Below are 56,132 nucleotides of genomic sequence, written 5' to 3' on the forward strand. Positions count from 1 at the left end.
AGCGCCGTCCTGGAGCCGGAACGGATCATGCACGCCGTCCGGGTGCACGGGGTGGCCCCTGAGCGGCTCGCCGCGTCCTGGCGTGAGCTCGTCTCGCGCGTCGCGCGCCGGGTCTAGCCCAACCGGATCCCGGCTGGGCCGTACCAAATCAATTCCCGGGACTTATTCATACCGATCTGGTACCCGACGCGCGGAACGCCGGAGGAGCGGGCGTAGGGGCGGCGGGGCTCATGTGATAGTTTCCTCTGGAATGTGACCCGCGACATAGTCCACAAGGACTGGCGTCCCGCGGGCGGCCAGCTACCCGCGGGCCCAGATCCCGGATCGGCGGCGGTAACCCCCTGCCGGCCGGGGACTACGGAAGGATCGAGTCGTGAATCTTGTCAGGAATCCTGCGAGCTGCGAGGCTGGAATAGCCGGTCCGGCAGCGGCGGGCACCGCACAGGCAACGGCCTTCCAGAACTAATCGCCAAATGATCCGATACCTCGCCAAGCGCGCTATTACGTATGCCTTCATGATCTTCCTGACCACGACGGCCGGGTACTTCCTGGCCGTGAACACCCTGAAGCCGGCGCTGCTGGAGCAGGAGCGGATCCCGCGGCCCACCCCCGAGCAGGTGGCCAACTCCTTCCGGCTCAAGGGCCTCGATCCGGAGCTCAGCGCCTGGGACCGTTACGTGGAGTGGCTCACCGCGATCGTCACCCGCTGGGACTGGGGACGCAGCCCCAACGGCGCGGTCATCAACGCCGAATTCGGTGACCGGGTCTGGATCTCAACCCGGCTGTTCCTGGCCTCCATCATCCTGACGCTGATCATCGGCGTCGCCCTGGGCGTGTACACGGCGGCGCGGCAGTACAAAGCCTCGGACCGGGTCATCACCTCATACAGCTACCTCGTCTACATCGTGCCCGCGCCGATCGCCTACTTCCTCGTCCAGCTCGGTGCCATCAACGTCAACGAGACGGTCGGCGAACGCATCTTCTTTGTCACCGGCATCTCCACGCCGGGGCTGGAGGGCGGCGGCTGGATTCAATTCATCGACATGCTGGCGCACTACGCGGTGCCGACCTTCGCGATCACGATCGTGGGCTGGGGCACGTACCAGATCGCCCAGCGCCAGTACCTCCTGGACAATGTCAACGCCGACTTCGTCCGGACCGCGCGGGCCAAGGGACTAACCCGCAACCAGGCCATCAGCCGGCATGCCCTGCGGGTGTCGTTTATCCCCGTCGCTCAGAGCATCGCCTTCACCATCCCGGCAATCTTCGCCGGCGGCTTCTTCGCCGAAAAAATCTTCGCCTGGCACGGCGTCGGCTCCTGGAGCATTGACGCGATTGCCCTGCAGGACGTCAATGCCGCGACGGCGACCCTCGCCTACGGCTCCGTGATCTTCGCGATCGGCGCGATCCTCGCCGACTTCGCCACCACGCTGGTCGACCCGAGAGTGCGGGTGCAGTAAGCATGACAAACCTCAACACGGTCGACCCGGCCGCCGTCGCCGGCGAGGCCAGACTCGAGAACAACGACGTCGTCATCGCAAAGTCATCGATCATCCTCCGCCGCTTCCTGCGCAACCGGACAGCCGTCGTCGGGCTGGTCCTCTTCCTGGGGCTGACCCTGTTCTCCTTTGTGGGCGGCTTTTTCACCAGTTGGAACAAGGAGACGATCGACCCGTTCAACATCGGCATGCCGCCGTCGTCCGAGCACCTGCTCGGCACCTCCCAGGCCGGGATCGACCTCTATGCCCTGACCGTGGAAGGCACCCGGATCTCCATCCTGATCGGCCTCGTCGTGGGCCTCGTCTCGGTGCTGATCGCGGCCGTGTACGGCTGCACCATGGCTTACTTCGGCGGGAAGGTGGACAAGGTCATGCTGTTCATCCTCGAAGCCCTGATCATGATGCCGGCGCTGCTGGTCGTCGCGGTGGCCACAAGCGGCGGCGGCAACGGCCTGCAGAAGTCACTGCCCAGCTGGCTCCTGCTGATCATCGTCCTGCTGGTCTTCAGCTGGATGGGCACCGCCCGTCTCATCCGCTCGCTCTCGATGTCGCTGATGTCGCGCGACTTCGTCAAGGCCGCCCAGTACATGGGAGTCCCGCCGCGGCGGATCGTCTGGCGGCATCTCGTCCCGAACATCGGCTCACTGCTGGTCCTGGACATCACCCGCGGCATCACCGGCGCCATCCTGGCCGAGGTTGCGTTTTCCTTCATCGGGATCGGCATCAAGGTTCCCGACGTCAGTTTGGGGGTGCTGATCGGCCAGGCCACCTCCCAGGTCTCCACCTTCCCGTGGATGTTCTGGGTCCCGCTGGCGGTCATGTTCCTGCTGACCGGTTCGCTCGCCATGATGAACGACGGCCTGCGTGACGCATTCGATCCCAGCTCCAGTTCCGTCGGCCGCGCCAAGAAGGACGACGCCGGCAAGAGTAGCTCGGGCACGACACGCAAGCCCGCAGGGAAGAAGACCAGATGAGCCACGAAATGACCGCCGGCACGAACCCCGCAAATGTTTCTGCCGCCCCTGCCGCCCCTACCGCCCCTGCCGCCGCCGAGCGACTGCACGTCGCGGGGCTGCACCTGCCCTCGGATGCAGTGCTCTCCGTCCGGGACCTGAACGTCCGGTTCAACACCGAGAACGGGGTGGTGCACGCGGTCCGCGGCATCGACTTCGACCTCCGCGCCGGCAAAACACTGGGCATCGTGGGCGAGTCAGGCTCCGGGAAGTCCGTCACCTCTATGGCCATCATGGGACTCTTGCCCCCGACGGCGGAGATCACCGGTTCGGTCCGGCTGCAGGGCACGGAACTGCTGGGGCTCAGCGACAAGGCCATGTGCCGGTTCCGCGGCAGCGACATCGCCATGGTCTTCCAGGATCCGCTGTCCTCCCTCACCCCGGTGTACACGGTCGGCAACCAGATCATCGAGGCGCTCACCGTCCACAACCCCACCATGAGCAAGCAGGCCAAAGCAGCGCGCGCCGTCGAGCTTCTTGGCATGGTGGGCATCCCCAGCCCGAAGGACCGGCTCAAAGCCTTCCCGCACGAGTTCTCCGGTGGCATGCGCCAGCGTGTGATGATCGCCATCGCCATTGCCAACAACCCTCGCGTGCTGATCGCCGACGAGCCGACGACGGCGCTGGACGTCACCATCCAGGCGCAGGTCCTCGAGGTGCTGCACACCGCGCAGGAGGAAACCGGCGCAGCCGTCGTGATGATCACCCACGACCTCGGCGTCGTCGCCGGCATGGCGGACGACATCATGGTGATGTACGCCGGAAAGCCGGTGGAAACCGGCAGCGTCGACGATATCTACTACAACCCGCGGATGCCGTACACGATGGGCCTGCTCGGCGCCGTGCCGCGCGTCGACGTGGCAGAGAAGAGCTCCCTGGTCCCGATCGAGGGCATCCCGCCGAACCTCATCCACACCCCCACCGGGTGTTCCTTCGCGCCGCGCTGCCCGCTGGCCAGCGACTCCTGCCTGCAGGGCGAGCCGGAGCTGTGGCCCGTCGGGGGGGAGAACGTCGACGGCGGCCTGCCGCACCAGGCCGCGTGCATCAAGACCGACTCCCTCGGCCTCGAAGTGGACGTCCGGGAGATCTTCCGGGCCCCGGCCGTCCCGGTGTCACGCTTTGACGCGGTCCCGCGCACCGAGCGCAGGACCGTGCTGGAACTCAGGGACGTCAGGAAGCACTTCCCGCTGCTGAAGGGCGCCCTGATCAAGCGCCGGATCGGCACCGTCAAGGCCGTGGACGGGCTGAGCTTCGACATCCGCGAGGGCGAGTGCTTCTCGATCGTCGGGGAATCCGGCTGCGGCAAGACCACTACCCTGCTGGAAATCATGGAGTTCCACAAGGACCAGGACGGTGAGGTGATCATCGGCGGCCTCAGCAACAAGGAAGCCTCCGACGCCAGGACCAAAAGCGCCATGCGCAAGGAACTCCAGATGGTGTTCCAAGACCCCACCGGCGCCCTCGACCCGCGCTTCACCGTCTTTGAGGTGCTGTCCGAACCGCTGGAGAACGCCGGAATGGCCAAGCCCCAGATCCGGAAGCGGATTCTGGAGCTGATGGAACTCGTGGGGCTGCAGCCGGACCACGTCAACCGCTTCCCCAACCAGTTCTCCGGCGGCCAGCGCCAGCGCATCGGCATTGCCCGCGCCCTGGCCGTAAACCCCAAGCTGGTGGTTCTGGACGAGCCGGTCTCCGCCCTGGACGTGTCCGTCCAGGCCGGCGTGATCAACCTGCTGGATAAGCTTCGCGCGGAACTCGGGCTGAGCTACCTGATGGTGGCCCACGACCTGTCCGTGGTCCGGCACATCTCCAACCGCGTGGCCGTGATGTACCTGGGCAAAATCGTGGAGATCGGCGCGGTGGACAGGGTCTTCGACAATCCGCGCCACCCCTACACCCGGGCACTGCTGTCCGCGATTCCGGTGCCGGACCCCGTCCTGGAACGCACCCGCGAACGGATCATCCTGCAGGGCGACCTGCCCTCACCGCTGGAAGCTCCCAAGGGCTGCAACTTCGCCACCCGCTGTCCGGTCTTCGCGGCCCTGCCGCCCGCCAGGCAGGAGAAGTGCCTGACCCAGGAACCGACACTGGAACCGGCGCTGGAATCGGCCCCGGAACCGGCCCAGGAACCGGCCCAGGAACCGGGCCTGGATCCGGCCCCCACAGACCAGCAATTCGCCTGCTTCTACCCGGACGGCGAACTGGACGCGGACATGCTCGTTGTCCACGAAACGAACTGACCTACCCGTTACACGCACCACCACTCGCACCAAAAAAGAATGAAGGGGAACACATGAAGAATCTGACCAAGATCGGCGGCGTTACCGCCGTCGCTGCAGCGCTTGCGCTCACCGCCTGCGGCGGCGGCGGCGCCGCAAAGGGTCCCGAGGCCGCCAAGGGCCAGGACGCGGGAAGTGATCTGGCCAAGCTGGTCAGCATCAACGCGAAGGACGCCAAAGACCTGCAGCCGGGCGGCACCGTCACCCTGCCGCTGGGCAACATCGGTCCGGACTTCAACGGTTTCTCCAACAACGGCAACAGCGCGGACAACACCGCCCTGCACCGCCCGATCGACCAGGCCGGCACCTGGGGCTGCTGGAACTTCGACTTCGACGGCACCGCCACGCCGAACAAGGACTTCTGCGAGGACGTCAAGAGCGAGGTCAAGGACGGCAAGCAGACCATCACCATCAAGGTGAACGACAAGGCCAGCTACAACGACGGCACCCCGATCGACGTGAAGACCTTTGAGAACACCTGGAACATGCTCAAGGGTGAGAACAAGGACATCGACATCGTCAGCTCCGGCGCGTACGAGTTCGTTGAATCCGTCAAGGCCGGTTCCAGCGACAAGGAAGTTGTTGTCACCACCACCCAGCCGGTCTTCCCGCTGGACGCACTCTTCACCGGCCTCGTCCACCCGGCCGTGAACACCCCGGCGATCTTCAACGAAGGTTTCACCGGCGACATGCACCCGGAATGGATGGCCGGGCCGTTCAAGCTGGACCAGTACGACAGCGCCGCCAAGACCGTCACGCTCGCCCAGAACGATAAGTGGTGGGGCACCAAGCCGGTCCTGGAAAAGGTCGTCTTCCGCCAGCTTGAGAGCAGCGCCGCCATCGCCGCGTTCAAAAACGGTGAAATCGACGGTGTGTCCGCCAACACCATCACCCCCTACAAGCAGCTCGACGGCACCAAGGACTCCGAGATCCGCCGCGGCCAGCGGCTCTTCGCCGGCGGACTGAACCTCAACGCGCAGAAGGCGCCGATGACCGACGTCGCCATCCGCAAGGCGATCTTCACCGCCGTCGACCGCGAGGCACTGCGCAAGGTCCGCTTCAACGGCCTGAACTGGGAAGAAACCAGCTCCGGATCGATGATGCTGCTGCCGTTCTCCAAGTACTACCAGGACAACTACCCGGTCAAGGAAACCGGCGCCGAGGCCGCCAAGAAGGTACTCACCGACGCCGGCTACACGGCCAACGCCGCAGGCATCATGGAAAAGGACGGCGTCCCCGCCGCCTTCAAGATCAGCAACTTCGGTGACGACCCCACCACCCTGGCCTTCGCGCAGACCCTGCAGAACCAGCTCAAGGCCGGCGGCATGGATGTCGGCATCGACCAGCGCGCCTCGGCCGACTTCGGCAAGGTCCTGGGCAGCCGCGACTTCTTTATGAGCGTCTCCGGCTACACCGTCGGCGCCGACGCGACCGACGCCGTCAAGCAGTTCTACGATTCCAAGACGAACGAGAACGAACTGGGCGACGCCGAACTGGACGCCGAGATCAAGAAGCTCTCCACCATCGCCGACAACGCAGAGCGCAACAAGGCAGCCATGGAAGTTGAAAAGAAGCACATGGACAAGTACTTCTCCATGGGCGTTGTGATGAACGGTCCGCAGATCTCCTTCGTGCGCACCGGTCTGGCCAACTACGGGCCGTCCCTGTTCAAGAGCCTGTCCCAGGTTCCGGACTGGACCACCCTCGGCTGGGAAAAGAAGTAGCCCCGAGCTAGGCAGCACTTCAAGCAGCGCCGGCACTCCCTGGAACCTCACGGAGTGCCGGCGTCCGCTGTTTAATCCGGGGACTGCCGCGGCGTGCGGGGGTAGCGTGGAGCCATGACACCAGACCCCACCCGGACCATCCGCACGGCCGTCGCCGGCTTCGGCCTCTCCGGCAGCGTCTTCCATGCCCCGCTGCTCGCTGCCGACCCCGCGTTTTCAATCGAAGCCATTTCCACCTCCGACGTCGACAGGCAGGCGGACGCCTCCGCCCGGTACCCCGGGGCACGCATTGTGGACACCCCGGCGGACCTCTTCGAGCTTGCGGGCGAGCTGGACCTGCTGGTTCTTGGAACCCCGCCGGCCACGCACTACCCGCTCGCAAAGGCCGCGCTGGAAGCCGGGCTCGACGTCGTCGTCGACAAGCCGTTTGCCGTGCGCAGCGCCGACGGCGAGGAGCTCATCCAGCTCGCGGCGCGGCTGGGGCGGGTGCTTACCGTCTTCCAGAACCGGCGCTGGGACGGCGACTACCTGACCGTCCGCGGCCTGCTGGAGAGCGGTGTGCTCGGCACCGTCACGCGGTTCGAATCCCGCTTCGAGCGCTGGTCCCCGGACGGCGCCAAGGCCTGGAAGGCGGCCGCGACGGCGGACGACGGCGGCGGGGTGCTGTTCGACCTCGGCACGCACCTGCTGGACCAGGCCGTGCAGCTGTTCGGTCCCGCCACGGTCACCCACGCGGAACTGGCGGCGCGGCGGCCGGGGGAGCGGACCGACGACGACGTGTTCCTGGCCCTGCGGCACGAATCAGGGGTGACGAGCCACCTTTGGATGAACATGCTCTGCGCCCAGCAGGGACCGCGCTTCCGGCTGCTGGGCAGCGCGGGCGGCTTCACCAAACACGGCGTTGACCCGCAGGAGCCCTTCATTGTGGCCGGCGGCAGCCCGCTGGACCCGGACTACGGCGTCGAGGGCCGGGACTGGGCCGGGCTGCTCGGCCGCGACGGCCACCTGGACCGGCTGCCTACCGAGCGTGGCGCCTATCCGGAGTTCTACCGCACCCTCGCGGCGAAGATCCTCGACGGCGGGGCCGCCTCGGCGCTGGCGGTCCCGGTGGATCCCGCCGGCCCGGTGGAAGTGCTCAGGCTGATCGAGCAGGTCCGGGCCCTGGCTTAAACCACAATCGACTGCTCCGAAACCGCCGTTTTGGGGGTCCAAAAGGGCGGTATCGGAGCAGTCGATGCGGTACGGGCTATGCCGAGATCGGCTGCTTACGCGGAGACGAGTTCGTGCCAGTCGGTGACGAGGGGCAGGTTGTGCGCCTCGGAGACCGAGCGGTGCGCGACCTTGCCGCCGGCGATGTTGAGGCCGGCGGCCAGGGCGGCGTCGCGCTCAAACGCGGCCTTGACACCCAGGTTGGCGAGCGAGACGGCGTAGCGCAGCGTGACGTTGGTCAGCGCGTAGGTGGAGGTGTTGGGCACGGCCCCCGGCATGTTGGCAACGCAGTAGAAGATCGTGTTGTGGACCTTGTACGTCGGTTCCTGGTGCGTGGTGGGGTGCGTGTCTTCGAAGCAGCCACCCTGGTCCACGGCGATGTCGACCAGCACGGAGCCGGGCTTCATCCGGGCGACCAGTTCATTGGTGACCAGTTTCGGTGCCTTGGCCCCGGGAATCAGCACGGAGCCGATCACCAGATCGGCGTCGACCACGGTCTTCTCGATCTCGTAGGCGTTGGAGGCGACGGTCTTCAAGCGGCCCTGGTACTGGGCATCCAGTTCGCGCAGGCGGTTGATGTTGATGTCCAGGATGGTGACATCCGCGCCGAGACCGAGGGCCATCGCGGCTGCGTTCGTGCCGGCAACACCGGCGCCGAGGACAACGACCTTGGCAGGGCGGACGCCCGGCACGCCGCCGAGCAGCACACCCTTGCCGCCGGCCGGAGCCATCAGCGAGGCGGCGCCGACCTGGACGGACAGGCGGCCGGCGACCTCGGACATCGGGGCGAGCAGCGGCAGGGTCCGGCCCTCCTGGACTGTCTCGTAGGCGATGGCGGTGACGCCGGTGTTGATGAGCTCCTGCGTCAGTTCCGGCTCCGCAGCGAGGTGCAGGTAGGTGAAGAGGATCAGTCCCTTGCGGAAGCGGTGGTATTCGGCCTTGATCGGCTCTTTGACCTTCATGACCATGTCCGCGCGGCCCCAGACGTCATCGGCGTCGGCGACGATCTCGGCCCCCGCGATGGCGTATTCCTCGTCCGTGATGCCCGAGCCCAGGCCAGCACCGCGCTCCACCAGGACCGCGTGGCCTTGGGTGCGGAACTCGTGTACGCCGGCGGCCGTGATGGCGACGCGGAATTCGTTGTTTTTGATCTCTTTGGGGACACCGATGATCATTTGTGGGCTCCAGTGCTGGCGGCCTTGTGGGCCTGGGTTTGTGCGGGAAGTCGTACTTCCAGAATAAATCCGGCTGTGACGCAAGCTACAGACGCAGCTTCCCGGCAGCGCGGGCATTCCGCGGAAATCCGCGCGTTTCCAGGGAGCTGGCTCAACGGTTGTCGACCCGGCGGGCGTCAGGTGTCGCCTGCTGTCCGCTGCGGGTTGTTGTCCGGGGCGTTCACTTGGGCGTTGGCGGCGGCGTTTCCGGGGGCGGCGGCATCGGCAGTAGGGTGGCAGCATGCAGCAGCAGGATGTCGAACAGCTTGTGGAGCAGGTCGCGCTGAAACTGGGCCGCGGCCTCTCGCTCGAGGATCTGGACGGCCTGCTGCTCGCCTACAGCTCCAACCAGTCCCACGCGGACCGGGTACGGGTGAACTTCCTGCTCAGCAAGCGCGTCCCGGTCGACGTCAGCGCCTGGCAGCTCTCGCACGGGATCGCGACGGCGGTCCGCCCCGTCGTCGTCCCCGCCAACGAGGAGCTCGGGATGCTGGGCCGGGTCTGCGTGCCCCTGCTGGTGCGGGGCTTCCGGGTCGGCTACCTCTGGGTCCAGCTGGACGCCGAGGAGCCGAACGGGACGTCGGTTCTCGCGCAGCTGCCCGGCGTGGCCGGTGAGCTGGAGCAGCTCTCCGCCCTGTTGCTGGAATCGAATACGGCCGAATCCGAGTTCCGCCGCCGCCGTGAGCAGGAATTCCTGGCCGCCTGCCGGGGCGAGTCCAACGCCGTCGCCGCCGTCGCGGGCTGGAAGGAAGTCCAGGGACGGGGACCGTGGCAACTCGTGACGGTGCTGGATGCCGACGGGTGGGCGGAAGGCTCGGACCCGATCGCTTCCACGCTGATCCACCGCTCCGCGGCGCTGCAGGCCACCATCGGGGTGGACGCAACCCTGTTCAGCGCCGGAACGGAGACGCACGCTGTCGTCCTGTTTAAGGAATCGACCGGACGGGCGAACCACGCCCAGGTGCTGGTCCATTACCAGCTGGAGCTCGCCAAGCGGTCCGGCCGCCCGGTCCACCGGATTATCCTCGGAACCTCCGAGGGCTTCGCGAGGCCGCGGGAACTCGCGGACGCCTACCGTCAGTCCAGGCAGGCCGCGCAGGCCGCGGCGGTGGATCCCCAGCTCGGTGAACTCGTGGACTGCCGCGCCACCGGGATTTACCAGCTGCTGGCCTCGGCCGGCGGCGGAGCAGGGGCGTGGGCTGACGCGGGCTCGGTCTACTTCCGCATTCTCGCGGACCACGACCGGAACCACGAACTGCTGCCGGTGCTGGAGCTGTTCTATGACAACGACGGCTCGGTCCAGGAAGTGGCGGACAAACTGCACCTGCACCGGAGCAGCATCTACAATCGCCTGGGCCGGATCCGCCAGCTGCTCGGCGTCGACCCGCTCAAGGGGCTGGTGCGTCTGGAACTCCACGCGGCACTGAAGGCGCGCCGCTGGGCGGAGCGCCCCAGGATCTAGGCCGGCGATTGATCCGGCCGGGCTTGTCTCTGGCTGCCCGCCTATCGAGCCGGCCCGGCTCTAAGTGCCGAGGCCCTCGCGTTTGGGCTGCTCGGCTCCCAGCGGCCGGTCCGGTTCAAGCGCGGACTCAAGCTGGGTTTCATGGGTTTTTGCATGCGCTGCCTCGTGCGCTGCCCGCTGCGCGGCCCTACGGCGCGAAATCCGGCTGTCCGTCCACATGGAAACGGCCACAAAGGCCACGCAGCTGGACATGAAGGCGGCGGTATTGTTCAGGCCCATGGCCGTTCCGAGAATGCCAGTGAGCACCATGGCGGCAATGCCTGCCACGATGTGCCACCCTCTGAACTTACCCACAATCCAAGCGTAACCCCGGCCTTCTCGGCGTTTCCGCGCAGGGCCGGGATCGTTGTTTGATCCTTATCACGCCGTCACGAAGCATCGGGGGCACCGTCATCCGCGTGGTCCGGAGCATCCTCGGCGGTACTGTTCTTCTTCTGTTTTTCCAGCCAGGCCATGATGTCGGCGAGCCGGATCCGCCGGTGCGTGCCCCGGTATTCCACCGGGATTTCGCCCCGGTCTGTCATGTTCCGCAGGTAGGTGTGCGAGATTCCGGCCAGCTCCGCGGCCCGGGACGTGGTGAGCATTTCCTCGACGCTGCTGACGGTTACGGCCTCGCCGCGGCCGAAGCGTGCCAGCAGGTCGACGACGGCGTCCCGGGCCTGCGTTGGCAGCCGGTGGACGGTGCCGTCGACAAACACCGTGATGTCGTCGCTGCCGTGGAGGGCGTACCGGAGTTTCTGCGCGTCCTCTGCCGGGAGGGCGGCCGTCATCCGGGGAGCAATCAGTGTCATGGAGTGCATCCTAGCGCCCCGCGGTTGAGCCTGACACTGCCGCTGCCCTGCCGCGGCGCTACAGCCCCAGCTCCTCGAGGACCGGCAGCTTCGCCCGGACCCAGGCGCGGGCCTCGGTGGCGCTGGGCGCGGACAGGGCGAGCTTGGCCAGTTCCTGCGCCTCGGCCAGCGTAACGGTCTTCAGCACGGCGGCCACCGCGGCCAGGGACCGGGCGGTCATGGACAGGGTGGTAACGCCGAGCCCGGTCAGGACGACGGCGAGTGCCGGGTCCGCGGCGGCCTCGCCGCAGACGCCGACCGGTTTGTGGTGGCCCTCCGCGGCGGAACCCTCCACCGTCAGGCCGACCAGCCGGAGCACGGCGGGCTGCCACGGGGTGTTCAGCCCGGCGAGCGGGCCGAGCTGGCGGTCGGCCGCCATGGCGTACTGGGTGAGGTCGTTGGTGCCCAGGCTCGCGAAGGCGACCTCCCGGAGGATGGCCTCGGCGGTGAGCGCCGCGGACGGGACTTCCACCATGACGCCGGGGGTCTTGATTCCGGCCTCGGCGCACAGGGTGGCGAAGCGGGCGGCCTCCTCCGCGGTGGAGATCATCGGTGCCATCACCCAGACGTCCGCTCCGGATTCCTGCTCGGCACGGGCGATGGCCTGCAGCTGGCGTTCCAGAACACCAGGCGTGGTGAAGTCGGTGCGGTACCCGCGGACACCGAGGGCGGGGTTGGGCTCCGTGGCGTCGGTGAGGAACGGGAGCGGCTTGTCCGCGCCGGCGTCGAGCGTCCGGAGCACTACCTTCTTGCCCGGGAAGGCGTCGAAGACGCCCTTGTACGCGGCTGCCTGTTCGTCCACGGTAGGTTCGGTGTCCCGCTCCAGGAAGCAGAACTCGGTCCGGAACAGCCCCACACCCTGCGCGTTGAGCTTAGCGGCGGCCAGGGCGTCCTTGGCCCCGCCCACGTTCGCAAGCAGCGGCACCAGGTGCCCGTCCGCCGTCGCGCCGGTGCCGTCGAATTCGGCCAGCAGCGAGGCGGTGGCGGCCCAGTGTTCGGCGGCGGCCCGCTGCGAGTCGTCGGGGTCCAGGGTGATCAGGCCGGCGGCGCCGTCCACGTATACCTCGGATCCGTCCGGAAGCTGGTCGACGCCGGTGGCCGCCATAACGGCGGGCAGGCCCAGTGAGCGGGCAATGATGGCGGTGTGGGACTGCGGTCCGCCGCCGGCGGTGAGCAGCGCCAGGATCTTCTCCGGATCCAGCGTGGCGGTGTCGGCCGGGGCCAGATCCTCGGCGATCAGGATGAACGGGGTGGGGGAGGAGGGGATGCCCGGCGCCGGGACGCCGCGCAGCTCGGCCACGATCCGGGCCCGGACGTCCAGGACGTCGGTGGCGCGTTCCGCCATGTAGCCGCCCAGGTTGTGCAGCATTTCCGAGACGGAGGCACCGGCTTCCCAGATGGCGCGCTGGTTCGAGGTGCCCCGGCCGATCAGTTTGGCAGCCGACTTCAGCAGCATCGTGTCCGTCGCCATGAGCGCGGTGGCCTCCAGGACGGCCTTGCCGTCGCCGCTGACCGTCCCGGCCCGGGCCTTCAGCTCATCGTGGACCGCCTTCGCGGCGGTCTTCAATGCCGCCGTCGCCTCCTCGGCCGTGACGCCGGCCGGCAGTTGTTCCCCGGCGGGCGGTTCGCTGACGGGTTTGGGCATCTGGCGGATCGTTCCGATGATGCGGCCGGGGCTGACGCCTACTCCTGGGAAGTTCTGCACTGAAGGTCCTCATTCTCTGCCGTGGGCCGGTAAGCCGGTAATTCAGGTAGCGCCGGAAACCGGCCGTCCGATCCGGGCCGGACGCTCCGGCCCGGTCCGTCCGGCGGTCCGCCGACGGCAACGTCAGCGGACGGGTCCGGTACTTGGAAAAATTGTATGTGATGGACTTCATATAGCGTTGCTATAGGTGCTAGGGTAGCGGTTATGAGTTTCGATGGCCAGCTTCCGCCAAAGACGCGACTGTTGCGTGCGGCCGCTGAGTTGCTGGCCAACTCCGCCGGGGGCGCGGTTTCCACCCGCCAGATCACCCAGCTAGCCGGAGTCACGGCCCCCACCCTGTATCACCACTTCGGTGACAAGGAAGGGCTGTTCGACGCCGTCGTCGCGGCGGGTTTTGAGGAGTACGTGGCGGGCGAACGCGACTTCGCGCCGTCCGGACAGCCGCTGGAGGATATCCGGCGGATGTGGGACAACCATGTGCAGTTTGGGCTCAAGCAGCCGGAACTGTACCTGGTCATGTTTGGCAATATCCGCCCGGAGAGCCGCCCCGCCGTCGTCGCCGACTCTGAGGCACTGATGGAGGAAATGCTGAACAAGGCCGCCGTCGCCGGCCAACTCAACGTCCCCCCGCGGGAAGCGGCCAGGAGCATCCTGGCTGCCAACGTCGGGGTGACGCTCATGCTGATCACGGAAAAGGCGCCCGAGCGCAATCTCGAGCTGTCCGCCATGACCCGCGATGCCATGATTTTTGCGGTGTCTTCGGAGCAGGCCAAGACCAGCAGCGCGGAAGATTCGGGGAAATCATCAGTGGTTGTGGCGGCGATCGCCCTGAACGCGGCACTGCAGGCATCGCACTCGGACCAGCTCTCCAGCTCGGAACTCAAGCTCTTCCTCGAATGGCTCCACCGGATCTCCACCAGCTCCACCAGCTAGCTTTCGCGAAATTATCGGACCATCCTGCGGTGCAGCAGGAACGACGGTTAGGAAATCACATGGCAACAGAGACAGTTGCGAAACCCCGCACCAGCGTGCGCGTTGGCGTCCAGAAGTTCGGGACGTTCCTGTCCGGAATGATCATGCCCAACATCGGCGCGTTCATCGCCTGGGGCATCATCACGGCTTTCTTCATCCCGGCGGGCTTCACCCCCAACGCAAACCTGGCCCAACTGGTCGGCCCGATGATCACCTATCTCCTTCCGCTCCTGATCGGCTACACGGGTGGCCGGATGGTCTACGGCGTCCGCGGCGGCGTCGTCGGTGCGGCCGCCACCATGGGCGTAATCGTCGGAACGGACATCCCGATGTTCATCGGCGCCATGATCATGGGGCCGCTGACGGCGTGGATCATGAAAAAGATCGAAAGCCTCTGGGAGAACAAGGTCAAGCCCGGCTTCGAGATGCTGATCGACAACTTCACCGCGGGCATCGTGGCAGCTGTTATGGCCATTGTCGGCATGCTGGTGATCGGCCCGGTGGTCAAGGCCTTCAGTGACGGCGCCAGCTCCGTGGTCGAATTCCTGGTCACCAACGGTCTGTTGCCCTTCACCAGCATTTTCATTGAACCGGCCAAGGTGTTGTTCCTGAACAACGCCGTCAACCACGGCATCCTGACACCCCTGGGAACGGAGCAGGCGCTCGCCCAGGGCAAGTCCATCCTGTTCCTGCTCGAAGCCAACCCCGGTCCCGGTGTAGGCATTCTGCTGGCCTACACGATTTTCGGCAAGGGCCTGGCCAAGGCGTCAGCTCCCGGGGCCGCCCTGATCCAGTTCGTCGGCGGCATCCATGAAATCTACTTCCCGTTCGTGCTGATGAAGCCCATCATCATCCTCGCTGCGATCGGCGGCGGCATGACCGGCATCTTCACCCTCGTCGTGACCGGCGCAGGCCTGCGCTCCCCGGCTGCCCCGGGCAGCATCATCGCCGTCTTTGCCGCGACCCCGCCGGACAGTTTCGTGGGCGTGGCGCTGTCCGTGCTGCTGGCAGCCACCGTGTCCTTCCTGATTGCCTCGGTGATCCTGAAGTCCAGCAAGACCCCCGACGAGGATGAGCTCGGCGCCGCCACCACCCGGATGGAGACCATGAAGGGCAAGAAGAGCTCGGTTTCCTCCACCCTCGCCGGTGCCGGTGCCGGTGCCGGTGCCGGTGCGGGAAGCGTCGCCGTGCTCGCCGGACCGGTCAAGAACATCGTCTTTGCCTGCGACGCCGGCATGGGCTCCAGCGCCATGGGCGCCTCCGTGCTGCGGAACAAGATCAAGGCGGCCGGCTACCCGGACGTCAAGGTCACCAACTCCGCGATCGCGAACCTGAGCGACACTTACGATGTGGTCATCACGCACCAGGACCTGACCGAGCGGGCCAAGCCCGTCACGGCCAGTGCCGTGCACGTCTCGGTGGACAACTTCATGAACTCGCCAAGGTACGACGAGATCGTCGAACTGGTCCGGAGCAGCAACGCTTCGACCGGCGGTGCCGCTGTTGCCGCGGCCGGTGGCGCCACCACCGTGGCGGAACCGGAGCCGGAAGCCGATGCAGGCCCGTCCGGAATCCTCGTGGCGGAAAGCGTCGTGCTCAACGGCACGGCTACGAGCCGCGACGCCGCCATCGACGAGGCCGGACGGCTCCTGCTGGACCGGGGCGCCGTCGACGCCGGCTACCTCGACGCCATGCACGAACGCGAGGAATCCGTCTCCACTTATATGGGCAGCTTCCTCGCCATCCCGCACGGCACCAACGCCGCCAAGGACCACATCATGAAGTCTGCGGTTTCCGTGGTGCGGTACCCGAACGGCATCGACTGGAACGGCAAGGAAGTGAAGTTTGTCGTCGGCGTCGCCGGCATCAACAACGAACACCTCCAGATCCTGTCCTCGATCGCCAAGGTCTTCACGAACAAGGCGCAGGTGGCGCAACTCGAGGCGGCCACCACAGTCGACGAAGTTCTGGACCTCTTCAGAAAGGTCAATTCCTAGTGAAGGCTGTTCATTTCGGAGCCGGAAATATTGGCCGCGGATTCGTGGGGCTGCTGCTGCACGAGGCGGGGTATGAGGTGGTGTTCGCGGATGTCGCGGAGGCCCTGATCACCCAGCTGGCCGCCGCGGACAGCTACCAGGTCCATGAGGTGGGGGAGAACCCCAGCGTCCGCACCGTGGAGAACTTCCGTGCCCTGAACTCCAGCAGCCAGGAGGCGGACGTCATCACGGAGATCGCGAGGGCGGACGTCGTCACTACCGCCGTCGGGCCGCACATCCTCAAGTTCGTGGCCCCGGTGATCGCCCGGGGGATCGCCGCCCGGGCCGCCGGGCTTCCGCCGCTGCAGGTGATGGCCTGTGAAAACGCCATCAACGCCACGGACATCCTGAAATCCGAGGTGGCGGCCCAGTGGGACGCGGCCGCGGGGTCGCTCGAGGAGAAGGCGGTGTTCGCGAACACCGCGGTCGACCGGATCGTGCCCAACCAGGAGGCTGGGCAGGGACTGGACGTTACGGTGGAGACATTCTATGAGTGGGTCATCGACCGGACGCCGTTCGGTGACGCGGCGCCGGTCATTCCGGGTGCCACGTTTGTAGACAACCTGGAGCCGTACATCGAGCGGAAACTGTTCACCGTGAACACCGGGCACGCCGCGGCAGCGTACTTCGGTTTTGAGGCCGGCCTGGTGAAGATTTCCGAGGCCATGGCCGACCAGGACGTCGCCGCCGATGTGCGCGCCGTCCTGGACGAAACCAAGGAGCTGCTGGTGGCCAAGCACGGGTTCAACCGCGGCGAGCAGGAGGCATACGTCGAGAAGATCCTCGGCCGCTTCTCCAACCCGCACCTGCCGGACACCGTGAACCGGGTGGGACGGGCGCCGTTGCGCAAGCTCAGCCGGCACGAACGCTTCATCGGTCCGGCGGCCGAGCTGGCCGAGCGTGGGATCGTGCCGGAGTCGCTGCTCGGCGCGATCGCAGCCGCCCTGCGCTTCAACGACCCGGCAGACGCCGAGGCGGTGGAGCTTGCGCAGATCCTGGCTTCCTCGACCGCCGACGAGGCGACCGCGAAAATCACTGGCCTTGCACCGGACCATCCACTGTTCCCGGCCGTCTCCGCCCTGGTCGACGAGGCCAAAGCCGCCGTCTAGTCCGTTTTCCAGCGCCGAAGCGCAACGCCGACGCCGGAGCTCACCCGAGTTCCGGCGTCGGCGTTTGCGTCAGCTGCCGCCCCCGCTGCGCTGTCAGTTGCGGCTCTTATGCCCCCGGGTTGCGCGAATTTGCAGCGGCAGGCGCGCCGAAAGTCTGCCCGCCGTGACGGACCGCCGGAGGAAAACTCAGCGCTCGACCAGGATCCCGTCAGGGTCGCACCAGATCAGCGCGCCGGGCCGGAACATGACGCCGTCGATCTCCAGTGCCACGTCGGATTCGCCGGCGCCCGTCTTGGCGCTCTTCCGCGGGTTGCTGCCCAGTGCCTTCACGCCCAGCGGCAGCCCGGCGATGGCCATCCGGTCCCGGATGGCGCCGTTGATGACGACGCCGGCCCAGCCGTTGGCGACGGCGCTGGCCGCGATCAGGTCCCCCATCAGGGCCGTGCGCAGCGAGCCGCCACCGTCCACCACCAGAACGGCGCCATTGCCGGGGGCGGCCAGGGTGGACTTGACCAGGGCGTTGTCCTCGAAGCAGCGGATGGTGCGGACCGGGCCGCTGAAGTGCGTGTGCCCGCCGAGCGACTGGAACTGCAGGGCCACGGAGTCGAGCTCCTCACCCCGTTCGTCGTAGAGGTCGGCGGTATGTACGTCGGATGCGGCCATTGGTTCTCCTGTGCTGGAAATAGCGGTCGGACAGTGCTCCCCACGATAGTCTGGCTGCACAACCACTTCAGTGCGCCTTTTCAGTTTCCGGGGGAACCGAATTACATGAGCCTGTCCGATCGACCCGGGGCCGCTCCGGACCCAGCCAGTGGCGGCATCACCGAAGGAAGCCCGACGGCGGTGGCGCTCGCCGAGCCAGAGCGGGCGGTCCGGCCCGTCTGGATCACCGGCCTGGTCCTCGTCAACGTGGGCATCAACGTGGCGTTCTTTGCCCCGCTCCAGGTGCTCCTCGGCCAGCAGGCGGCAGCGTTCAGCGAAGGCGACAAAGAGGCCATCCTCGCCCTCGTGACCGGAGCCGGAGCCGCGGTTTCTTTGGTTGCCAATCCCTTGTTCGGTGCGTTCAGCGACCGCACGACCTCACGATTGGGCCGCCGGGTGCCGTGGGTCCTCTTCGGGGCAATCCTCGGCGCCGCGGCCCTGATCGCACTCGCCGGAGCGCCCAGCGTCGCCATCATGACGCTGCTCTGGTGCCTCGTCCAGGCCGGCTGCAACGGGGCCTATGCCGCCATCACCGCGGCCATCCCGGACCGGGTGCCGGTGGTCCAGCGCGGCGCGGTGGGCGGCCTGGCAGCGATGGGACAGACCCTGGGAATCCTTATCGGCGCGGTGATCGCCGCGGCGGTGACCGGGAGCTTCGCCGTCGCCTATGTGGTCTGCGCCGTCGCGCTGCTCGCCGGCGTCGTGCTGTATTTCTTCACAAGCGACGACGTCCCGCTGCCCGAGGAAGCGCGTCCGCCGTTCAGCCTGGCCGGCTTCGCCCGGGGTTTCTGGATTTCCCCGGTGCGCTATCCTGACTTCGCGTGGGCCTGGCTGACCCGGCTCCTGGTGAATGTCGGCAACCACATGGTCACCCTCTATCTGCTCTTCTTCCTCAAGGATGCGGTCCAGCTTGAGGCGACGCAGGGCATCGCGCCGGAGTTCGGCGTGCTGATCCTGACCGGGCTTTATGCGGTGATGGTACTCATCACCAGTGTGATCGGCGGCCGGCTGAGCGACCGGATGGGGAAGCGTAAACCGCTCGTGATCATCTCCTCGGTCGTTATCGCGGTGGCTTCGCTGATCCTGGCGTTCGCGCCGAACTGGCCCGGGGCGCTCCTGGGGGCGTCGGTGCTGGGGATCGGCTTTGGCTGCTACCTCGCGGTGGACTTTGCCCTTCTCACCCAGGTGCTCCCGACGGCACTGAACCGCGGAAAGGACCTGGGCGTCCTCAACATCGCCAATTCCCTGCCCCAGGTCCTCGCGCCGCTCATCGCGTTCCCGTTCGTGACGATGTGGGGAGGCTACGTTTCGCTGTACGTGGCGGCGGCGGTGATCGGGCTGCTGGGTGCCGTCTTCGTGGTCAAAATCAAGGGTGTCGACTAAGCCAGGACCGGCCGCGGCGGCAGGCCGGGAGGCCAATCTACGGCACTGTCTGTGACCCGCTGACGGCCCGGGAGCGTGGCGTATAGTGGACGGGAATTGCCGCGGCACTGTTGTGGGGGGATCCTCCCGGGTGCCGAGAAGAACCGACCCCGGAACGCTGCTGATGCCTGAATTTCACCCGGACCTTCCCCCGATGGCCCCTCCGCCCACCCTGCCCCGGCAACGGCTCCGTTACACCCGGATCCTCGACGTTGCCGCTGGCTTCGCCCGCAAGGGCCTTGACTCCGTGGTGCTGTCCGAAGTCGCCGCGCGGGCCGACGTTCCGCTGGGCACCCTGTACCGCTATTTCCCCTCCGCCACCCAGCTGATGCTCGCTCTGTACCGCAAGCAGCTGACGGAACTGGAGGCGGCCAACTTCCCGGCCGAGCCAAGGTCCGGCGCCGGACGCTGCGCGAGACCTGCCGCACCGAACGCCAAGGGCGACCTCGCGGCCCATACCCTCGTCGGCGTGGTGATGGAGATTTTCCACATGCGCCTGATGCAGCCTGCCGTGGAGCAGTGCCTGAACCGGGTTGTCTACGCCCAGGACACCGACACCACGAAGCTGCTCCGCGAGATCGATGCCACTGCGGAAAAGGCCGTCACGGCCGTCAGCGCCGACGTCGCCATCTCCCGCGTGCTGCTGCTGACCGTCACTGGACTGGTCCAGTCCGTCCGCTGCCGCCGTTTGTCCCTCTTCGAGGCCGAGGAAGACCTCAAAAAGGCCTGTTCCCTGCTGACATCCAGCCGTCAGGCGGCGTAACTGGTCTAGACCAATCCTTGGTTCTACCGCCCGGTAGCGGCCATTTTTCGTGATTCGACTCACCAAAAGGGTTGGATAAACGTTTCACCGCGGCCAAGCATGTGTCGCGTGACACATCACACCCGGCCCGCTTTGTTTACTATTGCAGAACCGGGGTGGCCCCAGCCGCCCGCATTGCCCCGAGCTTCGCCGCAGCCCACCAACCTCGGGCCGCTGCCGACGTTCCCCAGACCATCTTGAGCATCCCTGTGCTTGAGCTTCCATGAGCCGTACGCCCACGGTGAGCCCCAGGAGACAACGTAGTGTCCATTGAAACGATTATTCCCGCCGACTCCACGTCCCCCGAAGAGCCCGTAGCCGCGCTCAGCGACGAGGAAATCTTCGCAGCCCACCACGGCGGCAAGCTTTCCATTGCCAGCACCGTGCCGCTCGCCAGCAAGCGCGACCTCTCCATCGCCTACACGCCGGGCGTTGCGCAAGTCAGCCGTGCCATCGCCACCAACCCGGAACTCGCCAAGACCCTCACCTGGGCGCAGCGCCTGGTCGTCGTTGTCAGCGACGGCACGGCCGTCCTGGGCCTCGGCGACATCGGTGCCAGCGCCTCGCTGCCCGTGATGGAAGGCAAGTCGGCCCTGTTCAAGGCCTTCGGCGAGCTCGACTCCATTCCGCTGGTGCTCAACACCACCAACGTCGACGAGATTGTTGAGACGCTGGTCCGCCTGCGTCCCAGCTTCGGTGCCGTCAACCTCGAGGACGTTTCGGCGCCGCGTTGCTTCGAACTCGAGGAAAAGCTCATCGAGGCCCTCGACTGCCCGGTCATGCACGATGACCAGCATGGCACCGCCATCGTCGTCCTCGCGGCCCTGACCGGCGCCGCCAAGGTGACCGGACGCGAACTCGAGAAGCTGCGGGTTGTCGTCTCGGGCGCCGGTGCCGCCGGCATCGCCGTCGCTCAGATGCTGCTCACCGCCGGGATCTCCGACGTTGTGCTGCTGGACTCCCGCGGGGTCCTGAACAGCGAACGCGCGGACATCGCCACCCATTCCGCCAGCAAGAAGGCCCAGCTGGCCCGGAGCGGAAACCCGCGCGGCGTCTCCGGCGGACCCGCCGAAGCCCTGCTGGACGCCGACGTGTTCATCGGCGTTTCCTCCTCCAAGCTGGCCGAGGACCACCTGAAGCTGATGAGCGAGGGCTCGATCGTGTTCGCGCTGTCCAACCCGGACCCTGAAGTCCTGCCGGAGGTCGCACACAAGTACGCGTCCGTCGTCGCCACCGGCCGCAGCGACTTCCCGAACCAAATCAACAACGTCTTGGCCTTCCCCGGCATCTTCCGCGGTGCGCTCGACGCCGGCGCCCGCCGGATTACGCCGGCCATGAAGCTGGCTGCGGCCCGTGCCATCGCGGCACTGGCCGAAGCTGACCTCTCCGCCGACTACATCGTCCCCAGCCCGTTGGACCCGCGCGTGGCCCCGGCCGTTGCCGCCGCCGTCGCGGCGGCGGTTGAAGCCGAGTAGCCAGAACCCAGAACCAAACAAACGACGGCGGCGGCGCTTCCTTCCGGAGGCGCCGCCGCCGTCGTTTTGCGCTCCGCCGCAATCGCGTTACCGCAGTGGACCGTCGTCGAGTTCCGCCGTCCCCGCGTTCCCGCGGGGGACCGCCGTCGACGTGGAGCGCCGGGGACGTTGCGCGGCGGCGCCATAGACTGGGTCAATGAACCCTGAGACAGTTGTGACGATCCTCTGCGGCCTCGCCATCCTGGTGGGCATTGCCGGCACCGTCATCCCCGTGCTTCCCGGCAGCTTCCTGATCGGTCTGAGCCTGCTGGCCTGGGCCATCTGGGGCGGCGCCGGAACTACCGGCTGGGTGGTGTTCGGGATCGGCCTGGTGTTCGTCCTGGCAGGGATGGCCGCCAGCGCGGTCCTGACCGGTCGGAAACTCAAACAGCACAGCATCCCCGGCCGCTCGGTGATGGCCGGGCTGGTCCTCGGCGTCGTGGGAATGTTCATCATCCCCGTGGTGGGCCTCTTCGTTGGTTTCGCCGCCGGCCTGCTGCTGAGCGAACTGCACCGCACGCGCGACTTCGGCACCGCCGTGACAACCAGTGGGGCCGCCCTGAAAGCCACCGGGCTGGGAATGATCGCGGAGTTCGGACTCGCCTGCCTCGCCGGCAGCACCTGGGTGATCGGCCTGTGGATCTCGGCAGCCGCCTAGGCTGCCGGTTGCCTTCCGCTGCGAACTAGCATGGAGGCATGAGCGCCGGACCAGCAGCATCAGCACCCCGCCCTGTCGTATACCGGGACCACCGCGACCTGACGCCGTTCCGCACCCCGGTCATCCGGACGCCGGTCCGGGGCCTGGCCAACGGCGTGGGCGGGGCTGTGTCCGGAGTCCTGTCGGGACGGATCCGCGGCACCTTGCCGGTGGAGGGCGGCGCGCCCCGGCTCACCAAAGTGGGCGGAAGGACACCGGGTAAGGCCGCCAAAACCGTGCACGCCGCCATTTTCGGAAGCTCGGACCCGGACCGGCTGATTGCCCTTGCGCACGCCTATCCGGGGTGGGCCGGGCTGTGTTACCTGGTGGCTGGGTTGCTGAGCTATACCAACGGAGGCTACCTGCGCGCCTCCGAACTGCTCCAGCGCGGGATGCTGACCAGGAACGACGACGATGCGAACCTTTATGCCTCCTCCTACCTGACGCGTGTCGTCACCCGGGTGACCGTGGCCGAGCGGGTCGAGGTTCCGGTCCTCTTCAGCGAGGAGGGGGTGTTCCTGGCGCTGTCCCACTCGCTGCGCGAGACGGGCCAGGGTGAGGCTGCACTCGCGGCGCTGACCGGGCTGCCGCCGTCGTTGCCGATGGCCCTTGCCCGCTGCTCGCTGTCCTCCGCGCTCGGCCGGCACGAGGACGTGGTGGCCGACACTGAAGGGCTGCTCAATGGAGACGACCTCTCGGCGGCGCTGCTCCTGGTGCGGGCGCGATCGCTGCGGAAGCTCGGTCACCATGTGGCCGCCCGGGCCGCCCTGCAGGAGGTCCAGCGCCGACGCAAGACCGACTTCACCCTCCGCAGCGATGCCCTGACAGACCGGGCCCTGCTGTTGTTGGACAACGGACGAAAAGCTCTGAACCGGCGGGAGTGGCAGCACCGCCAGCCCGCTGAACTCGAGACGGTCAGGGCCATCCGCAAGGACGCTGAGCTGCATGAGCTCTGGGACCGCGAGTACGGCCGGGCCGACAGCGACTGAACCACAGCTTTCATTTCGTTACCGTGACCCTTGCGGGCGCGCGGACGGAGGTAGTAGAAACGAGGCATGAGAGATGCCGCCGCGCGCTGGATGCAGCACTACATCACGGCCTGGACGTCGAACGAGCCGGAGGACATCCGGGCGCTCTTCACCGAAGACGCCGTGTACGCCACGCGCCCGGACGATCCGGAGGCGTGGACCGGGCGCGAGGAGATCGTCGAGCGCTGGCTGGCCGGGCGTGATGAGCCGGGGGACTGGACGTTCGAATGGACACTCCTGGGCGTCGACGGCGGCAGGGCGTTCGTGCAGGGCCGTACCGACTACCGCGGAGACAGCCGCAGCTACGACAACCTCTGGATCATTCAGCTGACGGGGGACGGCCGCGCCACGGCGTTCACCGAGTGGTACATGCCCCGCAAGTGACCGCGGCACTCCGCGGCAGAGCCCCTACCTCACGCCCTGGCCTCAGCCTCGCGACAGGACCTGGCCCACGAGCGGCATGATCTGCTCCGAGAGCAGGACAGCGCCCAGCGCCACCATGATGATGCCGCTGGCGAGCGTCACCCTCCGCGCCGCGCCGGGCCGGGAGGACAGCAGTCTGCGTGCCAGCAGTGCGACGCAGCTGTAGACCACCGCGACCAGCAGCACGAAGGTCAGTCCCAGGAGGCCGGACTGCACGGGGACGGGCAGCGGTGCTTCCGTACTCACAAATTGCGGTACCAGGGCCAGATAGAACAGCAGGCCCTTCGGATTGATGCCGCTGGTGCCCATGCCCTGCAGGAAAGTCCGGAATTGGTTCGCCGGTGCCCGCACCTCGGTGCTGCCGAAACTCGCGCCACGCCAGGAACGGATGGTCGTGAGCCCGAGCCAGAGAAGGTAGCCCGCGCCGGCTACCGTCAGCCACCCCAGCACGCCCGGAATCCCGGTGAGCAGGGCCGCCAGGCCCGCCACCAGCAGCACCGTATGAAGGACGTAGCCGCCGCAGAGTCCGGCCACCGCGGGCACGAAGCTGCGTTGTTTCAGGCCCGCCGTAATCGAGTACGCCCAGTCCACTCCCGGAGTGCAGGCAAGGGCGCCGGCGACAACCAGGAAGGCGAGAAATAGCTGGGGGTTCATCGCGGTCTCCTAGGGTTGGGGGTACAGGAAAACTCTAGGGAATTTGCCGCCAGAAGTGTTCCCTGTTTTCGCGGCAAATTGCCGGCAGGCGGTAAGATTATTGCGTGATTGACCATTTGGACAGAAGTATTTTGCGCTACCTCAAAATGGATGGCAGGATGACGGCCACGGCGCTCGCCGCAAAGGTGGGACTGACGGTTGCGCCCTGCCACCGGCGGCTGCGCGACCTGGAGGCCACCGGAGTCATCCGCGGCTACCGGGCGGACATCGATCCGGCCGCCGTCGGGCTCGGCTTTGAGGCGATTGTCTTCGTCACGCTGCGGCAGGTGGACCGGGCAACGATGGAGATTTTTGAGAACCGCGTGGCGGACAACCCGAACATCGTGGAGGCCCAGCGTCTGTTCGGGTCTCCTGACTACCTGCTCAAAGTCATCGCGGAGGACTTGCCGGCCTACCAGCGTTTCTACGACGCCGAACTGACTTCGCTGCCCGGCGTGGAGCGGCTGACGTCAACCTTGGTGATGAAGAACCTGAAAACCAATACCGGGCCTCCGGTGTAGTCCCCTCCCGGCCGGGCTCAGGCGCCCAGCAGACCCGTGGTCCGGTAGGGGATTACCTCGCGGAGGAACATGCTTGTAGAGGTTCGGACGATGCCGGGGCAGAGCCGGATTTCCTCGGAGACGCGGTACAGATCGTCAGGGCTTTTCGCCACTACCCGGATCAGCAGGTCGGTCTCGCCCGCGGGGGCGTGGCATTCGAGCACTTCGGGGATGTTCCTCAGCGCGGCAATCGCCTCGTTCAGGTGGCTCTGGTCCAGTTCCGCACTGACCGACGCGGCCACGCCCCGGCCCAGCGCCGAGGGCAGGACCCGGCTGCTGTTGGCGCGCAGGGCACCGGACGCCGTCATCCGTTCCAGGCGCGACTGCACGGTGCCGCGCGCCAGGGCCAATTTCTGGGCCAGTACCATGATCGGCAGCCGGGGATCTTCATCTAGAGCGAGGAGGATCCGCCGGTCCGTGGCGTCGAGTTCCTGCAATGTGACCACTCCCTGCACGTAGTTACGGCCCAACTTGATCAGATTGACCAGCGTATACGGAGCCCGTTGCACCAACTGTAGGACTTCTGTTGAAATAGTGACAACAAAGGGACGCAGGCCACCGCCGGATCCCCCAGGCTACAAGCACCCCGGCACACCACCCGGACCTTGGATGAGGCTCCCGCAAGGAACCCGCCCGCTGATTGACTCTTGTTCACACCATCGTCATTCCGCACAAAACTCCGCATTTCGCAGTGCCACGGCCCGGAGCAACGCCCGGGCCCGGCACGGCAAGAGCCCCTGAGCCACCGACGTCGGTTTTCCCGAAGTCCTCGGTAGCTGAGGGGCTCTTGTGTGTGTGCGCCACCGAGCAACGCGGGGATCCTTCCAGCCGGTGTTCCGGCCCACCATGGGCCGGACGTGACCCCGCGTTGGTGTTTGTTGGGCTCGGGCGTGGGCGGCATAGGCTGGTGCCATGACCTCTGCCGGCCGCTTCGCCCCTAGCCCCTCCGGCGAACTGCATGTTGGCAACCTCCGCACGGCCATCCTGGCCTGGCTTTTCGCCCGGTCCACGGGCAGGCGGTTCCTGATGCGGGTGGAGGACCTCGACCGGGCCCGGTCCGGCGCCGAGGCGGAGCAGCTCCGGGATCTTGCTGCGATCGGCATCACCTGGGACGGCGGCGTCGTCCGCCAGACCGACCGCGGGCCGCTTTACGCGGCGGCAATCGCCCAGCTGACCGACGCCGGCCTCACCTACGAATGCTTCTGCACTCGCCGCGAGATCCAGGAGGCGCCGTCCGCGCCGCACGCTCCGCAGGGAGCCTACCCGGGCACCTGCCGTGATCTCTCCCCGGCGGATCGCGAGGCCAGGCGGGCCCTCCGGCCCGCAGCGATCCGGCTCCGCTCAGCTGTCACGGAAGTGGCCATACGGGACGTGCTGCATGGCACCTATACGGGCGTGGTTGATGACTTTGTGCTCCGCCGCAACGACGGCGTGACCGCCTACAACCTCGCAGTCGTCGTGGACGACTCCGCTCAAGGCATCGACCAGGTGGTCCGCGGCGATGACCTGCTGCCCTCCACGCCCCGGCAGGCCTACCTGGCGTCGCTGTTAAATATTCCCGTCCCGGAATATGCGCACGTTCCGCTCGTACTGAACGCCGACGGCGCCCGGCTGGCCAAGCGCGACGGTGCCGTCACGCTCGCCGACCTTTCGGCCGCCGGCGTTCCGGTGGCCGAGGTGCGGGACACCCTGCTGGCATCCGTGGGGCTGCCGCCCGGGACTCTGCGCCACGCCCTGGCCGTGTTCGACCCCCCTGCGCTGCCCAGGGCACCATGGATTTGGCCCGGATTGGCCGGGCGCGACGCGTAGGCTGGAGGCATGTCAGAACCAGAGTTCAGGGAAGCGCGCAGCCCGCAGCCGAGTTTCACCGTCGAGACCGCCAAGGTCCTCGCCGAAGTGGCGCACAGCCGCCAGAAGGACAAGCTCAAGCGGCCCTACCGCGAACACGTGATTGCAGTCGGGGATGCCCTGGCGGACTTCGACGACGACATCCGGATCGCCGGATACCTGCACGACATCGCGGAGGACACCCCGATGACCCGGCAGGCGCTGCTGGATATGGGTGTCTCGGAGCGGGCGGCCGACATCATCGAGCGCGTCACCAAGCGGCTTCACGAAAACCCGGACGACTACCAGGCCGGCATCCGCTACATCGCCGAAGACCACGACGCCGCCCTGGTGAAAATCGCGGACAACGCACACAATTCCCTGCCGGAGCGAGTGAAGGCGCTGGCCGAGAAGTGGCCGGACAAGCCTCCGGTCACGCGCTACGACGAGGCGCGTCCCGTGCTCTACGCCGCGGTTCCGGTGGAGGAAACCCGGAAGATCCTCGCCCGGATCAACCCGTGGCTCTTGGACGAGCTCGACGATCTGCTCGACGAAGCGGACGACACGGACTACGAAAACCTCACCTACGACGACGCCGCGGCTGGCGCTTCGTCGGCGGTGGAGCCGGGGGACGCCCCGGCGTCGGCCGCCGGCTCAGGACCGCACCGGGACTGAGCCCGCCGCCGCCGTGGCCGGTCCCCGCCAAGTTGGCATCATGGCCGCCCGCTGACAGCAACGCGGGGCCACATCGCGCCCATCCCGGGTCCTCACTTCGGCGCTATCTGACTCCGCGTTGCGGTTGACCCCCGCGTTGCTGTGGCTAGACCCGGCCCAGGGCGTCGATGTCTTCGAGGAATTGCTGGTGGACCTCCTCGCTCACGGTGGTCCGGGTGTCGGCGATCGCGTCGAGGTAATCCTGGGTCGCCGGGCCTTTCCGGACCGCGTCGCGGGCAGCGGGGCTGCCGCTGGAAGCCAGCCCGCCGTCGTCGTACACGGCCTTCTCCAGCGCCCGCTGGGACGCGCTCCGGGCCGCGTATTCAATGTCCGCAGGGGAGAAGCCTTCGGTCCGTTCCACTAGGAGCTCCACGTCGACGTCGTCCACGACCGTGGCGGGAATGAAGCGCTGCCACATGGCCTCCCGGGCCTGGCGGTCGGGCAGGCCGATGGGGATGACGTAGTCGAAGCGTCCGTGGCGGAGGAACGCGGTGTCCAGGGCCCGGATGAAGTTGGTGGCGCACACCAGCAACCGGCCGGGCTGCTCGCGGAAGGCCGGAATGATCTTGAGGAGTTCGTTGGTGACGCCCTGCAGCGGCGACGGCGGCTCGCCGGAACGCTGGGAGGCGATTTCCTCCACCTCGTCGATGAACACGACGGCGTGTTCCAGTTCGGCGATCTCCAGGAACGTCTCGCGCAGCGCACCGGCGAGGCCCTTGGGATCGGCGGCGAGGCGGGAGGGGAAGACCTCCACGAACGGCCACTCGAGGCGGGAGGCGATGGCCTTGGCGAACGTGGTCTTGCCGGTGCCGGGCGGGCCAAAGAGGACGACGGCGCGCGGGGGCACCACACCGTACTCGTCGGCGAGGTCGGCCTCGGCCAGCGGCAGGACCAGACGGCGTTCCAGCAGCTCCTTCTCATTCCGCATGCCTGCGACATTTTCCCAGAGGTCGCGGGCCAGGATCCGGCCGCCGAGCAGGCCAAGGGGTTCCAGTTCCTGGCGCTGCACCGGGATCTTCCGCTCGAAATAGCGCAGGTTTTTCTTCAGCACAAAACCGCGGCCCAGAAACGCCTCAACCCGGGTCTCGGCTTCCGGCATAAGTGCGGAAAGCTTGTTCAGCCCGTGCGGCGCCATCCGGTTCTCGACGGCGGCCAGCAGCGAGGTGCCGATCCCGCGGCCCCGGTACTCGGGGAGGGTGGCCAGGAAGACGATCCAGCCCTGGTCGTGGGCGGCGCGGCCGACGGCGGCGCCTACCACCTGATCGCCCTGCACCGCGACGACGGCGTGGTCCTTCTCGCAGGAGGCCAGCACCTCGGAGAGTGCGTAGACCGGTTCGACGTCGGTGGCCTTGAGCGACTCCCAAAGGTGCAGGATGCCGTCAAGGTCGGCGGAGTGGAAATCCCTGATTCGCCAGTTGGTCATAAGATGTCTCCCGGGGTGGTTCGTCGCTGAGCCAGTGTGCGTTCGTCTGCTGAGCATATGCGAACCTCCTCCGCGCAGGGTTGCGGGTACGTTGCGTTACGCGGAGGCGGAATGCCGGAAGGCTACTGAGGATCCCCGCCGGCGCGCCCTGCAGACCGGCCGGCCACTAGCGGATACGGGCCGGTGAAACCGTCACGGACGGCGGCGATTTCGAGGATGCGGTGCCGGCAGAGGCGCCAGCCGAGCATCAGGACCGGAACGATGACCACGACGGACGCGATGGTCCACGTTCCCACGGGCGAGTCGAATGCCATGAGAACCAGCACCGCCAGGAGGAAAACCAGCGTGATCCAGCCCGTTACGGGTGCGCCGGGCATCCGGAAAGCGGGCCGGAGCAGTTCCCCGCGGGCTGCGAGCCGGGCAAGCTGCATCTGGCACAGGACGATCATGGCCCAGGTGCAGATGATGCCCAGCGATGCGACGTTCAGGACGATCTCGAAGGCTTCGGCCGGGACCAGGGCGTTGAGGATGACGCCCAGGCCGGCCACGCCGGCGGTGAGGGCGATGCCGCCGTAGGGGACACCGGACTTGTTCATCCGGGCGGCGAATTTCGGCGCGGAACCTGAAACGGACATTGAACGCATGATCCGGCCGGTGGAGTAGAGGCCAGCGTTGAGCGATGACAGTGCCGCGGTCAGGACCACGAGGTTCATGATGGCGTCCACGCCGTCGACGCCGATAGAGCCGAAGAACGTCACGAACGGGCTTTCGCCGGCCTTGTAGGAGCTATAGGGCAGCAGCAGCGAGAGCAGCACGAGCGAGCCGACGTAGAACACCGCGATCCGGACTATCACCGTGTTGATGGCCCGCGGCATGATTTTTTCCGGGTTTTCCGTCTCGCCGGCGGCGGTACCGATCAGCTCGATCGAGGCGTAGGCGAACACGACACCCTGCATCACCACGATTGCGGGCAGCAGGCCGTTGGGGAACATGCCGCCGTTGTCCGCGATCAGGCTGAATCCGACCTCCTGGCCGGCGACGGGGGTGCCGAAGACGACGAAGTAGATGCCGACGATCAGGAAGGACACGAGCGCCACCACCTTGATCAGCGCGAACCAGAATTCGAGCTCGCCGAACACCTTGACGCTGATGAGGTTGAGGCCCAGGACCAGGATCAGGGCGGCCAGGGCCCACGCCCACTGCGGTACGTCCGCGATCGGCGCCCAGTACTTCTTGAAGAAGTTCATGTACAGCGCGACGGCAGTGATGTCCACGATCGCTGTCATGGCCCAGTTCAGCCAGTACAGCCAGCCGGTGACGAACGCGGCTTTCTCGCCGAAGAATTCGCGGGCGTAGGAGACGAACGAGCCCGACGACGGCCGGTGCATCACGAGTTCGCCGAGCGCTCGCAGGATCATGAAGGCGAAAAACCCGCAGACGGCATAGCTGATGATCAGGGCAGGGCCGGCGGTGGCGAGACGGCCGCCAGCGCCCATGAACAGGCCGGTGCCGATGGCGCCGCCGATCGCGATCATCTGTACCTGCCGGGGTTTCAGACCCTTGCGGTAGCCCTGGTCCTCGGCGTGGAGCGCTGCCTCCGAGGCATGGGAATGCACGGGAATGGTGTGGTCGGAGACGGCCGGCTGCTGTTGGGCGGGTTGTTTTTGGGCGCGGGCAGTTTCGGGATAAGTCATGGGGGTCCTTCGGGGTTCGAGGGTGCGCTATTTGCTCAAGTTGGCGAGGCGCTGAGGGCTGAGGAGGTCGGTGAGCTGCTCGGCGGTGAGCAGTCCGTGTTCGAGAACGAGTTCCGCGACGCCCTTGCCGGTGGCGAGGGCTTCCTGCGCGATGGCCGTGGCCGTGGCGTAGCCCAGGTGCGGGTTGAGTGCGGTGACGAGGCCGATTGACTGTTCCACCGTGAGCCGGAGGTGTTCGGTGTTGGCGGTGATGCCCCGGACGCAGCGGGCCGTGAGGGTGCGGCAGGCGGCTTCGAGGTGGGAGATGCTCTTGTGGAGGCTGTGGACGATGATCGGTTCGAAGGCATTGAGCTGGAGCTGCCCGGCCTCGGCGGCCATGGTGATGGTGACGTCGTTGCCGATGACCTCGTAGGCCACCTGGCTGACCACTTCCGGGATGACCGGGTTGATCTTGCCGGGCATGATCGAGGAGCCGGACTGCACGGCGGGGAGGTTGATTTCGCCGAAGCCGGCACGCGGGCCGGAGGAAAGCAGCCGGAGGTCGTTGCAGATCTTGGACAGTTTCACCGCGACGCGCTTGAGCACGCCGGAGAGGTGCACGAAGGCGCCGACGTCCTGCGTGGCCTCGATCAGGTCCACCGCCGTTACGAGCGGCAGGCCGGTGATTTCGGCCAGGTGCCGGCAGGCGGCCTCGCCGTAACCGGCCGGTGCGTTGAGGCTGGTTCCGATCGCCGTGGCGCCGAGGTTGATTTCGTGGATCAGCAGGTCGGCTTCGGCCAGGCGGAGCCGGTCCTCGCCGATCGTGACGGCGTAGGTGCCGAATTCCTGGCCGAGCGTCATGGGGACGGCGTCCTGCAGCTGAGTGCGGCCCATCTTCACCACGGTGCGGAATTCCAGGGCCTTGGCGGCGAAGGCGTCTTCGAGTTCGGTGAGGGCTTCGAGCAGCTCGCGGGCGGCGAAGATCGTGCCGAGTTTCACGGCGGTGGGGTAGACGTCGTTGGTGGACTGGCTGAGGTTGACGTGGTCGTTGGGGTGCAGCCGCGCGTAGTCGCCCTTGGGGTGTCCGAGGATTTCCAGGGCTCGGTTGGCGATCACTTCGTTGGCGTTCATGTTCGACGACGTCCCGGCGCCGCCCTGGATCACGTCCACCACGAACTGCTCGCTGAGCTTGCCGTTCATGACGTCGGTGCAGGCATCCTCGATGGCACGGGCGCGCCCGGCGTCGAGCAGCCCTAGCTCGTGGTTGGTGCGGGCGGCGGCCAGTTTGACGGCGGCCAGCCCGCGGACCAGGTGCATGTTGGAGGCGAGCGGCTGGCCCGTGATTGGGAAGTTCTCCACGGCCCGCAGGGTGTGGACACCCCAGTAGGCGTCGGCGGGAACCTCCCGGTCGCCCAGCAGGTCATGTTCGGAACGGAATTCTGCGCGTTCGTCGAGCGAGGTCATGGCGGTCCTTACGGGGCGTCGGGTGCGTTTGAGGTTTCAGGGGAAGCGAGGAAATCGGTGGCCTGCAGCAGCCCGACCGGGCGGCCGCCGCCCATCACCGGTGCCGCGGCGATGCTAGCCAGGGGAGAGGTGTCGACGTCGAGGGCGGCCAGGAGGCGCACGGTGACGGGCATCCTGGCGCGGTCCCCGCCGTCGGAGATCTTCACGGCGACGCCGCGGCCGTCGGGCAGGCCCACCAGCTGGACGCCCTCGAAGCCGTCCTTGGCCAGGAGGCCGGGGACCAGCCGCATCAGCGCGGTGACATCCCGGTCTTGGCCAGCCGCCATCTCAGGGTGGCGGCGCATGGCGTCGGCGACGGCGGCTTCCGCGCTGCCGGATTCCGTTGCCGAGGCCAGCCGGCCAAAGGCGCGGGCCATGCCCAGCAGGGTAAGGGCGAAGAGCGGGGTCCCGCAGCCATCGATGGACCTGTGTTCCGGGTTCTCGCCGGTCAGGTCCGCCACGGTCCGGGCCACAAGTTGCTGGAGCGGATGCGCCGGGTCCAGGTAACCCCGGACCGGCCAGCCGTTGATCACGCAGGTGGCCGCCATCGCGGCGTGCTTTCCGGAGCAGTTCTGCGCCAGTTGGGTGGCCTGCCCGCCGCCGCCGAGCCATTCCTCGCGCTCGCGCATGCCATAAGGGAGGTCGGTACTGTTCTCGAGGTCTTCAGGGGTCAGTCCATGCAGTTCCAGGATGCGCAGCGCGCCGTCGCGGTGGGCGGCCGCCCCGGAGTGGCTGGCGGACGCGAGGGCGAGGAGTTCGTCCGGGAGGTCCAGGCCGGCACGAACCATGGCAACGGCCTGTAGGGGCTTGAGGGCGGAGCGCGGGTAGAACGCGGCGAGGGGCTGCCCGGCGGCCAGGAGGACGCGGCCGTCCGTCGCCGTGGCGATTGCCGAGCCGTAGTGGATGCTCTCGACCACATCGTCGCGGGTCTGTACCGCCAGGGGGACGTGTTCCGGGAGCCCCGGAGCCCGCGGAGTCGGGAGGTGCGCGAGGGCAGGAGAAATCATTGCGTCCTTTGCCGGTGGTGTTGGTTGAAGCCAGTCAAGCTGAGGGCAAGAGTCAGGAGGGTGCCGTCAAGGGTTGAGAATCGAGTCGAGGGCAATGCCAACGGCATGCAGGTGCTGGCTCATGGCGATGCGCGCCGTTGCCGCATCTTCAGCCTCGATGGCGGACAGGATACGCCGATGCTCCGCATCCGAGGAATGCTGGCGGTCCGCCACCATGTTCAGGGTCTCCGACTGGTGGGCCAGGGCCTCCCGAATGTCCGCGACAACGTTTTCGAACACCTTGTTCCGGCTGGCCCGCGCGATCAGCGCGTGGAAGCTCGAATCCAGGCCCACCCACACTTCGGGATCGTCCTCGGCGGTCATCGCGGCGACGATGTCCCGCATGGTCTCCAGCTCCTCGGGCGTACGGCGTTCTGCAGCCAGCCCGGCGGCCGGGACCTCGATGTGGGGACGTGCTTCGGTGAGGTCGCGCGCCGAGTATTGGCCGAGGACCAGGTCCTTGGCCACGCGGTCCGCGACGACGAACGTTCCCCGCCCGGTCCTGGTGACGGTCAGCCCCAGGGCGGTGCAGGAACGCAAGGCCTCGCGGACCACGGATCGGCTCACGCCGTATTGCTGGGCAAGGGTGGCCTCGGAGCTAAGCTTGGCGCCCACGCCAAGCTTGCCGGATTCGATTTCGGAGCGGAGGACATTGAAGACTGCTTCGGCCGCGCTGAGGCGGGCTAAAGGCTGTCCTGCTGTCCGGCTGTCTGACAGGTTCACGCTTCAAATATGGCAGGGATCACACCGGGGTGTCAACTGTGACGGCGGCCCCGGGATCGGAGGCCGCCGGCATCGTGAGGCCCTGAAGTCCGTCTAGAGCGCGGCCAGCAGTTGCTTCATGTCGGCGATCTCTGCGGTCTGGGAGGCCGCAATGTTCTTGCCCAGCTGGATGGCTTCGGCGTTCTTACCGCTCCGGACCTCGGCGTTGGCCATCTCCACGGCGCCCTCGTGATGCGCGATCATCTGGCTGAGGAACAGCTTCGCCGCCTCGGTACCCTGGGCGGCGTCGAGCCTGGCGAGGTCGTCGCCGCTCATCATCCCGGTCATCGAGTGGCCGCCGGGCGCCTGCGTGGGTTCGTTCCAGTCCCTGAGCCAGCCGGTCATCGTCTCAATCTCGGGCGCCTGGGCCGCTTTGATCTTCGTCGCCAGCGTGATGATCCCGGCGTCGATGCCCTGCTTCTTCAGGATCATGTCGCTCATCTCGACGGCCTGGGTGTGGTGCGGAATCATGCCCTGGGCAAACATCGCATCCGTACCGTTATGGACGGCGGCCGCGGCCGGGCTCGTGGCCGCGGTGCTGTGGTCCATCCCGGGCATGGTGCTGCCCCCGGAACCGGAACCGGTAGCGCAGCCCGCCAAGGTAAGAACGGTGGCGAGGGCGGCGGCGGAAATACGGAGAGTCTTTTTCATGGAGATCTCCTTCCTCAATCATGGTTTCGGACGGTTGCACGAAGCCTTCAGGCTACCTGTCTTCAACGTCTCCTACCGGGGAGTGTTCCGCCGCGGAGCAAGACCAAATTGCCTGGCGGAGGCATCGGTGACATTATCTGCGTATGAATGCAGATATGCGGGTAGAGATCGACAGTCCTCATGTTGAGCTCGCCGTCGAGGTATTTTCCATGCTGGCCGATGCCACGCGGGTCCGGTTGATCCTTGCCTTGGGGGAGGGTGAGTTGCCGGTCAATGTCTTGGCTGAGCGGGTGGGGAAGCCGGCTTCTGCCGTTTCCCAGCATCTGGCGAAGATGCGGCTGGCCGGCATGGTCGCCACACGGCAAGAAGGCACGAAGGTCTTTTACCGGCTGCAGAATGATCACGCCCGTCAACTTGTGATGGATGCAATCCATCAGGCGGAGCACGCGCTCGGCACGGCCCCAGGACACGAGGCGTGAACCGCCCGTCGGACGCTGTGGACGAACAGAGCCACAACGAGGGTAAGGAGCACGTTCACCACGCCGGCCACGAGCACCCGCATAAACACGAGCCCCAGCATGATCACGCGCACGCGCATGACCACGATCTCTCGCATGACCATGAGCACCCCCACACGCACACCCACGCCAAGGGTCTGAAAGGTTGGCTGCAGTCGGTCTTTGTCCCGCACTCGCACGACGCCGCGGACTCCATCGACGAGGCCCTCGAAGCCAGCTCCCAGGGAATCCGAGCGGTCAAGATCTCCCTGCTCGGTCTCGGCGCCACCTCACTCTTCCAGCTCGTGATAGTGCTGATCAGCGGCTCCGTGGCCCTGCTGGCCGACACCGTGCACAACTTCTCCGACGCGCTGACCGCGGTCCCGCTCTGGATCGCGTTCCTGCTGGGCCGCCGCAAGGCCACCCGGACCTACACCTACGGATTCGGCCGGGCGGAGGACCTCGCCGGGCTGTTCATCGTGGCGATGATCGCGCTGTCCGCGGTGGTGGCTGCCGTCGAATCCATCCGCCGTTTCTTCGAGCCCCAGCCCGTGCACAACCTCGGCTGGGTGCTCGTCGCCGGACTGGTGGGCTTCGCCGGCAACGAACTCGTCGCCGTCTACCGGATCCGGGTCGGCCGGCGGATCGGTTCCGCGGCGTTGGTGGCCGACGGCATCCACGCCCGGACGGACGGCTTCACCTCGCTGGCGGTCGTCGCGGGAGTCATCGGCGTCTGGCTCGGCTTCCCGCTAGCGGATCCGATCGTGGGCCTGCTGATCTCCGCCGCCATCGTCGTCCTTCTGTGGGGCACGGTGCGCGACGTCGGGCGGCGGCTGATGGACGGCGTCGACCCTGGACTGACGGAGCGGGTTGAGGCCGTTATCGCGGAACACTCCCGGGCCGGCGGCACGCCACGGCTGCGCTGGTCCGGCCACAGGCTGCACGTCGAGATCATGGTCCCAATCGCCACGGATGCGCACCTGGTGGAACTCTCCTCGGTGACGGCCAATCTGGAGCACGGGGTTCGGCGGGCGCTGCCGCACGTCGGCGCGGTGACCGTGGTGCCAGTTTTCGCCACGATCGAGCGGCCCCTTTCACCCTAGATCCCGAGCGTGGCGAGACTCCGTTGAAGGGTCTCCGCCGAGTGGTTCAGGGCGGCAAGTTCGCCGTCGTCCATCGGCGTGTCCAGGATCTGATGGACCCCGCCGCGCCCAACGACGCTGGGCAGGGACAGTGCCACTCCGGTGATTCCGTACTGGCCGTCCAGCACGGTGGACACCGGCAGGACAGCGTTTTCCGCACGCAGCAGGGCCTCCACGATACGCGCGCCGGACAGCCCGATCGCGTAGTTTGTGGCGCCTTTCCCGGCGATCACCTTGTAAGCCGCTTGCTTTACTTCCTGCGCGGTTCCGGCGAGGTAGTCGGACGTGAAGACGCGGTCGCCGTCGACCTCCCAGTTACGAATCGGGACCGGGCCGATCGTCGCGCCGGACCAGATGGGGAACTCGGTGTCGCCGTGCTCGCCCACCATGCTGGCGTGCACGCTGGTGAGGGAGACTCCGGCCTTCCGCGCCAGCAGCCAGCGCAGCCGGGACGTATCGAGCACCTGCCGGAGGAGAAGATGCGCGAGGACGGGAGCCCGGAGATTTTCTGTGCCGCGACGGTCAGAACATCGCAGGGGTTGGTCACCAGCACGTAGACGGCCTCGGGGGAGTGCGTGAGCAGCTGAGGCATGAGCTGTTCGAGGATGCGGACGTTGGTGCCGGCCAGGTCCAGCCGCGTCTGGCCCGGCGCCTGTTTCGCGCCGGCGGTGATGACGACGACGTCGGCCCCTGCTGTCGCGGTGATGTCACCGCCACCGGTGATGGTGACCGCGGCGGCGGCAAATTGGGTGCCGTGGGCAAGGTCCAGCACCTCGGCCTCAGCCTTGGTTGCGTTGACGTCGAAGAGGGCGACGTTACTGGCCGAGCCGCGGATCAAGGCGGCGTAGGCCAAGGAGGTGCCGACGCTGCCGGCCCCCACAATTGCGAGTTTTGATCCGGACACGGCTTCCTCTTTCCCGCGCAGGCTGCTCCGCTAGAGGTGCTGGATGCCTGCCCGCTGCATGGCGTCCTTGTAAACCTCGATGTTCTTGCTCAGGAGTTCATCCTGCTTGGTTGCCGAGACGGCGAACGCGCGGCCGCCCAGGGCAGTGGCCTTGTAGATCTTGACGCCGCGGTTCTTCAGGGACGAGTGGTAGGTCTTCTCGAAGAGCGTCAGGAAGGCGTGGGCGTCGGCGCCGTGGGCGATAACGGCGGACACGCGCTTGTTTATCTTGAGGAACTGGCGGAACGGCCGCAGGCCGTCCGTCTTCTCCTGGACGTTGAGTGCGGACGGCAGCTCGGGGTCGCGCACCCAGGGGTAGGCGTTCCACGGCATCACGTAGCGGGGGTCAAGCTCGACGGCCTCGTAGATGGAGGTGGCGCGGCGGGCCGCCTCGTCATCGTTGAAGTGGGACACGAAGCCCGATTCGGTGCCCTTGCCCGGGGCGATGTGGAGGCTGACGATGCGGCACTCGTCCTCGTCGTGGACGGGATCGATGTAGGGGACGACAGACCCCGGCTTCTTTTCCATCAGTTCGTCACAAAGCTGCGTTACGGCGGCGATGTTCGGTTCCTGCAGCAGGGTCTTCTTTTCGTCCCAGTCAATCGTCACGATTTCTCCCTCAGCGCTCGGCGTCCAGAATCAGGCGTCTTGTTCCACTCTACGCTTTTGAGCGCTGGGGCGTTTTTGTGGGTCGCCGCGGGTCCCACTCCGGCGCCGCCGGCCGGTCCGTAAACCCCTAGTCAAGGCCCGAGAGCCGGGCGTACGCTTAAACCGCCTGCAGGTATCCATCAGATTGAGCCGGGCCGTTCAGGACATGAAAATGTCCGAGCCATCTCATAGCGAGATCGCGAAGGTACCTGCAGGCCTTTGCATGCTGGCGAAACGCCAAATCTTGGCGGCTGCCGAACGAGCTGGTGACCAGCCGATGCTCACCGGTGATGCGGCGTGACCAGGAGCCGTGGAAGCCGTGTTTGAGCGGTTCCGGCTTCCCGGTTCCTTCCCTGCCGTTGCCGGTTGCGTCCGCTGCCTGTCCTGAGTGTGGCGATCCGTCCCCGGATCGAACCGTCCGGGGACGTTTCCGCGAGCCTCTGGGCCCTCCTCACCACCGAGGGCATGATGGAACTCGTCCGTAGCTCCCCAACCCGCAGTGGCGCCCGATGCCCCGCCGGGACGAACCCGAAAGCAGGCAACGCGTGAACCGTGAAGCGATGGAACGGGCCCGGGAAGTCGAGGTGCAGCTGACGGATGAGGAGCGGTTCTCCCTCCTGATCAGCGTCCAGGGCACAAACGGCGTGCTGACGGAAAAGGACCCGCGCATCCCTGACGGCGTTCCGATGAGCGCCGGCTACACCCCCGGGATCCCGCGGCTTGGCATCCCCGCACTGCTGATGAGCGACGCGAGCCTGGGCGTGACCAACCCGGGCTACCGGGAGGGCGACACCGCGACCGCGCTCCCGGCCTCGATCGCCCTGGGGGCCAGCTTCAACCCCGATCTCGCCCGCAGATCCGGGCAAATGGTGGGCCGGGAAGCCCGCAGCAAAGGGCTCAACGTCCTGCTGGCCGGCGGGCTCAACCTGCACCGCGATCCCCGCAACGGCCGAAACTTCGAGTACCTGTCCGAGGACCCGTGGCTCACCGGCGTCCTCGGCGCGGAATCGGTCAAAGGCATCCAGGGCGAGAAGGTAATCTCCACGGTCAAACACTTTTCGCTGAACTGCAACGAAACCAACCGGCACTGGCTGGACGCCGTCATCGACCCGGCTGCGCACCGGGAATCCGACCTGCTCGCCTTCGAAATCGCGATCGAACGCGCCTGCCCGGGCTCGGTCATGACCGGCTACAACAAGATCAACGGCATCTACGTGGGCGGCAACGAGGACCTGCTGCAGGGCATCCTCAAAGGCGATTGGGGCTTCCCCGGCTGGGTGATGTCCGACTGGGGCGCAACGCCCAGCTGGGACTTCGCGCTGCGCGGCCAGGACCAGGAATCAGGCGCCCAGATCGATGTGATGATGTGGGGCCAGGAGACCTTCACAGCACCGCTGCGCGAAGCCTTCGAGGCCGGCGACCTCCCCAGGGAACGCCTCTCTGGGATGGTGCGCCGCATTCTTTATGCCATCTTCGACGTCGGGATCGACCGCTGGGAGGGAACGCCCGACGTCGACCCCGCCGCCCATGCCGGCATCGCCCTGGAGACGGCCCGGCAGGGCATCGTCCTGCTCAAGAACGATGGCGTGCTGCCGCTGGCGGCGCCGTCCGATACCGGGGCGCCGTTCAGGATCGCGGTCATCGGGGGACATGCCCAGCTGGGCGTGGTCACGGGCTGCGGCTCCAGCGCCGTCACCCCGCCCGGCGGGTGGGCCGAGGTCCACTCGATCGGCGGCCCGGGAATTATGGGCGTCATGCGGAACCTGTATCTGATGCCCTCCTCCCCGCTGGCGGAACTGCAGAAACTGCTGCCCGACGCCGCGATCGACTTCGATCCCGGGATGAGCCCGGCCGAGGCTGCGATGCTGGCGCGCCGCTCCGACGTCGCCATCGTTTTTGGCATCCGGGTCGAGGGCGAAGGCTACGACAATGCGGACCTGACCCTGCCGTGGGGCCAGGACGCCGTGATCGAGGCCGTCGCGGATGCCAACCCGAACACCGTTGTCGTCCTCGAGACTGGAAACCCGGTGGCAATGCCGTGGCTGCCTAAGGTCAGGGCCGTACTGGCAGCCTGGTACCCCGGCCAGTGCGGCGGCCAGGCAATCGCCGAAATCCTCGCCGGCGTCACGAACCCTTCCGGGAAGCTCCCGCTGACCTTCCCGACCGGCCTCGTGCAGACGCCGCGACCTGAACTCCCCGGCCTCGGCACGCCGTGGGGGACCCCAACTACGGTCCACTACAACGAAGGATCCGACGTCGGCTACCGCTGGTTCGCGAAGACCGGGCAGGAACCCCTATTCGCGTTCGGCCACGGGCTCAGCTACACCCGGTTCGACTACGCGGACCTGACGGTGCAGGACCGGGGCGGGGTCCGCGCCGAGTTCACCGTCACCAATGCGGGGCCCCGGCGCGGTGCCGACGTCCCGCAGCTGTACCTTCTGGAGGAGCCGGCCGGGCCCCGGATGCGGCTGATCGGCTTCGAGCGGGTGGAACTCGACCCCGGCGAATCACGGACCGTCTCGCTGACCGTTGATCCGCGGCTGCTGGCGTCCTACGACCAGGATGCCGGGCAATGGCATTCCCCCGGCGGCAGCTACCGACTGGCGCTGGGGCACTCTGCCGGCAACTACACCTTGGAGGCCGACGTGCCCCTGGCCGAGTCGTGGTTCGGGCGGAAGCCGCTCGGCCAACACGGCGGTGTCTCAGGCCGCGGATGATGCCTTGACCCCGGCCCGCGGTCTGGAGTGCCTGAGGACCTTGGCGGCGTGCCGGAGTTCGCGCCGCTGCCGGAAGCCAAGTGATTCGAGTTGCGGTGTCCCCGGTAACGGGGTTCCCGGGAGTGGTGGTGCGGTGGATTGGTAGCTGTGGCCGGTGGGGGTGGTGGTTTCGAGGGTGTGTCGGGGGCCGGGGCGTGGGCGTGCGGTCCAGCCGGGTGCTTCTTTGGTGTGGTTGCAGGCTTCGCAGAGTCCGGCGCCGTTGCTCTGGGTCGTGGTGCCGCCGTGGTGCCAGGGGATGATGTGGTCGTAGTGGCGGATGGGGGCGTCGCAGTACGGGGTGCGGCAGGTGTCGTCGCGGGCCGTCAGGAAGCGGCGGAGCCCGGGCGGGAAGAGCCGGGCGCGGGAGTCCAGTGCGGTGAGGGTGCCGGTGCCGGGGGCGGTGTAGAGCCGGCGGAGCCAGACGTTAAGAGCCCGCTCCCCGTTGGGGTCCCCGGCCCCGGCAGCGCCCGTCTCCGTTTCGTCCGTTCCAGCGGTCGTGAGTAGGTCGCGGGCCCAGCCGGCGGGGACGATGCCGTAGCCGGGGAGTCGGGCGGGTTCGCTGTCGCCCTGGAAGAGGGTCCGGTCGGTCATGACGAGCTGGATCTCGATGCCGTTGATCCCGCCGGCTTTTCCGGTGCTGCGTTCGACCAGAGCGTCGGCCATGAGTTGGCCGCGGGTGCGGGTGTCCCCGCCGGAGCGCAGGGTGTCGGCGTGCCGGGTCAGTGCGGCGTAGGCGGCGACGCCGGCCGAGACCGGGAGCAGGGCGGTGAGGTAGCACATGGTGTCCGGGGCCGGGCGGAGGCTGACGTGCCGTTCGGTGGCGGCGTGGCTGGCGCGCTGGGTCACGGAGCGGGGGTCCCGCCGGTAGGCGGCGGCACGGGCCGCGGCGATGATCTGCCGGTCCCCGGCGCCGTTGAAGGTTCCGGTGTCGGGGGCGAGTTCGGCGTCGACGGCGCAGCGGTCCGCCGCGGGCAGGCGCGCGGTTTCCCTCACCAGCAGGGTCGCGCGCCATTCGTTGAGCTGCCCGGACTTCAACGCGGCGAGAGTGTGCGGCATCTCGGTCACGAGCGCCTTGGCCAGGCCCAGGAGCCTCCCGCCGCGGGCCGGGGATTCCCGCCGGGCGAGGGCGATCTGCGCGCCGACCCCGGTGCCCTGTTCGGCCGCGGGCACCCCGGCCGCGGCCTGTTCGCGGCGCTGGAGCAGATCGAAGGCCACCGCGAGCTGGGCCTGCTGCGCGGCCGCGGCGGATTTCAGGTCCTCCAGTTCACGGAGCTGGCCGATCAGCCCGGCGCCGTCGGAGGCGGGCCGGACCGCGGCCAGGGAACGGGCCACCTCGGTGACCGTGCCACCGCTTGTGCCCCTGCCCGCTGCTTCCGGAGCCACTTCGGGCCCCTGATTGCCGTTCACATCCCTATTCAACAGCGGGGCTCCGACCATAAGATCACCCCTGCATGGGGTGGAAACGGCAGCTGCGGCGGACGGCAGCTCCTCCCGTTCACGGAGCTGCCCGATCAGCCCGGCGCCGCCGCCGCCGTCGTTAGCGGAAGGCCGGACGACCTCCAGGGAACGGGCCACCTCGGTGACCGTCACCTGTTCTGGCTGAGCCTCGTCGGGTCCCTGATTGCCGTCCATGGAATCCAAACTATCGGGCACCTCAGACATTAAGGGCGGCCACGGAAGCTGCGCATCCGTAAGCTTTGAATGAACGCAGCGCCCCGACTCGAGGAACCCATGCCAATCAACAGACACTCACTTAAACAGGACGGGTTCACCGGGTTCCGGCCGCTCGGGGACCTTGACATCAACCGGATCCCGCAGAAACCCGGGATCTTCGCGGTGCTGCGGCCCGAGGGCTTCCGGCCGCAGTTCCTGGCGAAGAGCACGGCCGGTATTTTCAAGAAGAAGGACCCGACCCTGAAGCCGGAAGCGCTCGACGCCGAATGGGTCGACGGTGCGGACGTGCTCTACGTGGGAAAGGCCGGCCCCGGAAGCAAAGGCAACCGCGGCCTGCGCCGGCAGATCCAGGAATTTGTCGACTTTGGCGCCGGAAAGCCGCCCGGCCATTGGGACGGTCGGCTGATCTGGCAGCTTGCTGCCGCCGGCTCGCTGATCGTCGCGTGGAAGGAGCTGCCCGTCGAGGAGCTCAACGAGGCCGAGGCTGGGTATCACTCCGCGTTCGTGGACGAGTATGGCAGCCTGCCCTACGCCAACCTGGTCCAGAGCCGCGTCAAGGGAAGCTAGCTGCCGCCGGTCAGACGCCGCCTCGGAAAGTGAACCGCCCGGCTACTAGCGTCGCGGCCACTGGCATGGCCGCAAAGACAGCGTCGGATACCGCCAGCGGGTCGCCGTCGAGCACGGCGAGATCCGCCGGATCGCCCACCCGGATCCGGCCCCGCCCGCGCGATGACGCCGTAAGGGCCTCCTGCCGGCTGAGTGCCTGCTCCGGGTGCCACGGTTCCCGCCCGTCCTGACGGGCCCTGGTGGTGGCGGCAGACATGGCGGTCCACGGTTCCAGTGGCGCCACCGGCGCGTCGGAGCCCAGCGCCAGGGTCGCCCCGGCAGCCAGCAGCGACCGCAGCGGGAACGCCCGGTCCGTGCGCCCGGCCCAGTTGGAATCGGCAGCATCGCGGTCATCCAGGGCGTGGGCCGGCTGGACGCTCGCCGTCAGGCCCAGCTCGCCGAAGCGGGCGAAGTCCTGGCCGCGGACAAACTGGGCATGCTCAATCCTCCCGGCGATCCCGGCCGCCGCGAAGGCATTCAGGGCCACCTCGTTGGCGCCGTCGCCGATGGCGTGCACCGCCGGAACGAAGCCGGATTCCCGGGCCTGGACCAGCAATTCCAGCAGTTCCGCCTCGCTCACGGTCAGCAGCCCCCGGCCGCCGTGCGGATACGGGTCCACGCAGAACGCCGTGCGTGTGTTCAGTGAGCCGTCGATCAGTACCTTGAGCGGGCCGACCCGCAGCAGCGCCGCCCCGCCGTCGAACGCCCCGCCGTCGAGCTGTTGTCCGGTCCGCATCCCCTCCGCAATGGCCCTCGCCAAGTCCTGCGGGTAAACGCCGGCGTCCACCCGGAAGGAATCAAACCCGCCCGCCACGCGGCGCAGCCACACGTCCCGGTTCCAGGTCATTTCGAAATCGACAATCCCCACGATCCCGCGTGCCGCCGCCGCCTGACCGGATTCCCGCACCCAGGCATCCACCACGGCATCAGGCAGCCGGCCCAGCTCGCGGGTCAGGTCAAAGGCCGGTTCCTCGCGCAGCAGCCCGGAGGCCTCCACCGCCACGCCGTAGCGGTGTGCCGCCGCGCTGTTGAGCCACACGCAGTGCAGGTCATGGCTCAGCAGCGCCGTCGGCAGGCCCTGCGTGGCGCCGTCGAGCAGCGCCAGGGTCGGAACATCCGGCCAGCCGGCGTCCCGGAAACCGACACCCACGGCCGTCCGTGCGGCGTCGTTGCGGCCGGAGAGGGAGGAGCGGACGACGTCGGCCGCCTCACGCGCCGAGGTGGCGCCGGAGAGGTCGATCCGGTTGGCGGCGAGGGCCCATTGGGTCATGTGGACATGCTCATCCCACAACCCCGGGATGACGTAGCGGCCGTCCAGGTCAACCACCCGGGAACCGGTGTTGCCGGGAGTCCCGGCCGCACTGATCCCCGAAACGACGCCGTTGGTCACGTGCAGGTCGTACAGCGCAGTCCCGCCCGGGACGCGCGCGGAGGCGAGCACGAGGTCGTTCACGGCTTTGGTTGGGGTCGCAGGCATAGGAAACAGGCTATGGTCCGGAGCGCCATGCGCCAATCCGGACCCGCCTAACCCGCCGGATTCCGGGCGCCGACGCCCGGCAAGGGACTTTCGCCCCTTGCCCCGGACACAGGCCACGGCCATGCTGGATTTGGGGCGGTTTCTGCACGGCCATTGGGGGATGAACCGCTTGCTCGTCAGTTGCACGGTCTCGCTCGAACCCTGGGGAAGGAAAAGGCATTCTGCAGGCTTCCGCGTCAGCGGGATCCCGGCAGGAGACCGCCGCCAAAATGACTGTCATCAGCGATTTTTGTAGTTTTGAGTCCGCTCACGGGCGGCGCGGGAGCTCTGATGCCCCGTGACACACAGGCAATACGGAAACCGATCCAGCTCCTACTACGCTCACCCCTCCCATGGGGATCCCCGCATCAAAGTTCTCATCCGGATCGACGCAGTCGAGGCGTCGGCGAGAGTCGTCGTGCGGGGCGTCGTTACGCCCGCAAATATCCGTGCCCTCTACGTCGTCTGCCGCCGCGTGGCAGCGAAACTTCACGGATACGAAATCGTCGTGGACCTGGCCCACGCACGCGTGACGGCCGATGCCATGGAGGAACTCCACGAGCATGCCCGTCGCTCAGTTCTGTCCTCCGGCATTGACGCCTCCGTCACCCCGTGCCGTCTGCGCATCGTGGATCCGCCCGCCATCCTCAGAATCAAGGAGAACGCATGAAAGCCCTCGGAATCAAGGAGAACGCATGAAAGCCCTCGTCTATGGCGGTCCCGGAGAAAAGTCCTGGACGGACGTCCCCGATCCCAAGATCCAGAATCCCAGCGACGTGATCGTCAAAGTGGATACCACCACAATCTGCGGCACGGACCTCCATATCCTCAAGGGGGATGTTCCCGCGGTGACCAAGGGCCGGATCCTGGGCCATGAAGGTGTCGGGACCATTACCGAGGTCGGCTCCTCGGTCACCAGCCTGAAAGTGGGCGACCGCGTCATCATCTCCTGTATCAAGTCCTGCGGCCACTGCGCCAACTGCAAGACCGGGCTTTACTCGCACTGCATGGGCGAGGAAGGGGCGTCCGGCATCGGATGGGTCTTCGGGCACCTGATCGACGGCACCCAGGCCGAGTATGTCCGCGTCCCGTACGCCGAGAACTCCCTGCACCTGCTCCCCGAGGGCGTCACCGACGAACAGGCCGTCATGCTCTCCGACATTCTCCCCACCGGCTTCGAAATCGGGGTGCAGTACGGCCGCGTCAAGCCTGGCGACACCGTCGCCGTCATCGGCGCGGGTCCGGTGGGCCTCGCCGCCATCGCCACCGCCGGACTCTACGGGGCCGCAACCATCATCGCCGTCGACCTTGACGCGAACCGGTTGGACAAGTCCCGGGAGTTCGGCGCCACCGACGTCGTCCTCTCCGGCGACGCCGACTGGAAGGAACAGGTGCTCGCGCTGACAGACGGGCAGGGTGTGGACGTGGCAATCGAGGCGGTCGGCATTCCGGCGACCTTCAGCATGTGCACGGACATCGTGCGCCCCGGGGGAAACGTAGCCAACGTGGGGGTGCACGGCAAGTCCGTGGAGCTGCATGTGGAGAACCTCTGGATCCAGAACATCAACATCAGCATGGGGCTGGTCAATGCCAACACCACCCCGATGCTGCTCAAGCTCGTGGCCCAGAAAAAGGTTCCGGCGGAGAAGTTCGCCACCCACCACTTCAGCTTTGATCAGTTCCTGGAGGCCTACGACACTTTCGCGCGGGCCGCAGAAACCAAGGCGCTGAAGGTCGTGATCACGGCATGAGGGCCCTGGTTGTCTACGATTCGGCGTACGGCAACACCAGATCGGTAGCCGAGGCGATCTCTGGCGCGCTCGACGGGATGCCGGCGGATTCCGTCCCGGTCGGAGACTTCACGCCCGGGACGCTCGCCGCGGGGGACCTCCTCGTGGTCGGAAGTCCGATCAACGGATGGCGCCCGACACCGAAGATCACTGCGATGCTCTCGGCTCTGGGGAAGGGCTACCTCAAAGGTGTGAAGGCCGCCGCGTTCGATACCCGCGTTCGGATGTTCATGCACGGCGACGCCGCCAAGAAGATCACGCACGCCCTGAAGGCCGGTGGGGCAGACATCATCGCCCAGCCCATGCCCTTCTACGTCAAGGGCAGCGAGGGTCCCCTCCGTGACGGCGAAATCGAGAAAGCGAAGGCCTGGGCGCACACCCTACTCACCTCCCTCACGAGATGAGCCAGCTGATCTGAGCCATTGAAAGGACGGCGGCCATGCGAACAGGCCGGATTGTCATGCTGGTGCTGGGAACCCTCAGCGCCCTCCTCGGGCTGGGCTTGCTGGCGGCCGCCGGGGCCGCGGGCTTCGCCAACTATCTGCAGCGCGACAACGGGTACTTCACGACCCCATCGGAGCGCTATTCCACGAACTCCTACGCACTGACCACACCCCGCCTCGACATCATGACCGAAGGCGGAGTCCCGGACACGGCGCCGGTCGGCGTGGTCGGAAGCGTCATGCTGGGCGGGTCGGCGGTTTCCGGGAAGGAAATCTTCATCGGGGTGGGACCCAGGAACGACGTGGCGGCGTACCTTGACGGCGTCAGCCATTCCGAGATTACCGAGGTCCGTTTCAACCCGTTCCGCGTGGAGTACCAGGATGTGGCCGGTGCCAGGATTCCTGCCAGGCCCGCGGACCAGAACTTCTGGGCAGCGTCCGCCACCGGCGCGGGGGAGCAGCAGCTCGAATGGGACCTGCGGTCCGGCAGCTGGGCTGTAGTAATCATGAACGCTGACGCCAGTGCCCCGGTGGCCGTGGACATGAAAGCCGGAGCCCGTTCCAACCTGCTGTGGCCCGTCTTCATCGGGCTGCTGATCAGCGGAATCGTGCTCCTGCTCATTGGTGTTCCGCTGATCGTGCTTGGCGCCGCAGGGCTGGGGCGCGGCAAGAACGGGCATCCCCTTCCCGGGCAGCCCGTGTCCGGCCAACCTAGTTACGGCCAACCAGTGGCTGGGCAGCCTCTGGCCACCGGCTCCGCGCCGCAGCTCTATCCAGCGGGCGCCGTGCCGGGCGCCGTACCGGGTTCCGGCATTGTTTATCCTGCCCGGCTCAGCGGCTTCCTGGACCCGAACCTGTCCCGCTGGAAGTGGCTGTTCAAGTGGCTGCTGGCGATCCCGCACTTCATCGTCCTCTTCTTCCTCTGGTTTGCCTTCGTTGTGGTCACCATCGTTGCGTGGTTCGCGATCCTCTTCACCGGGCGGTACCCGCGCTCGCTGTTCAACTTCAACGTCGGGGTGCTCCGCTGGAGCTGGCGCGTGTCGTTTTACGCATACTCGGCCATCGGCACGGACATCTATCCGCCGTTCACCCTGGAACGCACCGACTATCCCGCCGATTTCGACGTCGACTATCCCGAGAAGCTGTCCCGGGGTTTGGTGCTCGTCAAGTCCTGGCTGCTGGCCATCCCGCACCTGCTGATCATTGCGCTGCTCACCGGGACCGCCCAGACCTGGGTGTACCGCGACGGCAATTGGGTGCAGGTCGGTATGGGACTCTCGCTGTTCGGCCTGCTGGTCCTCATCGCCGGGGTCATCCTGCTGTTCACCGGGGTCTACCCGCGGGGTATGTTCGACTTCCTGATGGGCCTGAACCGCTGGATTTATCGCGTCTCAACCTACGTGGGACTGATGCGCGACGAGTACCCGCCGTTCCATCTGGACATGGGGCCGCGGGATCCGGGAGACGCGCCTGCGATTCCGGCTGCGGTCCCTCCTTCCGGGCCCGGATACGCGTCAGTTCCCGGCGGTGAACCGCCGCTCTACGGCCAGTCCCATCCTGGCGGAACAGGTCCCGCCGCTGCCGGCGGTCCGGGTGGGGCACGCCCGGCAACGGCCGTGCCTGCCGACGGCCAGGCGGGCTTCTACGGTATCGGCGGGCCGGCACCCTCCGGCCCGGACAGGTCGGAAGCGCGTAGCGGCCCGGAAGCCCCTACTGGTCCGGATAACCCGCCCCGCATCTAGCTGGCCCGGAACGTCACCCGTCACGGCCGGGGCAGCTCACCGCAGCCGCCCCGGCCGCTTCGTCGTGCCCGCTGCGCATGTGCCTCCCGCGCTTCGCTATCCCCGGCTTCCCTGCCGCACGCTCCTCCAAGAACTTTTTCCATGCAGGTGCATCCAAACGGGGCCGTACGCCAGTAGTAGGGGTGTAAGCAAAAAATCGCCCGCCTGGCGGGCCGTTGAAGGAGATGTAAATGCGCACCAGCCTTTTCACCGCAGGCGCCCTGGCGATTGCGGCAGCTCTCACCTTGGCCGGCCCCGCCCAGGCAGCTGAATCCGACTCCCAGCTTTCCGTTCTCCACGGAGTGCCCGGACTGACCGTTGACGTCTGGGTCAACGGCGAACGCACCCTGGACGATTTCGCCCCCGGCACCCTGGCCGGTCCGCTGGCCCTTCCGGCCGGGGATTATGACCTTGCCATCACTGCCGCCGATGCCGCGGATGCTTCCGCCCCGGTTATCGGGCCCGTTAAGGTCACTCTCGCCGCCAGCGGCAACTACACGGCCGTGGCCAACCTCGATGCAGAGGGCAAGCCGACGGCAAACTTCTTCACAAACGACGTTTCGCGGCTCGAACCCGGCAAGGGCAAGCTCACTGTCCGCCACACGGCGGCGGCCCCGGCCGTGGACGTGCTCGCGGGCGGTACCCCCGTCATCTCCGGCCTGGCCAACCCCAAGGAGGAGACGCTCACGCTGGATCCCGGCACCCTGTCGGTCGCGGTGGCCGCGGCCGGCACCACAACCCCGGTCCTCGGCCCGGCCGATGTGACTGTCGCGGAAGGCACGCACACGGTGGTGTACGCGTGGGGCAGCCTCGCGGACAACAATCTGCAACTGGCCGTGCAGAACATTGAGGGGCTGCACTCCGCTCCTGCCGGCGTTCCCGGCGCCCGCAACGGAGCCTCTGACCCCGGCACCATGTCAGGCAGTCAGACAGCAGCCACGGTAGGCATCGGAGCGGCGGTCCTCCTGCTCCTTGCCGCTGGGGTCGCTGTGTCCCGCAGGCAGCCGGCGGTCCGCCGCATCCGCTAGGCCGAGGCCGCAACCACCGGCCGCCCGGTTACCCGCCGGGCGGCCGGCACCTGAGTTCCAGCACGGCAGGAGAACGGACATGAAGCGCTCGACGTCGGACGCAGCGGGGCGCCACCCGGTTCCAGGTCCACGGACGGCCGCACAAGCCTCCGGCGCCTGGATCGCGGCCGCCGTCGTCGCGATGGCGCTGCTGATCGCCGGTTGCACTGCACCGCAGGGAACCACCTCCGCCCAGCCCCCGGCCACGGAGACAGCAGCCCCGGACACACGGCGAACCAGGCCAGAGCCGCCGCAGACCCCGGGGGCGGAACAGAGCCCGCCGCCGGCTTCGCCCGGCCCCGTCCCGGCGTCCGTTATCCCGGTCAGGCCGGCAGCCCCACAGGCCCAGGCGCCCACGGACCCGCCCCCACGCCTCCTCACGGTGGAAGGCACCAGCATTATCAACATGGCGATCGTGGAGGTGGGGGTGAGCCCGAACGGTGCCATGGAGATCCCGGAGCCCTTCAACGAGGCCGGCTGGTACCGCTTCGGACCGGCTCCCGGAGCTGCCGCCGGCACCGCGGTGGTCGCGGCGCACGTGGACACAACGTCCGATTCGGCGCCGTTCTCCCAGCTGAAGTCGCTCGCGCCGGGGACGCTCGTGAGGGTCCAGCGCGAAGCGGCCGCGCCGCTGACTTTCCGCGTGACCGGGGTGGAACTCATGGCCAAGGACGCGTTCGACGGCGCGTCGATCTTCCGGCGCGACGGACCGCCCCAGCTGAAGCTCGTGACCTGCGGCGGACGATGGCTGGACGAACAACAGGACTACGGCGACAATGTCATTGTCACGGCGGTGCCTGCATGACGCAGCACGCAGGCACCGCCGTCGCCACGAGCAGGGGGAAGGAGCCGGGCTTGGCACCGTTCGAGGCCTCCTCCGAGTGGGACTCGGGCCTGAACGAGTCTTTCGCCGCAGGTGACGAAACCGCGTTGGCCGAGGCGTATCGGCAGTTCTCGCCCCTGGTGCACACGTTGGCGCTGCGCTCGCTGCGTGACAATTCCGCGGCCGACGACGTCACCCAGGAAGTCTTCATCCGCGTGTGGCGCTCGCGTGCTGCGTTCGACCCGGGGAAAGCGCGGCTGCCGGCGTGGATCGTGGGCATCACCCGGAACGTGATTACGGACGCGCAGGCAGCCTCAACGCGGGAAACCCGGAAGGTGCTGGCCGCCGTCGAGCTCTCCCCGGACCCGGAACAGGCCGCCGGGCACGCAACCGCGGAGGTGCTGGCCGACCGCCTGCTGCTGGACGGGGAACTGGAAAGGCTGGGAGAGCCGCAAGGATCCATCCTCAAGCTCGCCTTTTACGATGACCTGACGCATTCGCAGATTTCACAGAAACTGGACCTGCCGCTTGGTACGGTCAAAAGCCACATCCGCCGTAGCCTGTCCCAGCTCAGAAGCCGATTGGAGGTAGACCGTGCAACATCTTGATCCGGAGTCCTTGAGCCTGCTGGCCCTCGGCGAAGAGCTCGGAGACGACGCCGCGGACCACCTCCGTTCCTGTGCCAGCTGCGCAGCGGACTACACGGGACTCAGACGCGCCGTGGTGGCGGCGAAGCCAGGAGCGGCGGCCGGCGCACTGGAGCCGCCGGGGCCGCAGGTGTGGGCAGGAATTCACAGCGCCCTGGGGCTTTCCACCGCCGTCGCGGCTGACCCGCTTGGTTCCCCGACGGCGTTGGGCAGCCCCCCGCCGCCGCCGCCGTCCGGTTCCGTGACGCCGCTCCCGGCCAGGGAGGACAGGGCCGAGCGGAGGCAGGAACCTGGCGGAGGGTCCGGCTGGCTCCGGAGCCCACGGATGTGGCTGGCGGCGGCCGCGGCCACGGCGCTGCTGGCGGCAGGTGTCTTCTGGTCCGTGCAGCAGAACCAGCCTGCGGTGACCCCGCTGGCCCAGGCTGAACTTGCGCCGGTGGACCAGCATTCCGCCACCGGCTCCGCCCGGATCGTCGAGGCCAAGGACGGGCAACGCACCCTTGAGGTCCGGGTGGACAAGGTCGAGGCCCGCGGTTACCAGGAGGTATGGCTGATCGCGCCGGACCTGTCACGGCTGGTGAGCCTGGGAGTCATGACCTCCGAGTCCGGAACATTTGCGGTGCCGGCGGGCCTGGATCTTGGTGAATTCCCGATCGTGGACGTATCCGACGAGCCGGTCGACGGCAATCCCGCACACTCCAGCGTGAGCATTGTCCGCGGAACCCTCGCCTCCTGAACTGATGCGCGCCTCTTGCCAGCGGCTCCGGGCGAGAACATAGTGGAGGGAATTTACCACTTCACCGGGGGAAGCAGGCGACCATGCCGAACAACGAGGTACCGGGAAGAGCACTCCTGGACGGCAAGACCGCGCTGATCTACGGTGCGGGCGGTTCCATCGGCGGCGCGGTGGCCCGTGCTTTCGCGGCGGAGGGTGCCTTCGTCTACCTCGCCGGACGCACTGAGTTGCCGCTGGAGAAAGTAGCCCGGGATATTCAGGAAAAGGGCGGCAAAGCGGAAACAGCCGTTGTCGATGCCCTCGACGAGGAACAGGTCGACGCGTTCGTGGACCGGGTGGCCAGAAAGAACAAACGGATTGACATCTCCTTCAACGTCATCTCCTTCGGCGACATCCAGCAGCCGCTGATGGAGATCGACGTCAACGACTTCACCCGGCCCATCAGCCTCGCCACCCGCACCCATTTCCTCACCACCCGGGCCGCTGCGACCCAGATGATCAAACAACGCTCCGGGGTGGTGCTGATGTTCGGCGGCTCCGGACCCCAGACGTTGCCCGGGCTCGGCGGGTTCAAGGTCGCACTGGATGCGATGGAGGGGTTGCGCCGGCAGTGGGCCCTGGAACTGGGCAAGCACGGCATCCGCGTGGTCACGATGGTGTCCGGAGGCATCATCGAGACGATCCCGTGGCAGACGGAGAGCCGGGAGGAGATCATTCTGGAGATCGCCAGGGCAGCCCACCTGAACCGCACCGCAACGCTGGACGACGTCGGAAACGTCGCCTGCTTTGTGGCCTCGGACAGGGCCGGGGCCATCACCGATGCCACGGTCAACATCTCCGCCGGCGCGATCGTGGACTATTAGGGGCTACGCCACCAGGTTCGCAGCAGCGCCGTCCATGTGCTCGAGGATGGTCTGCCGGGAGAGCTGGGCGTCGCCGGACTCGATCGCGGTGACGATATCGAAGTGTCTGTCGACGCTCATGTTGCTGACAGCCCGCTCCACCCCCGCGAACATGATCGACATCCTGATGGATCCTTCCAGGGACTCCCATGAGTGCAAAAGGGTCTCGTTGCCCGTCAGGCGGCACATCGTCCGGTGGAACTCGAGGTCGGATTCGATCCGCTCTTCCAGTGTGCCCTTGGCTGCCGCGGCCATGGCTTCGACCGCGGTGCGCAGCGACGCGGTCACCTGCACGCGGTCCGGCAGCTCGCACAGTGTCCGCGCGGCCAGCGATTCGAGCGCGGCCCGCACCGCGAAGATGTCGCGGATCTCCTTGGCATCCAGGTGGCGCACCGACAGCCTGCCCCGGGGCCCGGCAGAAAGCAGCCCCTCCTGCTCCAGCTGGCGAAGAGCCTCCCGCAGGGTGCCGCGACTGATCTGCAGCATGTCCGACAATTCGGTTTCCACCAGGTGCCGACCGGGCTCAAGTTCGCCACTGGTGATGGCGATGCGCAGCGCGGACAGGGCCTGCTCGCGGAGACTCTTCTTCTCGAGTCCCAGCAAGGGTGCTGTAGCTCCGGCCATGACGTGGGTCCTCAATATCGGGTTGACGGTTAACAAATTACTGTCAACCGTAGGTGTGTTAACTGTTGATCTTACGGGAGAAGCGCGGAACAGGCCCGTGCCCGTGCCGCGCTTCTGCCGGTTCTGGGGCTATCCCAGTTCAGAGAGGACTTTCGCAACAATTTTCTGCACGGTTAGTCCGTAACGGTCGTGGAGCGTGGGCAGGGCTCCGGCAGCGAGGAACTCGTCGGGCAATGCCACCGGCACCACCCGCTTGCCCAGTCCGGCCGTGACGACGGCGGAGGCGACGGTTTCGAAGAGGCCGCCCACCACGCTGTGGTTCTCCAGCGTCACCGCGAGGCGGTCGGTGTCCAGCTGGGCCAGCACGGTCGCGGCGTCGAAAGGCTTGATCGTGGGGGTGTGCACGACGGCGACATCGACGTGGTGGGCTGCGAGGGCTTCTGCCGCCTGCAACGCCCGCATGGTCATGAGCCCGCTGGAGATAAATACGACGTCGGCACCGCCGCGCAGGACTTTAGCCTTGCCGAGTTCGAAGCTGTAGTCGTACTCGTCCAGGACGGTGGGAACGTTGCCGCGCAGCAGACGAAGGTAGCTGGGCCCCGGACTCGCCGCGAGCTGCGGAACCGCCTGCTCGATGTCCAGCGCGTCGCACGGGTCCACGATGGTGAGGTTGGGCATGCCGCGGAAGATCGCCATGTCCTCGGTGGCCTGGTGGCTTGGTCCGTAGCCGGTGGTCAGGCCGGGAAGTCCTCCCACGATGTTGACATTGAGGTTGGGCTCGGCTGCGTCCAGGCAAAGGAAGTCGTAGGCGCGCCGCGCGGCGAACACGGAATAGGTGGACGCGAACGGCACCAGACCGGTTTCGGCCAGGCCGGCGGCGGCGCCGAAGAGCAGCTGCTCGGCCATGCCCATCTGGAAGAACCGTTCCGGGTAGGCCTGGGCGAAGATGTGCATATCGGTGTACTTGCCCAGGTCCGCGGTCAGGCCAACGATCCTGTCGTTCTCCTGGACCGCCTGGACCAGGGCATGCCCAAACGGTGCCGACACGGTCTTCTGCCCGGGGTCCGCGAAAGACGCGATCATGGCGGAGGTTTTGAGCTTGGGTGCTGTGCCCTTCACTGCTGTGGTGGTGCTCATCGGCCGGCCGTCCCTTCAAATCCTGCGGTCAGTTGCTCGCGGCAGGTCTTCCATTCGTGTTCTTCGATCCGCATGAAGTGGGCCTTTTCGCGATCCTCCAGGAGCGTCACGCCGCGGCCGACCTTGGTATCGCACAGGATCACGGACGGCCGTCCCGTGGCGGCGGCTTGGGCTGCGGCGTTATCGAACGCTTCCAGCAGCGCGCCGACGTCGTTGCCGTCCACACGCTGGGTGTACCAGCCGAAAGCCTCCCACTTTTCGGTGACGGGTTCGGTGCGGAGCACAGTGTCCGTCTTGCCGTCGGCCTGCAGGGCGTTGATGTCCACCATCGCGGTCAGGTTGCCGAGCTGGTGGTGGTGCGCGCCCATCGCGGCCTCCCAGGTGGAGCCTTCGTCGAGTTCGCCGTCGGAGAGGAAGTTGTAGACCCTCGCCGCGGAGCCCTGGTGGCGCAGGCCCAGGGCGATGCCCACAGCGATGGAGAGCCCGTGCCCCAGGGAGCCGCCGGAGATTTCCATCCCGGGGGTGTAGGTGGACATCCCGGACATCGGCAGTCGGGAGTTGTCCGAGCCGTAGGTGTCCAGTTCCTCGACCGGGATGATCCCGGCCTCGGCGAGGGCCGCGTAGTGCCCGATAGCGTAGTGGCCGGTGGAGAGCAGGAACCGGTCACGTTCCTCCCAATCGGGATTGTCGGCGCGGAACCGGAGCTGGTCCGCGTACACAGCGGCGAGCATGTCCGCCGCGCCCAGGGCCTGGCCTACGTAGCCCTGGCCCTGGACCTCGCCCATGTTCAGGGCGTGGTGCCGGATCCGGTAGGCGGCGCCGCTGACGCGGACCGTGCGCTCAGTGTCGGTCTCGCCAGGAAGCCTCCCGGTGGTGTGCAGTGCCTGCGTTGCCGCCATCACGCGTTCACCGACTCGGGGGTGCTTTTGCTGGCCTCGTCCGCGAGCTGGCGCTCACGCTTGCCCCAGGTTTCGCGGGTGGCGAAGGCGGCCCAAAGGCCGATGGCGGCGTAGAAGCTGAAGAGCAATGCCGGGCCCATCCAGCCGAAGCTGACGAACAGCAGTGTGGTGATAAACGGCGTGAAGCCGGAGACCATGGCCGAGATCTGGTAGGCGAGCGAGGCGCCGGACGCGCGGGTCTTCGCCTGGAAGAGCTCCGGGAACCAGGCGCCCTGGGCGCCGGCAAGGGAGTTCTGGCACACGGCGTAGGAGATCGCGAGCGTGGCGATGATCAGGATGAACAGGCCGGTATTGACCAGCAGGAACATGGGGATGCCGAACAGCAGGGCGAAGGCGCAAGACCAGATATATAGGGGGCGGCGGCCGATCCTGTCCGTCAGGCGGGCCCAGGCCATGGTGGCAAAGATGCCGATGGCCGAAGCGATGCAGAGGGCCACCAGGGTCTGGGTTTTGTCCGCTAGCTGCTGGGTGTGGAGGTAGGAAATCATGTACGTGATGGATACGGCGTAGCCTGCGGTCTCGGCGATGCGGAGGCCGATTCCCTTGACGATGTTGCGCCAGTCGGTCTTGATGACCTCGACGATTGGGGACTTCACGATGGCGCCGCTGTCCTTGACCTCGTCAAAGACAGGGGACTCGGGGACCTTGGAGCGGATGATCAGGCCGACGGCGACGAGCACGATGCTGGCAAGGAACGGGATCCGCCAGGCCAGTTCGCCGCCGAGATGGACGCTGAAGAGGAAGACGAGGTTGGCCAGCAGGAGCCCGACCGGGAAGCCGGCCTGGACGATGCCGGTGTACCTGCCCTTGGACTTCCACGGAGCGTGTTCGTAACTCATCAGGATCGCGCCGCCCCACTCTGCACCGAAGGCCAGGCCCTGGACGATGC

The 56,132-nt window shown here is 67.2% G+C and carries 52 protein-coding genes and 2 pseudogenes (2 of these 54 only partly in view); 32 read left to right on the forward strand and 22 right to left on the reverse strand.

The genetic code is table 11. From position 1 onward, the window contains the following. The 6 genes from AC50X9_RS10645 to AC50X9_RS10670 form a co-directional block, all read left to right on the forward strand. Positions 1-117 carry the final stretch of a TetR/AcrR family transcriptional regulator gene (locus tag AC50X9_RS10645; RefSeq protein WP_494893272.1) on the forward strand. The gene continues 480 nt to the left of window position 1, outside the view, so the window shows 117 of its 597 coding nt (coding positions 481-597); the start codon falls outside the window, past its left edge; it ends in the stop codon at positions 115-117. 356 nt (positions 118-473) lie between these two features. After that, positions 474-1,460, forward strand: coding sequence for an ABC transporter permease (locus AC50X9_RS10650; RefSeq protein WP_494893278.1), 987 nt, complete (start codon positions 474-476; stop codon positions 1,458-1,460). A gap of 2 nt (positions 1,461-1,462) precedes the next feature. Continuing rightward, positions 1,463-2,473 (forward strand): ABC transporter permease, encoded by a 1,011-nt coding sequence (locus AC50X9_RS10655; RefSeq protein ID WP_494893280.1) that lies wholly within the window; start codon positions 1,463-1,465, stop codon positions 2,471-2,473. After that, on the forward strand, positions 2,470-4,752 hold the full coding sequence (locus AC50X9_RS10660; protein ID WP_494893283.1) for a dipeptide ABC transporter ATP-binding protein: 2,283 nt from the start codon (positions 2,470-2,472) through the stop codon (positions 4,750-4,752). The genes AC50X9_RS10655 and AC50X9_RS10660 overlap by 4 nt, the downstream gene beginning before the upstream one ends. A gap of 53 nt (positions 4,753-4,805) precedes the next feature. Beyond that, a complete protein-coding gene (locus tag AC50X9_RS10665) occupies positions 4,806-6,515 on the forward strand; it encodes an ABC transporter family substrate-binding protein (RefSeq protein WP_494893285.1) in 1,710 nt (569 codons plus the stop codon). Positions 6,516-6,629: 114 nt separating this feature from the next. Then, positions 6,630-7,685, forward strand: a complete 1,056-nt coding sequence (locus AC50X9_RS10670; RefSeq protein WP_494893287.1) for a Gfo/Idh/MocA family protein — start codon at positions 6,630-6,632, stop codon at positions 7,683-7,685. A 95-nt stretch (positions 7,686-7,780) separates the two neighbouring features. On the opposite strand, the gene ald is transcribed toward AC50X9_RS10670, so the two are convergent. After that, entirely contained in the window at positions 7,781-8,899 is a 1,119-nt protein-coding gene (gene ald, locus AC50X9_RS10675; protein WP_494893290.1) for an alanine dehydrogenase, read from the reverse strand. 280 nt (positions 8,900-9,179) lie between these two features. Here ald and AC50X9_RS10680 point away from each other — a divergent pair, with 280 nt between their 5' ends. Continuing rightward, positions 9,180-10,400: a PucR family transcriptional regulator gene (locus AC50X9_RS10680; protein WP_494893292.1), complete on the forward strand. Its 1,221-nt coding sequence runs from the start codon at positions 9,180-9,182 to the stop codon at positions 10,398-10,400. 60 nt (positions 10,401-10,460) lie between these two features. On the opposite strand, the gene AC50X9_RS10685 is transcribed toward AC50X9_RS10680, so the two are convergent. The 3 genes from AC50X9_RS10685 to ptsP form a co-directional block, all read right to left on the reverse strand. Continuing rightward, a complete protein-coding gene (locus tag AC50X9_RS10685) occupies positions 10,461-10,754 on the reverse strand; it encodes a hypothetical protein (RefSeq protein WP_494893294.1) in 294 nt (97 codons plus the stop codon). 74 nt (positions 10,755-10,828) lie between these two features. Further along, entirely contained in the window at positions 10,829-11,251 is a 423-nt protein-coding gene (locus AC50X9_RS10690) for a helix-turn-helix domain-containing protein (protein ID WP_494893296.1), read from the reverse strand. Between the two features lie 58 nt (positions 11,252-11,309). Beyond that, complete coding sequence (gene ptsP, locus AC50X9_RS10695; RefSeq protein ID WP_494893298.1) at positions 11,310-12,995, reverse strand: phosphoenolpyruvate--protein phosphotransferase; 1,686 nt, start codon at positions 12,993-12,995, stop codon at positions 11,310-11,312. Between the two features lie 204 nt (positions 12,996-13,199). Between ptsP and AC50X9_RS10700 the strand changes: the two genes are divergently transcribed. Genes AC50X9_RS10700 through AC50X9_RS10710 form a run of 3 tightly spaced genes read left to right on the forward strand, consistent with a single transcriptional unit; the run spans position 13,200 to position 17,112 of the window. Next, a complete protein-coding gene (locus AC50X9_RS10700) occupies positions 13,200-13,928 on the forward strand; it encodes a TetR/AcrR family transcriptional regulator (RefSeq protein WP_494893300.1) in 729 nt (242 codons plus the stop codon). A gap of 59 nt (positions 13,929-13,987) precedes the next feature. After that, entirely contained in the window at positions 13,988-15,964 is a 1,977-nt protein-coding gene (locus AC50X9_RS10705) for a PTS mannitol transporter subunit IICBA (protein WP_494893302.1), read from the forward strand. After that, positions 15,964-17,112, forward strand: coding sequence for a mannitol-1-phosphate 5-dehydrogenase (locus tag AC50X9_RS10710; RefSeq protein WP_494893308.1), 1,149 nt, complete (start codon positions 15,964-15,966; stop codon positions 17,110-17,112). Before AC50X9_RS10705 ends, AC50X9_RS10710 begins: the two co-directional genes overlap by 1 nt. A gap of 186 nt (positions 17,113-17,298) precedes the next feature. Here AC50X9_RS10710 and rraA read toward each other — a convergent pair whose 3' ends face one another. Further along, positions 17,299-17,775 carry a ribonuclease E activity regulator RraA gene (rraA, locus tag AC50X9_RS10715; RefSeq protein WP_494893312.1) on the reverse strand — a complete coding sequence of 159 codons (477 nt, stop codon included), beginning with the start codon at positions 17,773-17,775 and terminating at the stop codon, positions 17,299-17,301. Positions 17,776-17,880: 105 nt separating this feature from the next. Between rraA and AC50X9_RS10720 the strand changes: the two genes are divergently transcribed. The 6 genes from AC50X9_RS10720 to AC50X9_RS10745 all read left to right on the forward strand — a co-directional run bounded on the left by AC50X9_RS10720 (position 17,881) and on the right by AC50X9_RS10745 (position 23,661). Continuing rightward, positions 17,881-19,197 carry an MFS transporter gene (locus tag AC50X9_RS10720; protein ID WP_494893314.1) on the forward strand — a complete coding sequence of 439 codons (1,317 nt, stop codon included), beginning with the start codon at positions 17,881-17,883 and terminating at the stop codon, positions 19,195-19,197. A 163-nt stretch (positions 19,198-19,360) separates the two neighbouring features. Further along, positions 19,361-19,999: a helix-turn-helix domain-containing protein gene (locus AC50X9_RS10725; protein WP_494893316.1), complete on the forward strand. Its 639-nt coding sequence runs from the start codon at positions 19,361-19,363 to the stop codon at positions 19,997-19,999. 302 nt (positions 20,000-20,301) lie between these two features. Next, positions 20,302-21,513 carry an NAD(P)-dependent malic enzyme gene (locus tag AC50X9_RS10730; protein ID WP_494893318.1) on the forward strand — a complete coding sequence of 404 codons (1,212 nt, stop codon included), beginning with the start codon at positions 20,302-20,304 and terminating at the stop codon, positions 21,511-21,513. Positions 21,514-21,709: 196 nt separating this feature from the next. Further along, positions 21,710-22,210, forward strand: a complete 501-nt coding sequence (locus tag AC50X9_RS10735) for a DUF456 domain-containing protein (RefSeq protein ID WP_494893320.1) — start codon at positions 21,710-21,712, stop codon at positions 22,208-22,210. 38 nt (positions 22,211-22,248) lie between these two features. Then, complete coding sequence (locus tag AC50X9_RS10740; protein WP_494893322.1) at positions 22,249-23,238, forward strand: hypothetical protein; 990 nt, start codon at positions 22,249-22,251, stop codon at positions 23,236-23,238. 66 nt (positions 23,239-23,304) lie between these two features. Then, positions 23,305-23,661, forward strand: a complete 357-nt coding sequence (locus AC50X9_RS10745; protein WP_494893324.1) for a nuclear transport factor 2 family protein — start codon at positions 23,305-23,307, stop codon at positions 23,659-23,661. Between the two features lie 42 nt (positions 23,662-23,703). Here AC50X9_RS10745 and AC50X9_RS10750 read toward each other — a convergent pair whose 3' ends face one another. After that, a complete protein-coding gene (locus tag AC50X9_RS10750; RefSeq protein ID WP_494893326.1) occupies positions 23,704-24,354 on the reverse strand; it encodes a LysE family translocator in 651 nt (216 codons plus the stop codon). Between the two features lie 104 nt (positions 24,355-24,458). Here AC50X9_RS10750 and AC50X9_RS10755 point away from each other — a divergent pair, with 104 nt between their 5' ends. Then, positions 24,459-24,914, forward strand: coding sequence for an Lrp/AsnC family transcriptional regulator (locus tag AC50X9_RS10755; protein WP_494893328.1), 456 nt, complete (start codon positions 24,459-24,461; stop codon positions 24,912-24,914). A 17-nt stretch (positions 24,915-24,931) separates the two neighbouring features. Here AC50X9_RS10755 and AC50X9_RS10760 read toward each other — a convergent pair whose 3' ends face one another. After that, on the reverse strand, positions 24,932-25,390 hold the full coding sequence (locus AC50X9_RS10760) for an Lrp/AsnC family transcriptional regulator (protein WP_494893465.1): 459 nt from the start codon (positions 25,388-25,390) through the stop codon (positions 24,932-24,934). Positions 25,391-25,865: 475 nt separating this feature from the next. On the opposite strand from AC50X9_RS10760, the gene gluQRS reads away from it, so the two are divergent. Together gluQRS and AC50X9_RS10770 are read left to right on the forward strand one after the other, a co-directional pair. Further along, positions 25,866-26,762: a tRNA glutamyl-Q(34) synthetase GluQRS gene (gene gluQRS, locus AC50X9_RS10765; protein ID WP_494893330.1), complete on the forward strand. Its 897-nt coding sequence runs from the start codon at positions 25,866-25,868 to the stop codon at positions 26,760-26,762. Positions 26,763-26,771: 9 nt separating this feature from the next. Continuing rightward, positions 26,772-27,455 (forward strand): HD domain-containing protein, encoded by a 684-nt coding sequence (locus tag AC50X9_RS10770; RefSeq protein WP_494893332.1) that lies wholly within the window; start codon positions 26,772-26,774, stop codon positions 27,453-27,455. 145 nt (positions 27,456-27,600) lie between these two features. Here the strand turns inward: AC50X9_RS10770 and AC50X9_RS10775 are convergent, their stop codons facing one another. The 6 genes from AC50X9_RS10775 to AC50X9_RS10800 form a co-directional block, all read right to left on the reverse strand. Then, the gene (locus AC50X9_RS10775) at positions 27,601-28,917 is read right to left on the reverse strand and encodes an ATP-binding protein (RefSeq protein ID WP_494893334.1); all 1,317 of its coding nucleotides are present in this window, start codon (positions 28,915-28,917) and stop codon (positions 27,601-27,603) included. A gap of 122 nt (positions 28,918-29,039) precedes the next feature. After that, positions 29,040-30,611, reverse strand: coding sequence for an amino acid permease (locus AC50X9_RS10780; protein ID WP_494893336.1), 1,572 nt, complete (start codon positions 30,609-30,611; stop codon positions 29,040-29,042). 27 nt (positions 30,612-30,638) lie between these two features. Then, the gene (locus tag AC50X9_RS10785) at positions 30,639-32,054 is read right to left on the reverse strand and encodes an aspartate ammonia-lyase (RefSeq protein WP_494893338.1); all 1,416 of its coding nucleotides are present in this window, start codon (positions 32,052-32,054) and stop codon (positions 30,639-30,641) included. An 8-nt stretch (positions 32,055-32,062) separates the two neighbouring features. Beyond that, a complete protein-coding gene (locus tag AC50X9_RS10790; protein WP_494893340.1) occupies positions 32,063-33,100 on the reverse strand; it encodes an asparaginase in 1,038 nt (345 codons plus the stop codon). Positions 33,101-33,166: 66 nt separating this feature from the next. Next, complete coding sequence (locus AC50X9_RS10795; protein WP_494893342.1) at positions 33,167-33,862, reverse strand: FadR/GntR family transcriptional regulator; 696 nt, start codon at positions 33,860-33,862, stop codon at positions 33,167-33,169. 93 nt (positions 33,863-33,955) lie between these two features. After that, positions 33,956-34,552, reverse strand: coding sequence for a DUF305 domain-containing protein (locus tag AC50X9_RS10800; RefSeq protein ID WP_494893344.1), 597 nt, complete (start codon positions 34,550-34,552; stop codon positions 33,956-33,958). Positions 34,553-34,695: 143 nt separating this feature from the next. Between AC50X9_RS10800 and AC50X9_RS10805 the strand changes: the two genes are divergently transcribed. After that, on the forward strand, positions 34,696-35,031 hold the full coding sequence (locus AC50X9_RS10805; protein WP_494893346.1) for an ArsR/SmtB family transcription factor: 336 nt from the start codon (positions 34,696-34,698) through the stop codon (positions 35,029-35,031). Beyond that, on the forward strand, positions 35,028-36,152 hold the full coding sequence (locus AC50X9_RS10810; protein ID WP_494893348.1) for a cation diffusion facilitator family transporter: 1,125 nt from the start codon (positions 35,028-35,030) through the stop codon (positions 36,150-36,152). Before AC50X9_RS10805 ends, AC50X9_RS10810 begins: the two co-directional genes overlap by 4 nt. Here AC50X9_RS10810 and AC50X9_RS10815 read toward each other — a convergent pair. The 3 genes and pseudogenes from AC50X9_RS10815 to AC50X9_RS10825 form a co-directional block, all read right to left on the reverse strand. Further along, positions 36,149-37,095: pseudogene (locus AC50X9_RS10815) on the reverse strand (L-lactate dehydrogenase). The gene AC50X9_RS10810 and the pseudogene AC50X9_RS10815 overlap by 4 nt on opposite strands. Positions 37,096-37,125: 30 nt before the next feature. Continuing rightward, complete coding sequence (locus AC50X9_RS10820; RefSeq protein ID WP_494893350.1) at positions 37,126-37,743, reverse strand: uracil-DNA glycosylase family protein; 618 nt, start codon at positions 37,741-37,743, stop codon at positions 37,126-37,128. Between the two features lie 307 nt (positions 37,744-38,050). Next, a pseudogene (locus tag AC50X9_RS10825) lies at positions 38,051-38,134 on the reverse strand (type II toxin-antitoxin system YoeB family toxin); the annotation flags it as partial. A gap of 193 nt (positions 38,135-38,327) precedes the next feature. On the opposite strand from AC50X9_RS10825, the gene AC50X9_RS10830 reads away from it, so the two are divergent. Continuing rightward, complete coding sequence (locus tag AC50X9_RS10830) at positions 38,328-40,499, forward strand: glycoside hydrolase family 3 C-terminal domain-containing protein (protein ID WP_494893352.1); 2,172 nt, start codon at positions 38,328-38,330, stop codon at positions 40,497-40,499. Here the strand turns inward: AC50X9_RS10830 and AC50X9_RS10835 are convergent. After that, positions 40,485-42,170, reverse strand: coding sequence for an HNH endonuclease (locus AC50X9_RS10835; protein ID WP_494893354.1), 1,686 nt, complete (start codon positions 42,168-42,170; stop codon positions 40,485-40,487). The two genes, AC50X9_RS10830 and AC50X9_RS10835, sit on opposite strands and share 15 nt — an antisense overlap. Positions 42,171-42,269: 99 nt before the next feature. Here AC50X9_RS10835 and AC50X9_RS10840 point away from each other — a divergent pair, with 99 nt between their 5' ends. Further along, positions 42,270-42,779 (forward strand): hypothetical protein, encoded by a 510-nt coding sequence (locus AC50X9_RS10840; protein WP_494893356.1) that lies wholly within the window; start codon positions 42,270-42,272, stop codon positions 42,777-42,779. 10 nt (positions 42,780-42,789) lie between these two features. On the opposite strand, the gene AC50X9_RS10845 is transcribed toward AC50X9_RS10840, so the two are convergent. Continuing rightward, positions 42,790-44,295: an amidohydrolase gene (locus AC50X9_RS10845; protein ID WP_494893358.1), complete on the reverse strand. Its 1,506-nt coding sequence runs from the start codon at positions 44,293-44,295 to the stop codon at positions 42,790-42,792. Positions 44,296-44,632: 337 nt separating this feature from the next. Here AC50X9_RS10845 and AC50X9_RS10850 point away from each other — a divergent pair, with 337 nt between their 5' ends. The 9 genes from AC50X9_RS10850 to AC50X9_RS10890 all read left to right on the forward strand — a co-directional run bounded on the left by AC50X9_RS10850 (position 44,633) and on the right by AC50X9_RS10890 (position 52,484). Next, a complete protein-coding gene (locus tag AC50X9_RS10850) occupies positions 44,633-45,004 on the forward strand; it encodes a hypothetical protein (protein WP_494893360.1) in 372 nt (123 codons plus the stop codon). Between the two features lie 25 nt (positions 45,005-45,029). Then, on the forward strand, positions 45,030-46,085 hold the full coding sequence (locus tag AC50X9_RS10855) for a zinc-dependent alcohol dehydrogenase family protein (protein ID WP_494893362.1): 1,056 nt from the start codon (positions 45,030-45,032) through the stop codon (positions 46,083-46,085). Next, positions 46,082-46,528 (forward strand): flavodoxin family protein, encoded by a 447-nt coding sequence (locus AC50X9_RS10860; protein WP_494893364.1) that lies wholly within the window; start codon positions 46,082-46,084, stop codon positions 46,526-46,528. Before AC50X9_RS10855 ends, AC50X9_RS10860 begins: the two co-directional genes overlap by 4 nt. A gap of 35 nt (positions 46,529-46,563) precedes the next feature. Then, positions 46,564-48,309, forward strand: a complete 1,746-nt coding sequence (locus AC50X9_RS10865) for a DUF4389 domain-containing protein (RefSeq protein ID WP_494893366.1) — start codon at positions 46,564-46,566, stop codon at positions 48,307-48,309. 230 nt (positions 48,310-48,539) lie between these two features. Continuing rightward, positions 48,540-49,376 (forward strand): DUF4397 domain-containing protein, encoded by an 837-nt coding sequence (locus AC50X9_RS10870; RefSeq protein ID WP_494893368.1) that lies wholly within the window; start codon positions 48,540-48,542, stop codon positions 49,374-49,376. A 79-nt stretch (positions 49,377-49,455) separates the two neighbouring features. Continuing rightward, positions 49,456-50,220: a class F sortase gene (locus AC50X9_RS10875; RefSeq protein WP_494893370.1), complete on the forward strand. Its 765-nt coding sequence runs from the start codon at positions 49,456-49,458 to the stop codon at positions 50,218-50,220. Beyond that, positions 50,217-50,846, forward strand: coding sequence for an RNA polymerase sigma factor (locus AC50X9_RS10880; protein ID WP_494893372.1), 630 nt, complete (start codon positions 50,217-50,219; stop codon positions 50,844-50,846). The genes AC50X9_RS10875 and AC50X9_RS10880 overlap by 4 nt, the downstream gene beginning before the upstream one ends. Further along, complete coding sequence (locus tag AC50X9_RS10885) at positions 50,833-51,621, forward strand: anti-sigma factor domain-containing protein (RefSeq protein ID WP_494893374.1); 789 nt, start codon at positions 50,833-50,835, stop codon at positions 51,619-51,621. The genes AC50X9_RS10880 and AC50X9_RS10885 overlap by 14 nt, the downstream gene beginning before the upstream one ends. An 83-nt stretch (positions 51,622-51,704) precedes the next feature. Then, positions 51,705-52,484 carry an SDR family NAD(P)-dependent oxidoreductase gene (locus AC50X9_RS10890; RefSeq protein ID WP_494893376.1) on the forward strand — a complete coding sequence of 260 codons (780 nt, stop codon included), beginning with the start codon at positions 51,705-51,707 and terminating at the stop codon, positions 52,482-52,484. A 3-nt stretch (positions 52,485-52,487) separates the two neighbouring features. Here AC50X9_RS10890 and AC50X9_RS10895 read toward each other — a convergent pair whose 3' ends face one another. From AC50X9_RS10895 to AC50X9_RS10910, 4 genes are all read right to left on the reverse strand, one after another. Next, a complete protein-coding gene (locus AC50X9_RS10895) occupies positions 52,488-53,147 on the reverse strand; it encodes a GntR family transcriptional regulator (protein ID WP_494893378.1) in 660 nt (219 codons plus the stop codon). A gap of 129 nt (positions 53,148-53,276) precedes the next feature. Then, positions 53,277-54,284, reverse strand: coding sequence for a transketolase family protein (locus AC50X9_RS10900; protein ID WP_494893380.1), 1,008 nt, complete (start codon positions 54,282-54,284; stop codon positions 53,277-53,279). Beyond that, complete coding sequence (locus tag AC50X9_RS10905; RefSeq protein ID WP_494893382.1) at positions 54,281-55,183, reverse strand: transketolase; 903 nt, start codon at positions 55,181-55,183, stop codon at positions 54,281-54,283. The genes AC50X9_RS10900 and AC50X9_RS10905 overlap by 4 nt, the downstream gene beginning before the upstream one ends. After that, a protein-coding gene (locus AC50X9_RS10910) for an MFS transporter (protein ID WP_494893384.1) crosses the window boundary here: on the reverse strand, positions 55,183-56,132 show its 3' portion. It continues 388 nt past the right edge of the window; the window shows 950 of its 1,338 coding nt (coding positions 389-1,338); the start codon falls outside the window, past its right edge; it ends in the stop codon at positions 55,183-55,185. The genes AC50X9_RS10905 and AC50X9_RS10910 overlap by 1 nt, the downstream gene beginning before the upstream one ends.

The organism is Pseudarthrobacter sp. HLT1-3, assembly GCF_059383535.1.

Excerpts from the sequence above, each read along its gene's own strand:
- AC50X9_RS10650 (WP_494893278.1), top strand. The coding sequence starts at position 474 with ATGATCCGATACCTCGCCAAGCGCGCTATTACGTATGCCTTCATGATC.
- AC50X9_RS10655 (WP_494893280.1), top strand. The coding sequence starts at position 1,463 with ATGACAAACCTCAACACGGTCGACCCGGCCGCCGTCGCCGGCGAGGCC.
- AC50X9_RS10660 (WP_494893283.1), top strand. The coding sequence starts at position 2,470 with ATGAGCCACGAAATGACCGCCGGCACGAACCCCGCAAATGTTTCTGCC.
- AC50X9_RS10665 (WP_494893285.1), top strand. The coding sequence starts at position 4,806 with ATGAAGAATCTGACCAAGATCGGCGGCGTTACCGCCGTCGCTGCAGCG.
- AC50X9_RS10670 (WP_494893287.1), top strand. The coding sequence starts at position 6,630 with ATGACACCAGACCCCACCCGGACCATCCGCACGGCCGTCGCCGGCTTC.
- ald (WP_494893290.1), bottom strand. The coding sequence starts at position 8,899 with ATGATCATCGGTGTCCCCAAAGAGATCAAAAACAACGAATTCCGCGTC.
- AC50X9_RS10680 (WP_494893292.1), top strand. The coding sequence starts at position 9,180 with ATGCAGCAGCAGGATGTCGAACAGCTTGTGGAGCAGGTCGCGCTGAAA.
- AC50X9_RS10690 (WP_494893296.1), bottom strand. The coding sequence starts at position 11,251 with ATGACACTGATTGCTCCCCGGATGACGGCCGCCCTCCCGGCAGAGGAC.
- AC50X9_RS10700 (WP_494893300.1), top strand. The coding sequence starts at position 13,200 with ATGAGTTTCGATGGCCAGCTTCCGCCAAAGACGCGACTGTTGCGTGCG.
- AC50X9_RS10705 (WP_494893302.1), top strand. The coding sequence starts at position 13,988 with ATGGCAACAGAGACAGTTGCGAAACCCCGCACCAGCGTGCGCGTTGGC.
- rraA (WP_494893312.1), bottom strand. The coding sequence starts at position 17,775 with ATGGCCGCATCCGACGTACATACCGCCGACCTCTACGACGAACGGGGT.
- AC50X9_RS10720 (WP_494893314.1), top strand. The coding sequence starts at position 17,881 with ATGAGCCTGTCCGATCGACCCGGGGCCGCTCCGGACCCAGCCAGTGGC.
- AC50X9_RS10725 (WP_494893316.1), top strand. The coding sequence starts at position 19,361 with ATGCCTGAATTTCACCCGGACCTTCCCCCGATGGCCCCTCCGCCCACC.
- AC50X9_RS10735 (WP_494893320.1), top strand. The coding sequence starts at position 21,710 with ATGAACCCTGAGACAGTTGTGACGATCCTCTGCGGCCTCGCCATCCTG.
- AC50X9_RS10740 (WP_494893322.1), top strand. The coding sequence starts at position 22,249 with ATGAGCGCCGGACCAGCAGCATCAGCACCCCGCCCTGTCGTATACCGG.
- AC50X9_RS10745 (WP_494893324.1), top strand. The coding sequence starts at position 23,305 with ATGAGAGATGCCGCCGCGCGCTGGATGCAGCACTACATCACGGCCTGG.
- AC50X9_RS10750 (WP_494893326.1), bottom strand. The coding sequence starts at position 24,354 with ATGAACCCCCAGCTATTTCTCGCCTTCCTGGTTGTCGCCGGCGCCCTT.
- gluQRS (WP_494893330.1), top strand. The coding sequence starts at position 25,866 with ATGACCTCTGCCGGCCGCTTCGCCCCTAGCCCCTCCGGCGAACTGCAT.
- AC50X9_RS10770 (WP_494893332.1), top strand. The coding sequence starts at position 26,772 with ATGTCAGAACCAGAGTTCAGGGAAGCGCGCAGCCCGCAGCCGAGTTTC.
- AC50X9_RS10775 (WP_494893334.1), bottom strand. The coding sequence starts at position 28,917 with ATGACCAACTGGCGAATCAGGGATTTCCACTCCGCCGACCTTGACGGC.
- AC50X9_RS10780 (WP_494893336.1), bottom strand. The coding sequence starts at position 30,611 with ATGACTTATCCCGAAACTGCCCGCGCCCAAAAACAACCCGCCCAACAG.
- AC50X9_RS10785 (WP_494893338.1), bottom strand. The coding sequence starts at position 32,054 with ATGACCTCGCTCGACGAACGCGCAGAATTCCGTTCCGAACATGACCTG.
- AC50X9_RS10790 (WP_494893340.1), bottom strand. The coding sequence starts at position 33,100 with ATGATTTCTCCTGCCCTCGCGCACCTCCCGACTCCGCGGGCTCCGGGG.
- AC50X9_RS10800 (WP_494893344.1), bottom strand. The coding sequence starts at position 34,552 with ATGAAAAAGACTCTCCGTATTTCCGCCGCCGCCCTCGCCACCGTTCTT.
- AC50X9_RS10805 (WP_494893346.1), top strand. The coding sequence starts at position 34,696 with ATGAATGCAGATATGCGGGTAGAGATCGACAGTCCTCATGTTGAGCTC.
- AC50X9_RS10835 (WP_494893354.1), bottom strand. The coding sequence starts at position 42,170 with ATGGACGGCAATCAGGGACCCGACGAGGCTCAGCCAGAACAGGTGACG.
- AC50X9_RS10840 (WP_494893356.1), top strand. The coding sequence starts at position 42,270 with ATGCCAATCAACAGACACTCACTTAAACAGGACGGGTTCACCGGGTTC.
- AC50X9_RS10845 (WP_494893358.1), bottom strand. The coding sequence starts at position 44,295 with ATGCCTGCGACCCCAACCAAAGCCGTGAACGACCTCGTGCTCGCCTCC.
- AC50X9_RS10855 (WP_494893362.1), top strand. The coding sequence starts at position 45,030 with ATGAAAGCCCTCGTCTATGGCGGTCCCGGAGAAAAGTCCTGGACGGAC.
- AC50X9_RS10860 (WP_494893364.1), top strand. The coding sequence starts at position 46,082 with ATGAGGGCCCTGGTTGTCTACGATTCGGCGTACGGCAACACCAGATCG.
- AC50X9_RS10865 (WP_494893366.1), top strand. The coding sequence starts at position 46,564 with ATGCGAACAGGCCGGATTGTCATGCTGGTGCTGGGAACCCTCAGCGCC.
- AC50X9_RS10870 (WP_494893368.1), top strand. The coding sequence starts at position 48,540 with ATGCGCACCAGCCTTTTCACCGCAGGCGCCCTGGCGATTGCGGCAGCT.
- AC50X9_RS10875 (WP_494893370.1), top strand. The coding sequence starts at position 49,456 with ATGAAGCGCTCGACGTCGGACGCAGCGGGGCGCCACCCGGTTCCAGGT.
- AC50X9_RS10880 (WP_494893372.1), top strand. The coding sequence starts at position 50,217 with ATGACGCAGCACGCAGGCACCGCCGTCGCCACGAGCAGGGGGAAGGAG.
- AC50X9_RS10890 (WP_494893376.1), top strand. The coding sequence starts at position 51,705 with ATGCCGAACAACGAGGTACCGGGAAGAGCACTCCTGGACGGCAAGACC.
- AC50X9_RS10895 (WP_494893378.1), bottom strand. The coding sequence starts at position 53,147 with ATGGCCGGAGCTACAGCACCCTTGCTGGGACTCGAGAAGAAGAGTCTC.
- AC50X9_RS10900 (WP_494893380.1), bottom strand. The coding sequence starts at position 54,284 with ATGAGCACCACCACAGCAGTGAAGGGCACAGCACCCAAGCTCAAAACC.
- AC50X9_RS10905 (WP_494893382.1), bottom strand. The coding sequence starts at position 55,183 with ATGGCGGCAACGCAGGCACTGCACACCACCGGGAGGCTTCCTGGCGAG.